Source organism: Microbacterium sp. HSID17254 (genome assembly GCF_003989315.1).
GTDB lineage: Bacteria > Actinomycetota > Actinomycetes > Actinomycetales > Microbacteriaceae > Microbacterium.
The window spans coordinates 106,057-157,664 of the sequence record NZ_RBLT01000008.1 but is presented as its reverse complement, the minus strand read 5'-3'; the positions used below and the strand labels follow the sequence as shown (position 1 = coordinate 157,664).

General features: G+C 70.0%; 44 protein-coding genes (1 of these 44 running past the window's edge). 25 read left to right on the top strand and 19 right to left on the bottom strand.

What is annotated here, in order from left to right; translation table 11 throughout:
* The 7 genes from D8M34_RS18955 to D8M34_RS07035 all read left to right on the top strand — a co-directional run.
* Positions 1-758 (top strand): hypothetical protein (locus D8M34_RS18955; protein ID WP_202976257.1); only part of this gene is annotated, 758 nt, incomplete at its 5' end.
* A 50-nt stretch (positions 759-808) separates the two neighbouring features.
* Positions 809-1,990, top strand: a complete 1,182-nt coding sequence (locus D8M34_RS07060) for an FHA domain-containing protein (protein WP_025104638.1) — start codon at positions 809-811, stop codon at positions 1,988-1,990.
* On the top strand, positions 1,987-5,961 hold the full coding sequence (eccCa, locus tag D8M34_RS07055) for a type VII secretion protein EccCa (protein ID WP_126893567.1): 3,975 nt from the start codon (positions 1,987-1,989) through the stop codon (positions 5,959-5,961). Before D8M34_RS07060 ends, eccCa begins: the two co-directional genes overlap by 4 nt.
* A 19-nt stretch (positions 5,962-5,980) precedes the next feature.
* Positions 5,981-6,283 (top strand): SAV_915 family protein, encoded by a 303-nt coding sequence (locus D8M34_RS07050; RefSeq protein WP_085604937.1) that lies wholly within the window; start codon positions 5,981-5,983, stop codon positions 6,281-6,283.
* Positions 6,280-6,576 (top strand): hypothetical protein, encoded by a 297-nt coding sequence (locus D8M34_RS07045; RefSeq protein ID WP_062635420.1) that lies wholly within the window; start codon positions 6,280-6,282, stop codon positions 6,574-6,576. Before D8M34_RS07050 ends, D8M34_RS07045 begins: the two co-directional genes overlap by 4 nt.
* Complete coding sequence (locus tag D8M34_RS07040; protein ID WP_025104634.1) at positions 6,576-7,787, top strand: hypothetical protein; 1,212 nt, start codon at positions 6,576-6,578, stop codon at positions 7,785-7,787. The genes D8M34_RS07045 and D8M34_RS07040 overlap by 1 nt, the downstream gene beginning before the upstream one ends.
* Complete coding sequence (locus D8M34_RS07035) at positions 7,784-8,545, top strand: PH domain-containing protein (RefSeq protein ID WP_126893566.1); 762 nt, start codon at positions 7,784-7,786, stop codon at positions 8,543-8,545. The genes D8M34_RS07040 and D8M34_RS07035 overlap by 4 nt, the downstream gene beginning before the upstream one ends.
* A 9-nt stretch (positions 8,546-8,554) precedes the next feature.
* Here the strand turns inward: D8M34_RS07035 and D8M34_RS07030 are convergent, their stop codons facing one another.
* Positions 8,555-9,031, bottom strand: a complete 477-nt coding sequence (locus D8M34_RS07030) for a dehydrogenase (protein WP_025104632.1) — start codon at positions 9,029-9,031, stop codon at positions 8,555-8,557.
* Positions 9,032-9,084: 53 nt separating this feature from the next.
* Complete coding sequence (locus D8M34_RS07025) at positions 9,085-10,074, bottom strand: malate dehydrogenase (RefSeq protein ID WP_126893565.1); 990 nt, start codon at positions 10,072-10,074, stop codon at positions 9,085-9,087.
* Positions 10,075-10,125: 51 nt separating this feature from the next.
* Here D8M34_RS07025 and ypfJ point away from each other — a divergent pair, with 51 nt between their 5' ends.
* Positions 10,126-11,007, top strand: a complete 882-nt coding sequence (gene ypfJ, locus D8M34_RS07020) for a KPN_02809 family neutral zinc metallopeptidase (RefSeq protein WP_126893564.1) — start codon at positions 10,126-10,128, stop codon at positions 11,005-11,007.
* A 70-nt stretch (positions 11,008-11,077) separates the two neighbouring features.
* Positions 11,078-12,049: a prolyl aminopeptidase gene (gene pip / locus D8M34_RS07015; RefSeq protein WP_126893563.1), complete on the top strand. Its 972-nt coding sequence runs from the start codon at positions 11,078-11,080 to the stop codon at positions 12,047-12,049.
* Positions 12,050-12,059: 10 nt separating this feature from the next.
* On the opposite strand, the gene D8M34_RS07010 is transcribed toward pip, so the two are convergent.
* From D8M34_RS07010 to D8M34_RS06990, 5 genes are all read right to left on the bottom strand, one after another.
* A complete protein-coding gene (locus D8M34_RS07010; RefSeq protein WP_025104628.1) occupies positions 12,060-13,823 on the bottom strand; it encodes an aldehyde dehydrogenase family protein in 1,764 nt (587 codons plus the stop codon).
* 67 nt (positions 13,824-13,890) lie between these two features.
* Positions 13,891-14,154, bottom strand: coding sequence for a glutaredoxin family protein (locus D8M34_RS07005; protein ID WP_025104627.1), 264 nt, complete (start codon positions 14,152-14,154; stop codon positions 13,891-13,893).
* A 9-nt stretch (positions 14,155-14,163) separates the two neighbouring features.
* The gene (locus tag D8M34_RS07000) at positions 14,164-15,066 is read right to left on the bottom strand and encodes an alpha/beta fold hydrolase (RefSeq protein WP_126893562.1); all 903 of its coding nucleotides are present in this window, start codon (positions 15,064-15,066) and stop codon (positions 14,164-14,166) included.
* Positions 15,063-16,040, bottom strand: a complete 978-nt coding sequence (locus D8M34_RS06995) for a cation transporter (protein WP_126893561.1) — start codon at positions 16,038-16,040, stop codon at positions 15,063-15,065. The genes D8M34_RS07000 and D8M34_RS06995 overlap by 4 nt, the downstream gene beginning before the upstream one ends.
* The gene (locus tag D8M34_RS06990) at positions 16,037-16,537 is read right to left on the bottom strand and encodes a hypothetical protein (RefSeq protein WP_238695611.1); all 501 of its coding nucleotides are present in this window, start codon (positions 16,535-16,537) and stop codon (positions 16,037-16,039) included. The genes D8M34_RS06995 and D8M34_RS06990 overlap by 4 nt, the downstream gene beginning before the upstream one ends.
* Before the next feature lie 109 nt (positions 16,538-16,646).
* Between D8M34_RS06990 and D8M34_RS06985 the strand changes: the two genes are divergently transcribed.
* A complete protein-coding gene (locus tag D8M34_RS06985; RefSeq protein ID WP_102208730.1) occupies positions 16,647-17,039 on the top strand; it encodes an SIP domain-containing protein in 393 nt (130 codons plus the stop codon).
* A 6-nt stretch (positions 17,040-17,045) separates the two neighbouring features.
* Here the strand turns inward: D8M34_RS06985 and D8M34_RS06980 are convergent, their stop codons facing one another.
* The gene (locus D8M34_RS06980) at positions 17,046-17,501 is read right to left on the bottom strand and encodes an adenylyltransferase/cytidyltransferase family protein (RefSeq protein ID WP_025104624.1); all 456 of its coding nucleotides are present in this window, start codon (positions 17,499-17,501) and stop codon (positions 17,046-17,048) included.
* A 169-nt stretch (positions 17,502-17,670) separates the two neighbouring features.
* Here D8M34_RS06980 and D8M34_RS06975 point away from each other — a divergent pair, with 169 nt between their 5' ends.
* Positions 17,671-18,849 (top strand): glycosyltransferase, encoded by a 1,179-nt coding sequence (locus D8M34_RS06975; RefSeq protein WP_238695610.1) that lies wholly within the window; start codon positions 17,671-17,673, stop codon positions 18,847-18,849.
* On the opposite strand, the gene D8M34_RS06970 is transcribed toward D8M34_RS06975, so the two are convergent.
* Genes D8M34_RS06970 through D8M34_RS06960 form a run of 3 tightly spaced genes read right to left on the bottom strand, consistent with a single transcriptional unit; the run spans position 18,846 to position 21,766 of the window.
* Positions 18,846-20,132 (bottom strand): hypothetical protein, encoded by a 1,287-nt coding sequence (locus D8M34_RS06970; RefSeq protein ID WP_126893558.1) that lies wholly within the window; start codon positions 20,130-20,132, stop codon positions 18,846-18,848. The two genes, D8M34_RS06975 and D8M34_RS06970, sit on opposite strands and share 4 nt — an antisense overlap.
* A gap of 14 nt (positions 20,133-20,146) precedes the next feature.
* Positions 20,147-20,788: a hypothetical protein gene (locus D8M34_RS06965; RefSeq protein ID WP_025104622.1), complete on the bottom strand. Its 642-nt coding sequence runs from the start codon at positions 20,786-20,788 to the stop codon at positions 20,147-20,149.
* Between the two features lie 51 nt (positions 20,789-20,839).
* Positions 20,840-21,766, bottom strand: coding sequence for a glycosyltransferase family 2 protein (locus D8M34_RS06960; protein ID WP_025104621.1), 927 nt, complete (start codon positions 21,764-21,766; stop codon positions 20,840-20,842).
* A gap of 92 nt (positions 21,767-21,858) precedes the next feature.
* Here D8M34_RS06960 and D8M34_RS06955 point away from each other — a divergent pair, with 92 nt between their 5' ends.
* From D8M34_RS06955 to D8M34_RS06930, 5 genes are all read left to right on the top strand, one after another.
* The gene (locus D8M34_RS06955; RefSeq protein ID WP_029989676.1) at positions 21,859-22,602 is read left to right on the top strand and encodes a CDP-alcohol phosphatidyltransferase family protein; all 744 of its coding nucleotides are present in this window, start codon (positions 21,859-21,861) and stop codon (positions 22,600-22,602) included.
* Positions 22,595-23,653 (top strand): hypothetical protein, encoded by a 1,059-nt coding sequence (locus D8M34_RS06950; protein WP_025104619.1) that lies wholly within the window; start codon positions 22,595-22,597, stop codon positions 23,651-23,653. Before D8M34_RS06955 ends, D8M34_RS06950 begins: the two co-directional genes overlap by 8 nt.
* Positions 23,650-24,996, top strand: coding sequence for a phenylacetate--CoA ligase family protein (locus D8M34_RS06945; protein WP_102208731.1), 1,347 nt, complete (start codon positions 23,650-23,652; stop codon positions 24,994-24,996). The genes D8M34_RS06950 and D8M34_RS06945 overlap by 4 nt, the downstream gene beginning before the upstream one ends.
* 163 nt (positions 24,997-25,159) lie before the next feature.
* Positions 25,160-27,652, top strand: a complete 2,493-nt coding sequence (locus D8M34_RS18855) for a right-handed parallel beta-helix repeat-containing protein (RefSeq protein ID WP_153244996.1) — start codon at positions 25,160-25,162, stop codon at positions 27,650-27,652.
* Between the two features lie 68 nt (positions 27,653-27,720).
* The gene (locus D8M34_RS06930; RefSeq protein WP_025104616.1) at positions 27,721-28,869 is read left to right on the top strand and encodes a glycosyltransferase; all 1,149 of its coding nucleotides are present in this window, start codon (positions 27,721-27,723) and stop codon (positions 28,867-28,869) included.
* A 10-nt stretch (positions 28,870-28,879) separates the two neighbouring features.
* Here the strand turns inward: D8M34_RS06930 and D8M34_RS06925 are convergent, their stop codons facing one another.
* Positions 28,880-29,575: an arsenate reductase/protein-tyrosine-phosphatase family protein gene (locus D8M34_RS06925; RefSeq protein WP_102208732.1), complete on the bottom strand. Its 696-nt coding sequence runs from the start codon at positions 29,573-29,575 to the stop codon at positions 28,880-28,882.
* Between the two features lie 69 nt (positions 29,576-29,644).
* On the opposite strand from D8M34_RS06925, the gene D8M34_RS06920 reads away from it, so the two are divergent.
* Entirely contained in the window at positions 29,645-31,030 is a 1,386-nt protein-coding gene (locus D8M34_RS06920; protein ID WP_025104614.1) for a polysaccharide biosynthesis tyrosine autokinase, read from the top strand.
* Between the two features lie 6 nt (positions 31,031-31,036).
* Positions 31,037-32,389, top strand: a complete 1,353-nt coding sequence (locus tag D8M34_RS06915; protein WP_025104613.1) for a lipopolysaccharide biosynthesis protein — start codon at positions 31,037-31,039, stop codon at positions 32,387-32,389.
* On the opposite strand, the gene D8M34_RS06910 is transcribed toward D8M34_RS06915, so the two are convergent.
* The gene (locus tag D8M34_RS06910; protein WP_025104612.1) at positions 32,386-33,573 is read right to left on the bottom strand and encodes a DUF1972 domain-containing protein; all 1,188 of its coding nucleotides are present in this window, start codon (positions 33,571-33,573) and stop codon (positions 32,386-32,388) included. The two genes, D8M34_RS06915 and D8M34_RS06910, sit on opposite strands and share 4 nt — an antisense overlap.
* 53 nt (positions 33,574-33,626) lie before the next feature.
* On the opposite strand from D8M34_RS06910, the gene D8M34_RS06905 reads away from it, so the two are divergent.
* Both D8M34_RS06905 and D8M34_RS06900 read left to right on the top strand, forming a co-directional pair.
* On the top strand, positions 33,627-34,667 hold the full coding sequence (locus D8M34_RS06905) for a glycosyltransferase family 4 protein (RefSeq protein ID WP_029989670.1): 1,041 nt from the start codon (positions 33,627-33,629) through the stop codon (positions 34,665-34,667).
* 187 nt (positions 34,668-34,854) lie between these two features.
* On the top strand, positions 34,855-40,230 hold the full coding sequence (locus D8M34_RS06900; RefSeq protein ID WP_025104610.1) for a PKD domain-containing protein: 5,376 nt from the start codon (positions 34,855-34,857) through the stop codon (positions 40,228-40,230).
* A gap of 56 nt (positions 40,231-40,286) precedes the next feature.
* Here D8M34_RS06900 and D8M34_RS06895 read toward each other — a convergent pair whose 3' ends face one another.
* Positions 40,287-41,222, bottom strand: coding sequence for a glycosyltransferase family 2 protein (locus D8M34_RS06895; RefSeq protein WP_025104609.1), 936 nt, complete (start codon positions 41,220-41,222; stop codon positions 40,287-40,289).
* A 4-nt stretch (positions 41,223-41,226) separates the two neighbouring features.
* On the bottom strand, positions 41,227-42,753 hold the full coding sequence (locus D8M34_RS06890) for a sugar transferase (protein WP_025104608.1): 1,527 nt from the start codon (positions 42,751-42,753) through the stop codon (positions 41,227-41,229).
* Between the two features lie 354 nt (positions 42,754-43,107).
* Between D8M34_RS06890 and D8M34_RS06885 the strand changes: the two genes are divergently transcribed.
* The gene (locus tag D8M34_RS06885) at positions 43,108-44,253 is read left to right on the top strand and encodes a low temperature requirement protein A (protein ID WP_126893574.1); all 1,146 of its coding nucleotides are present in this window, start codon (positions 43,108-43,110) and stop codon (positions 44,251-44,253) included.
* A 9-nt stretch (positions 44,254-44,262) separates the two neighbouring features.
* Here D8M34_RS06885 and D8M34_RS06880 read toward each other — a convergent pair whose 3' ends face one another.
* Positions 44,263-44,877, bottom strand: a complete 615-nt coding sequence (locus D8M34_RS06880) for a TetR/AcrR family transcriptional regulator (RefSeq protein ID WP_025104606.1) — start codon at positions 44,875-44,877, stop codon at positions 44,263-44,265.
* A 367-nt stretch (positions 44,878-45,244) separates the two neighbouring features.
* Between D8M34_RS06880 and D8M34_RS06875 the strand changes: the two genes are divergently transcribed.
* From D8M34_RS06875 to D8M34_RS06865, 3 genes are all read left to right on the top strand, one after another.
* Positions 45,245-46,195, top strand: coding sequence for an intradiol ring-cleavage dioxygenase (locus D8M34_RS06875; RefSeq protein ID WP_126893556.1), 951 nt, complete (start codon positions 45,245-45,247; stop codon positions 46,193-46,195).
* Positions 46,196-46,389: 194 nt separating this feature from the next.
* Positions 46,390-46,668: a hypothetical protein gene (locus tag D8M34_RS06870; protein WP_126893555.1), complete on the top strand. Its 279-nt coding sequence runs from the start codon at positions 46,390-46,392 to the stop codon at positions 46,666-46,668.
* Between the two features lie 151 nt (positions 46,669-46,819).
* Entirely contained in the window at positions 46,820-47,887 is a 1,068-nt protein-coding gene (locus tag D8M34_RS06865) for a fatty acid desaturase family protein (protein ID WP_396654540.1), read from the top strand.
* Between the two features lie 63 nt (positions 47,888-47,950).
* Here D8M34_RS06865 and D8M34_RS06860 read toward each other — a convergent pair whose 3' ends face one another.
* The 3 genes from D8M34_RS06860 to D8M34_RS06850 all read right to left on the bottom strand — a co-directional run bounded on the left by D8M34_RS06860 (position 47,951) and on the right by D8M34_RS06850 (position 50,409).
* The gene (locus D8M34_RS06860) at positions 47,951-49,354 is read right to left on the bottom strand and encodes a hypothetical protein (protein ID WP_025104602.1); all 1,404 of its coding nucleotides are present in this window, start codon (positions 49,352-49,354) and stop codon (positions 47,951-47,953) included.
* Between the two features lie 201 nt (positions 49,355-49,555).
* A complete protein-coding gene (locus tag D8M34_RS06855; RefSeq protein WP_126893553.1) occupies positions 49,556-50,080 on the bottom strand; it encodes a hypothetical protein in 525 nt (174 codons plus the stop codon).
* A 23-nt stretch (positions 50,081-50,103) separates the two neighbouring features.
* A complete protein-coding gene (locus D8M34_RS06850) occupies positions 50,104-50,409 on the bottom strand; it encodes a DUF7882 family protein (RefSeq protein ID WP_025104600.1) in 306 nt (101 codons plus the stop codon).
* Positions 50,410-50,587: 178 nt separating this feature from the next.
* Between D8M34_RS06850 and D8M34_RS06845 the strand changes: the two genes are divergently transcribed.
* Positions 50,588-51,608, top strand: partial view of a VCBS repeat domain-containing M23 family metallopeptidase gene (locus tag D8M34_RS06845; RefSeq protein ID WP_126893552.1) — the 5' portion only. It continues 305 nt past the right edge of the window; 1,021 of the gene's 1,326 nt are visible here — the first part of the coding sequence; the start codon lies at positions 50,588-50,590; its stop codon lies beyond the right edge, outside the window.

The window sequence follows — 51,608 nt, the reverse complement described above, 5'->3', positions numbered from 1 at the left end:
GGGCTCGGCCGATGCGCGCCGCCGCCGGCACGGCGACGGTGCTGCTCGTGGGCCTGGCCGCCGTCTGGGGCCTCGCCCTGCTGCTGCGGTGGGGGGAGGCGGAGGCCGCCGCCCTCTCGCTCGGCCTCGTGCCGCTGGGCCTGCGTGCCCTCCCGAGCAGCCTCGTCAACCTGCCCGAGGGCTACTTCATCGACTACAAGCACTTCATGACCAGCCGGTGGACCGTGCGCGGAGCCATCCCCGACTCGGTCGGGCTGCTGCGTCCGGAGCGCATCACCGCGGTCGTCGACGATTCCTCCGCGCGACTCATCGCGGGCACCGCCGTGCTGAGCATCGTGGCCGCGGTGATGGCTCCGGTCGCGTTCCTCCGGCCCTGGCCCGACGACGCGTTCGTGGTCTCCGGCGGGATCGCCCTGCTCTGCTGCCTCGCGCTCGCCCTGCTGCTCACGCCGCGGCACACCACCTCCCGCCTCCTCCGATGGTTCCCCCGCGCCGCGGCCGCCGTGGTCTGCCTCGTCGCCGGCATCCAGGTCGCGGCGGCCCTCGGGAGCGGCTTCCACCTGCTCGGAGCGGCCCTGCTGTTCCTCGTCGGGTTGGCGGCGGTCGCCGTCGTCATCCCGGTGTCCAAGGGCGCGAAGTCGCTGGTCTGGTCGCGGGTCGGAGACGCGTTCGAATGGCTCGCCGTCGCGCTCGCCCTGCCGTCGGCCCTGCTGTACGCGAATGCGCTCTCCCTGGTTCGTGGAATGATGGCCGGATGAGCGGGAACGGCCCATCACAGTCCTGGCCGAGCGGGGGTCCGATCCCGCCGATGGCGCCCGGCGGAGACCGTCCGGGGGAGATCCCTGCGCTGCCGCCCGCCCTGATCGCGGCGCCCCCCGGTGTCGACGGCACGCCGCTGCGCCAGACGCCCGCGCCGCCCACGCCGATCGCCTCGTCGCGGCGCACCGTCCCTCGGCCGGCCGAGGGACTCGGCCCCGCCTTCCGCGGAGCCCCCGCCGGCACCGTTCAGCGGATCGCGGCCTTCACCCTCGACGCGGCTGCCGTGTTCCTCGCCTCCGCCGTCGTCCTCGTGCTGACGCAGAGCGTGCTGCTCGCCGCCCTCACGGTCTTCGAGCTCGCCCTGTTCCTCTGGGTGCTGGAAGCGCGGACCGGCCTCACCCTCGGCAACGCCGTGCTGCGCCTGCGCAGCGCGCGCGCCGACCGGCCGTGGTCGCCGGGGATCGGGCGCCAGTTCGTCCGCGGCATCATCACCGGAGCCGGCTTCCTCGTGGCTGTCGGCAGCTGGGTGGTCGTCGCCTCCAGCGCCTGGGATCGCGGCGGCAGACGGCAGTCCTGGGCCGACCGCGTCGCCGGCACCGTCGTGGTCGCCGTGCCCGCCAAGGCGGCCGTCGAGGCTCCGCCGGCTCCTGCCGCGGTGGAGGCCGCTCCGCTCGCTCCGCCGCAGGTCGTGCCGCTGGTGGCGGCGCCGTCCGTCGTGGACGAGGACTCCCAGCCCACCGACGCCCGCGCCGCCTCCCGCCGTACCGAGACCCCGGAACCGGCAGCACCCGGATCGGATCGGCCGCTCTTCACCGTCGCCCCCGCCCCGGCGCCGCAGACGGGCGCCGAGGCTCCCGCGCCGGAGACCGGGGCGCTCCTGCTCATCTTCGACACCGGCCAGCGGGTGCAGCTCGCCCTCCCCGTCGCCGCGAACCTCGGGCGCGGCCCCGTCGCCAGCGCGCACGACGACCGCCTCATCGTCGTCACCGACCCCGACGCTTCGGTCTCGAAGACGCATCTGCGCATCGAGCACTCCCGCGGCCGCACGTGGGTCACCGACTTCGGTTCCACGAACGGTTCCGACGTCCGCAGCGACGACGGCCAGACGACCGAGCTGGTCGCCGGCGAGCGCGTGCTCCTCGACGATGCCGACCGTGTCCGCATGGGCAACCGCAGCTTCACCATCAGCCTTCTGCTGGGCACCGACAGCAGCGCCGGAGAGAGAGCATGACAGGACCCCGTCTCGCCCCGCCCCGTGTCCCCTCCGGGAGGCTCCCGGTCCAGGCCCCGCCGGAGCTGCAGCCGAACGACGGCGGCATCGGGATCCTCGGGTCGCTACTGCCCATGCTCGGCAGCGTCGGCGCGATCGTCATGGTCACCATGTCGAACCAGTCCGTCACGGGTCTGCTCACCGGCGGCATGTTCCTGCTGTCCTCACTCGGCTTCGTCGCCGTCAACGGGTGGCGCCAGCGCTCCCAGCGGCAGGCGGCCACGCTCGGTGCCCGCCGCGAGTACCTCGCGTATCTGACCGAGCTGCGGCAGACCGTCCGCGTCGCCGCCCGCCAGCAGCGCCGCTCCGCGAACTGGCACCTGCCGGCGCCGTCGACGCTGCCGTATCTCGCGGAGGAGCGCACCCGCGTCTGGGAGCGCGGCGTCAACGACCCCGACTTCCTGTCCGTCCGCGTGGGCGTCACCGATCAGCCGCTGTGCGTCACGCTCGAAGCCCCGGAGCTCCCGCCACTGGCGCAGCTCGACCCCGTCGCCGCCTCGGCCGCGCACCGCTTCATGCTGACGCACGAGGTCCAGAAGAACCTCCCGCTCGGCGTCACCCTCCGCGACTACGCCCGCATCGAGATCACGGGTGACGAGGACGAGACGCGCGCGCTGGCGAGGGCAATGCTGCTGCACGCGGCCACCATGCACGACCCCGACGTGCTGCAGATCGTCATCGCCGCGGACACCGGCGTGCTCCCGCAGTGGGAGTGGGCGAAATGGCTGCCGCACACGCACTCGCGCACCGTGCGGGACGGCCTCGGCGCCGCCCGGATGATCGGCTCGCAGCTGTCCGAGCTCGAAGACATGCTGCCGCCCGAGGTGCGCGAGCGCTCGCGCTTCGCCCGCGACGGCTCCGGACCGAAGACGCCGCACATCGTCATCGTCACGGACGGCGCCACGACGTCGTTCAACGACGCCCTCGTCACCGGCGACGGCGTCCAGGGTGTCACCGTGATCGACCTGCCCGCCCGGTGGGGCGACCTCGACGACCCGAACGCCCTGCGCATCGCGTTCGAGACCGGCGGTGCGAGCACACGCGCCGAGCTCGTCAGCCTGCAGGTGCCCGCACGCCCGTTCGAGGCCGACGCGATCACCATCGTCGAGGCCGAGGCGACCGCTCGTCGGCTCATCGCCCTGTACTCGGGCGGCACGGCGATCGCGAGCAAGAAGAGCGCGACCGGCCAGGCCGAGCTCGTCGAGCTCCTCGGTCTTCCCGATGTGCGCGACCTCGACCTCGACGCCGCCTGGGCACCGCGCCTGGAGCGCGACCGGCTCCGCGTGCCGATCGGTCAGACCGACGACGGCAGCCCGCTCATCCTCGACATCAAGGAATCGGCGCAGCAGGGTATGGGCCCGCACGGCCTCATCATCGGTGCCACCGGCTCGGGGAAGTCGGAGGTGCTCCGCACGCTCGTGCTCGCGCTCGCGATGACCCACTCGCCGGAGCAGCTCAACTTCGTGCTCGTCGACTTCAAGGGTGGCGCGACGTTCGCCGGCATGGCCGACATGCCGCACGTCTCGGCCATCATCACGAACCTCGGTGAGGAGATCTCCCTCGTCGACCGCATGCAGGACGCGCTCCAGGGCGAGATGGTGCGCCGACAGGAGCTGCTGCGGGCCACCGGTCCGTTCGCCAACGTGGCCGACTACGAGAAGGCGCGTCGCGGCGGCCGCACCGACCTGGCGCCGCTGCCGGCCCTGCTCATCGTCGCCGACGAGTTCTCCGAGCTCCTGTCGGCCAAACCGGAGTTCGTCGACACGTTCGTCAACATCGGCCGGCTCGGCCGCTCGCTGCAGGTGCACCTGCTGCTGTCCTCCCAGCGGCTGGAGGAGGGCAAGCTGCGCGGCCTCGACACGCACCTCTCCTACCGCATCGGTCTTCGGACGTTCTCGGCGGCCGAGTCCCGCACGGTCCTCGGCGTGCCGGACGCCTATCACCTGCCCACGCAGCCGGGCGCCGGCATCCTGAAGTCCGACACCGAGACAATGACGCAGTTCCGCGCCGCGTACGTGTCCGGACCACCGCCGCGTCGTCGTCGTCGGGCCTCGTCCGGCTCCGGCCAGAGCACGGGTTCGACCGCGGTCGAGCTGTTCACCGCCGCGCCGGTGTGGCGGGCGGAGGCGCCGGTGGACGAGCCGGAGGTCGTGGTCGACGCCGAGCCGGAGGAGAAGCGCAACACCTTCGAGATCGCGGTCGAGTCCATGAAGGGACGCGGCCCCGCGGCGCATCAGGTGTGGCTGCCGCCGCTGGTGACACCGGCCACCCTCGACCAGCTCTTCGGCGACCTCGTCGAGGACCCGTCGCTCGGTCTCGTCTCCCCGCGCTGGCGGAAGGCGGGAGCGCTCACGGTCCCGCTCGGCATCGTCGACGTGCCGCTGGAGCAGCGCCGCGAGAACCTCGCGGTCTCGCTCGGCGGCGCGGCCGGACACATGGCCATCGTCGGCGCGCCCCTGAGCGGTAAGAGCACGCTCGCGCGGACGACGGTCGCCGCCCTGGCGCTCACGCACACGCCGCAGGAGGTGCAGTTCTTCGTCATCGACTTCGGCGGCGGCAGCTTCACCGGCATGCAGGACTTCACGCACATCAGCGGCGTCGCGACGCGGTCCGAGCCGGACGTCGTCCGCCGCACGGTGGCTGAGGTCACCAGCCTGCTGAACGCCCGCGAGGTGTACTTCCGGCAGCACGGCATCGACTCGATCGACGCCTACCGGCAGCGCCGCGGGCAGGGACTGGCCGACGACGGCTACGGCGACATCTTCCTCATCGTCGACGGATGGGGCACGCTCCGCGCCGAGTTCGAGATGCTGGAGCCGCAGATCCAGGCGATCGCCGCCCGCGGTCTCACCTACGGCGTCCACGTCGTGATCACGGCGGCGCGCTGGATGGAGATCCGGGCCAACATCAAGGACCTCATCGGCACACGCATCGAGCTGCGTCTGGGCGACCCGACGGACTCCGAGGTCAACCGCAAGGCGGCGGAGAACGTCACGGCCATCCCCGGCCGCGGCCTCAACGACCGCGGTCTGCAGATGCTCACGGCGCTGCCGCGTGTCGACGGCGTGGACGACGCGTCGAGCCTGCCGGACGGGATCGACGACCTCGTGGCCCGCGTCGCGGCGGCGTGGCACGGACCGGCAGGACCCAAGCTGCGCCTGCTGCCCTCGCGCATCAGCCATGCCGATCTGCGCGCCGTCGCGGCCGCGCAGTCGCCGGACGGCGCGGAGCCCCGCGAACTGCTGCTGGGTATCGACGAGGCGAACCTCGCCCCGTTCTCGATCGATCCGGTCGCCGAGCCGCTGCTGTATCTGTACGGCGACGCGGACTCCGGCAAGTCGTCGATGCTCCGCGGCGTCGTGCACGAGATCACGCGTCTGTACGGGCCGACCGAGGCGAAGATCTTCGTCGTCGACTACCGTCGTGCCCTGCTCGGCGAGATCCCGCAGGAATACCTCGGCGCCTACCTCACGTCGCATGAGATGACCGAGGGCGGGATGAACGAGCTCGCGCAGTTCTTCCGGAGCCGCATCCCCGGACCCGACGTCACGCCCGACCAGCTCCGCAGCCGGTCGTGGTGGAAGGGGGCGGAGGGTTTCGTCCTCATCGACGACTACGACCTCGTGGCGACCTCGCAGGGCAATCCGGTTGCGGTCCTCGCGCCGCTGCTCGCGCAGGCGGCCGACCTCGGCCTCCACGTGATCCTCACCCGCCGCACCGGCGGGGCGAGCCGCGCCGCGTACGATCCGATCATCCAGCGCATGACCGACCTGGGTGCGACCGGCATCCTGCTCTCGGGCAGCCCCGAGGAGGGCCAGCTCATCGGCAAGGTGAAGGCCGTTCCCGCGATTCCGGGCCGTGCGCAGATCGTCAGCCGCGATCGGGGCCTCGTCTCCGCGCAGCTGCTGTGGGTGCCGCCGAGCTACGAGTGACAACCGAGGAGAGACCGAGATGACCTTCGAACCGATGCCGGCCGCAACGCCGATGGTCCCACCCGTGCTGTACCTGCCCCTGAGCGTGACGTCGACGCCCGAGGAGCAGCTCGTCGAGATCCGGGAGCTGAAGGACGGGCGGCGTGCACTGCTCGCCTACACCGCCCTCGACCGGCTGCTGGAGCTCGCCGGCGAGCGGCAGCCCTGGGTGCTGGTGCGCACCGAGGACCTCGGTCAGATCAAGGAGGCGCAGCCCTACGATGTCGTGATCTTCGACCTCGACGTGCCCGCGTCCTACCGCCGGAACGGAGCCATCGCATGAGCCGCATCGCGATGGACCCGGAGGTGATGGCCGTCCATGCGGACATGCACGAGGAGGCGGTCGAGCTCATCGAGACGAAGCTCTCCGGCATCCCGACGGCCGTCGACGGCGGGCTCGCCTCCGACACGGTCGCCGCGATCATGCAGCGGGTGGGGGAGGGCGTCGACGCCCTCTACCGGATCAACGGCACCCTGGGAGAGATCGTCCGCGCCATCGCCGACGACGCGGAGACGAACGAGCAGGACGTGATCGACCAGCTCGACCCGGTCGCGGCCATCGTCGAGGACCTCTGATGACGATCGACACGACCACGTACGGCGACGCCGACCAGGTGCAGGCGGCCGCGGACTGGCTCGACCCCGACCTGAAGGACGCCGCAGACGTCTCCTCCAACGTCACGACCTTCATCCCGACCGGCGTGCGCGGGCACTGGTACGGCGAGTCGGCGGACGACTACGTCACGATCCTCTCGCGCACGACCGACGCCGCGAAGGAGATCAAGGACCTCGCCCGTGACGCCGCCGAGAAGCTCCGGTCGTACGCCGGGCAGCTGCGGCGCATGAAGGAGGACTTCGCGACGCACCGCGACAATGCGCGGGCGGCGGGGCTCCCGGTCAACGGGATGATCATCGGCCGGCCGGTGTCCCTGATCCCGGTGTGCCCCACCTCGCGCGACGACCCCTACTGGGACGAGTGGCAGGAGCACCTCGACCGCATCGAGCTGTACAACGAGATCGCCGCCGACGTCGGCTCCTGGTGGGGCGAGCTCGAGGTGTGGATCAGCGAGAACCTCGACGGCTTCCTCGGGACCATGCCGAGCCAGTCCACGGCGGACAAGATCCTGTCCGGTCTGCGGGAGGCGAGCGGCGAGGTCCCGAAGATCTACCTCGAGGGCCAGGGCCTGGCGTGGGCGGAGACGGCGGCCGAGCTCACCTCCCACGCGGAGGATCTGCGTCTCGGAGCATCGGACTTCGTTCGCGAGCTGCGCTCCGGCAACCCTGCCGTCAAGGCCGCCGCCGAGGCCGCCAACCCCACCGGCATGCGGTGGGCGGCTGACGAGGCCGAGGATCTGGCCCGCGGACTCTCTCGCGCGAGTCGGGCGGTGCCGTTCATCGGCTGGGGCGTCGACGCCTGGAACCTGGGCTCGGCGATGTCGTCGGGCGATGACCCGTCGTCCACCGCGGTGGAGATCATCGGCGGTGCGGCGGGTGGCGCGGCTGCGGCTGCCGGGGTCGCCGCGCTCGCGGCGGCCGGTGTCGTCACGCTCCCGGTCTGGGGCACGGCGGTGGTCGTCGGCGGGGCCGCGGTGGCGGTCGGTGCCGGTGCGGTGTGGGCGTACGAGAACTGGGTGCCGCAGGACGTCCGGGAGTCGATCGACGCCGGCATGGCGGATGCATGGGACGCCACGACGGACTTCGCGGAGGACGCCTGGGAGAACACGACCGACTTCGTGGGCGACGCGGGGCACAACATCGGCAAGGCGTGGAAGGGACTGTTCGGGTGACAGGGCAGCAGCAGTCGACGTCTCCGGAGACGATCTGGGTACCCGGTCATCCGGGGTGGCAGGGGCAGCAGCGGGCGACCACGGCACTCACCGTGTTCGGCGTCGTGTTCGCCATCGTGGTCCTGCTGTTCAGCCTGATCCTGTTCGCCGATCCGGCTCCCGCGATGAAGGGTCTGGGGATCGGTGTGCTCGCGGCCGTCGCCGTGGGCGTCTGGCTGCTGGTGGCCCATGCCCGTGTCTCGCGGGTCCGAGTCGTCCGGCCGGTCGTCGACGGTCCGGCGATCGCGTTCGGCGGGGCCGCGGGGATCGTCTGGCCGCTGCGCGCCCTCGCGCCCGTGGGGGCCCTGCTCCTCGCGGCGTGGGCATGGAGCATCTTCACGGTGCCCGCAGACCGACTGCCGCTCCTCACCCTGCTCCTCCTCCCGGTGGTCGCGCTGATCATGACGATCGCCGGCACCCGGTCGTGGTTCCGGGCTCCCTCCGCCCATCGCCTGACGCTGCGCCCGGACGGGGTGGAGCTTCGGATCCCGCGCAACAACGTGGCCGTGGCATGGGAGGAGGTCGTCGGCGCCGGCCTGGAAGGCAACCGCGTGGTGCTGCGGACGGCGACCGCGCAGCCGTCCTCGTGGGCGGCGGCCGACCTCGCGAGCGATCCTGTGCTCCTGGCCGAGCTCGTCACCTTCTACGCGAACCGTCCCGACGTCCGTGCCGAGATCGGTGCGGGCACGCTCGCCCGCCTGCGGTCCGGGGAGTTCTAGCGGTGCCTCTCAGCGGGCGCCGGCGGCGTCGGCGAGATGACGCGCCTCGTGGCCGAGGACCTTCACGATGATCCCGTGGCGCCGGAGTTCAGCGACGGTGCGCGCGCCCTCTTCGGCGTCGAGCCCCAGGGCCCGGATGTTCGCCACCACGACCACGTCTCCGGTCCGGAGCGTCGAGATGAGTCGCGCGAGGCGGTCGTTCCAGCTCTCCAGGATGTCCGGCGCCGGGTGACGGAAGCCCTCGATGGGCACGCCGAAGCGGGTGAGGTCGGCGCGCTGCTCGACGACCGACGGCATGCCCTCGCGGGCGACGACGAGGCCGACCAGGCGGGAGCCCGCGGGACGCGCGGTCCAGAAGTTGCGGTTCTGCTGCAGCTCCGTGAAGCACTTCGGGCACTTCGCTGCGTCGTGCGGGAGGTGGAGCGGGCTCGTCAGCGCATCGTCGAGAGACGGCGTCGTTCCCGCCGGGTCAATCGTGTCGCTCATCCCGCACCTCCGCCCTCTATTCTGCCCTGCCCAGGTGTCCCGCGGCGACCGGATCAGAGCAGTCCGAGGGCTCGGACCGCGTCCCGCTCCTCCACGAGCTCCGCGACCGAGGCGTCGATGCGCGCGCGGGCCCGGTCGTCGATCTCCAGACCCTCCACGATGCGCCACTCGCCGTCGACGGACTGCACGGGGAACGAGGAGACGAGGCCCTCTGGGACACCGTACTCCCCGCGCGAGACGACGGCGGCGGAGGTCCAGTCCTCGGTCCCGCGGACCCAGTCGCGCACATGGTCGATCGTCGCGCTCGCGGCGGAGGCGACGGAGGACGACCCGCGGACCTCGATGATCTCCGCGCCGCGCTTGGCGACCCGGGGGATGAACGTCTGGTCCAGCCACGCCGGGACGTCGCCGACGATCCGCTCCAGGGCATCCTGCACGGGCTTCCCACCGACGGTCGCATGCGACACGTCGGGGAACTGCGTGGCCGAGTGATTGCCCCAGGTGGGCACCCGCCGCACCGTGTGCACGGGGGCGCCGAGCGTCTGGGCGAGCTGGGCCCGTGCGCGGTTCTCGTCCAGCCGCGTGAGGGCGGTGAAGCGGTCGGCGGGCACGCCGTCGGCCGCCGCGGAGGCGATCAGGGCGTTCGTGTTGGCGGGGTTGCCCACCACGGTCACGCGGACGCCGGGGGCGGCGTTCGCGGCGATGGCGGCGCCCTGCGGCCCGAAGATGCCGCCGTTCGCGGCCAGCAGGTCGCCGCGCTCCATGCCGGGACCGCGGGGGCGGGCGCCCACGAGCAGGGCGAGGTCGCAGCCGTCGAAGCCGACCGCGGCGTCATCGGTCACCTCCACGTGCTCAAGCAGGTCGAATGCGCCGTCCTGGAGCTCCAGCGCCGCGCCCTCCGCTGCGCCGAGCCCCTGCGGGATCTCCAGCAGCCGCAGCCGCACCTTCTCATCCGGACCGAGCATGTCGCCGGCGGCGATGCGGAAGAGGAGCGCGTAGCCGATCTGTCCGCCCGCGCCGGTGATGGTGATCGTGGTGGCCATGTCACGAGCCTACGTCCGTCGCGGTGTCGGCGCGCGGAGTACCCTCGACGCATGACGTTCAATCCCGACGCCGACCTCTCCCGCAACACCACGCGCCGCCGCGGACGCACGGCGGCGATCGCGGGCGGCTCCGGCGTCGGCGTGCTCGCCCTGCTCGCCCTCATCGCCGGCCCCCTGCTGGGCATCGACCTGAGCGGACTCGTCGGCGGCGCGCCCGGGGGTGGGAGCGAGCCCGCCGGCGGTTCGGCCATCGAGAACTGCGACAGCGGTGCCGACGCGAACGCGAACGTCGACTGCCGGATGGCGGGGGCGCAGCTCGCGCTCGACGCCTTCTGGGAGGACAACGTGGAGGGGTATCAGGCTCCGCAGCTCATCGTCGTCGACGGAGCCACTTCCACGCAGTGCGGGACCGCCTCCAACGCGGTCGGCCCGTTCTACTGCCCGCCGGAGGAGACCGTCTACATCGACCCCACGTTCTTCCAGCTCATGCAGCAGCAGTTCGGGGCCTCGGCCGGGAACCTCGCGCAGCTCTACATCGTCGGGCACGAGTGGGGTCACCACATCCAGAACCTCCTCGGGGCGATGGAGAAGTACCCGAACAACGGGACGGGTCCCGGCAGCAACGGCGTGCGCATGGAGCTGCAGGCCGACTGCTATGCCGGCGGCTGGCTCGGCCGCGCGACCGAGCAGACCGACGCCGACGGCGATCCGTACCTCGAGAAGCCGACGGAGGAGCAGATCCGCGACGCCCTGAACGCGGCGTCGACCGTCGGAGACGATCACATCCAGGAGCAGTCCGGGCAGGTGAACCCGGAGACCTGGACCCACGGCTCCAGCGAGCAGCGTCAGCGCTGGTTCGCGGAGGGATACCAGAACGGGCTCGATGCGTGCGAGCAGGTGTTCACCCTCCCCGCCGATCAGCTCGACCCGTAGACCCGGCGCTCCCGCCGTTGTCAGATAACGTGGACTCGGCAGGACCGCACGACCGGTTGGGGGACCGAACATGACGAACACCGAGGGGCTCTATCCGCCCATCGAGCCGCACGAGACCGGAGTGCTGCTCGTCGGCGACGGGCATCGCGTGGCCTGGGAGATCAGCGGCAACCCCGAGGGCAAACCCGTCGTGTTCCTCCATGGCGGCCCCGGCAGCGGCACCTCGCCGTGGCAGCGCCAGTTCTTCGACCCCGACGTCTACCGGATCGTCCTTCTCGATCAGCGCGGATGCGGTCGGAGCACGCCGTCCGCCGCGGAGCCGGAGGCCGATCTCCGGCACATCACCACCGCGCACCTCATCGCCGACCTCGAGCTGCTGCGCAAGAATCTCGGCATCGAGACGTGGCAGGTGTTCGGCGGGTCCTGGGGCAGCGCCCTCGCGCTCGCCTACGCCCAGGCCCACCCCGACGTGGTCTCCGAGCTGATCCTGCGCGGGATCTTCACGCTCCGTCGCGCCGAGCTCGAGTGGTTCTACGAGGGCGGGGCGGCGGCGCTCTTCCCCGACCCGTGGGAGGACTTCATCGCACCGATCCCGGTCCTGGAGCGCTCGCGGATGATCGAGGCGTACCACCGGCGGCTGTTCGACCCGGAGCCGGCGGTCCATGAACCGGCGGCCCTCGCATGGGCGGCGTGGGAGGCGGCGACCGTCACGCTGCGCCCCGACCCGGAGCAGATCGCGGCGATGGCCGATCCCCGCCGGGCCGTCGCTTTCGCACGCATCGAGAACCACTTCTTCGTGCACCGCGGCTGGTGGGCCGAGGGGCAGCTGCTCGCGGGGATCCACGCCATCCGGCACATCCCGACCGTGATCGTGCAGGGCCGCCACGACGTGGTCACCCCGATGATGACGGCGTGGGACCTGCACCGTGCCTGGCCGGAAGCCGACTTCCAGGTGATCGATGACGCGGGGCACTCCGCCGCCGAACCCGGCATCCGCGCGGCTCTCCGCGCCGCGACCGATCGGTTCCGCCCCGAGGGCTGACGCGTTCCGCTCAGGCGCGGAGCGCGCGCAGCAGTGTCTTCACGAGGCCGAGGGCGCCGCCGTCCGCACGATGGCGGGTGAGGCCCTCGCTCACGGCGGCACCGGTGCGGGAGGAGGCGAACCACGGCGGCTTGGGGAGGATGGTCATCCGCCCTCCGCCGTTCGCGACGGGGAGCGAGCGCGGGAACGGCCGGAAGGGGCCGCGCAGCACGGAGCGCTCCACCCGATCCAGGAGCAGGGCGTTGTGGACGACGCCGATGCCGCTGCCGACGTCATCGATCGTGCCGCCGGGGAACGCGCCCCAGGTGAGCGTCGGCGTGATGAACCCGAAGGCGGTCCAGCCGTTGATCGCGATCGAGCCGTAGTGCAAGGCGGTGAGAGCGCGCTCGAACCCGCTGCCGAGCGCCTTCTCGGTCGCCGGGTCGATGAGCAGGTTCGCGCCGAGCGTGCCCTGCAGCTTCTCGTTCGCGTGGGCGACCGCGGCGTCGAGGAACTCCTGGCCCGTGCCGGGCAGGCTCACCACGCCGAGGACCGGCGCGAAGTACTCCGTGTTCTCCAGGGCCGAGGGGTCGTCGTCGGCATCGATCTCGACGAGGAGCCGGTCGCCGAGCACGAGGGCGTCCGGGTAGTCGTCCGCGGCGGACTGCATGCGGGAGGGGGCGCCGGGGTACCAGATGGGGCGCTCCGGAGCGGTGGCGTAGGCGCGGCGCAGTTCGGCGCGGAAGTCGTCGGCCTGGTCCCAGTCCGCGGAGAGGATGACGACCTGCCCCGCGATGCAGTTGTGGCCGCTGTTCTGCAGGCGCATGGTCGCGATGTGCTCGGCCTGGTACGCGAGGTCGGCGGCCGTCCACTTCCCCGGCACGACGATGATGGGGGAGACCCCGCCGAGTTCCGCGGTGATGGGCTTCTTCAGCAGCGGGCGGTTCTCGCGACGGCGGCGCTTCGTCGCGGCCGCCCCCTCGCCGGTCGACGGTCCCCAGACGATGGTGTCGAAGGTCGCTGCCGAGCCGGTGATGTGCACGTGGGCGAGGCCGGGGTGCTGGGTGAGGTAGGCGCCGGCGGCCGGGCCCCCGCGCACGATCCGCAGCAGGCCCGGCTCGATGAGTGGGGCGAGCGCGCGCTTGTAGACGGGGACCAGCGCATCCTGCGTGGGATTCACCTTCAGCAGGGCGGTGCGGTTGTGGGCGAGCAGTTCGTACAGCACGTCCAGCACGGGGATGGAGGTCACGTTCCCGGCGCCGAGCACGAGTCCGACGCCCCCGGACACCGTCGGCGTGCGCTGTGCCAGACCGGCGGTCGCGCGGGCGGTGTTCGGCGTGGTCCCCGGTTCGAGCCAGACCTCGCCGGTGAAGCCGGACAGCAGGAACCGGTCGATGCCGGTGAGGGGGAAGGCATGTACGCGCGCACGGCCGCCGGGTGCGCGGTCGACCCGGATGCCGTCGAGCGGATTCGCGCCGTTCGCGATCCGGGTGAGCGTGGCGATCGAGGCGTCGAGTGCTCCGAGGACGCTGTACGGGCCGCTCAGCCACTCCTCGCCGCGGAGCGGATGCCGCGCGTCCAGGCCCTTGGAGGCGGCGGCGATCGTCGCCCAGTCCTCCGCGGTCGCGGCGACGCTCGTGCGGACCTGCCGGAGCAGCGTCGCGCGCTGCGCCACGGTGAGCGCGGTCCACACCGCGGTCCCCGTCTGCAGATCGGCGACGGCGGCGTCGAGCCGTTCCTTCTCGCCCTCGCCGAGGGCGGGGGTGGCGGGCGCGGTCGTGGGCGCAGAAGTCATCGGCGTCTCCTTCGAACGGGCTTTCAGCTTAGGCGTCCGCGCGGAGATCCGCCGAGTGCGAGGACGATCAGATGATCGAGAGCTCGCGCAGCTTCGACTCCACGTCGGCGTTCGACGGCTCGACGTGGTGCGAGGCGTCGGGGTAGACCACGACGGGGATGTTCGTGCGGCCCGAGATGTCCTTCGCGATGTCCGCGGCGGCGGGGTCGGCGACCAGGTCGACATACGTGTACGCGACGCCGAGCTCGTCGAGCTGCTTCTTCGTGCGGATGCAGTCGCGGCACCAGTCGGCGCCGAACATCGTGATGGTGTCGGAGGCGGGGTTGGTCATGCCTCCAGCCTACGGCCGTGGGGGAGGGGTGGCTCCGAAGAAGCCCGCCAGTGCGGCGGCGAGAGGTTCGGGCGCCTCCTCCATGTGGTGCCCGCTGTCGATGCCGTGGCCGCGGACATCGTCGGCCCAGTCCCGCCAGATGCGGAGGGGGTCGCCGTAGAGCTCCTCGAGATCGTCGCGTTCGGACCACAGCACGAGGGTCGGCATCCGAAGCCGACGCCCGGCGGCGCGATCGGCCTCCTCGTGCGCGCGGTCGATCGTGAGGCCGGCACGGTAGTCCTCGAGCATCGCCCGGACGACCGACGGCTGCCGCACCGCCTGCAGGAACTCGGCGTGGTTCGCCGTGCCCATCGTCGCCGGGTCGGCCTTGGGCGCGTACCAGGCCTCCGGGTCCGCGCCGATGACGCGCTCCGGGATGTCCGGCTGGGCGAAGAAGAACCAGTGCCACCAGTGCGCGGCGAAGGTCGCGTCGCAGCGTCGGAGGTGCTCCGAGATCGGCAGGCAGTCCAGCAGGGCGACCTGTTCGACGGTCTCCGGGTGATCGAGGGCGAGTCGGAGCGCGACGTAGCTGCCACGGTCGTGCCCGACGAGGCGGAAGCTCTCATGGCCGAGTCGCTCGGCGACGGTGCGGATGTCGCGGGCGACGGCGCGTTTGGAATGGGCCGCATGATCGGCGGTGGGCGCCGGGCCGCAGGAACGCCCGTATCCGCGCAGGTCGGGGCAGATCACCGTGAAGCCGCGCTCGACGAGGAGCGGGGCCACCCGATGCCAGGTCGCCGAGGTGCGGGGGTGGCCGTGCAGCAGCACCACGGGCGGCCCCGAGCCGCCGTGGCGCACGAGGATGTCCGCTTCCGCAGTCGGGATCCGCGTGGTCGTGAAGCCGGGGAACAGCGCCTCGTCGGAGATGCTCATCGAACGGGGTCCGCTTCGTCCGGCAGCTTCTCGACCGGGACGATCACCACGTCCTGCACCTTCCAGTCCAGGTCGGCGATACCCTCGGACGCGGCGGTCAGGTCGGCCGTGCGGACGCCATGATGATGCGGCACCACGAACGCCTCGATGTGGAACACCTGGCCCTGATCCCGCATGCGCACGGCAGCCTGATCCACCCAGGGGCGGCTGCGCAGGTAGGAGACGACATCGCGGGCCAGCGGATGCGGCTCCGCGCTGTCGAAGGTGCGGGCGCGCTGGTCCATGAGGTCGACGATCGCCGTCTTCGTGTTGCGGAAGCCGTCCCAGATGATCCCCAGGGAGATGAAGAGGGCCGCAACTCCGTCGAGCCACCATATGCCCGCGCCGACGCCCAGCACTCCGACGATGGAGGCGACCGTCGTCTGCCAGTCGGCCTTGGCCATGTCGGCGTCGGCGTAGAGCAGCTTGTTGTGCAGGACGGGGGCGAGCTTGGCCTTGGCCGGACCGTAGAAGAACACCGGCCCGACGATCACGACGGCCATGACGGCGACCATCAGCCAGCCGAGCCAGATCGTCTGGCCGAAAACCTGTACGGTGCCGATGGTCGGATGCTCCCCGCGGATGAGCCCGGCGACGGCCTCGGCGGCGAGGTTCAGGCCGACCGCGAGGAGCGCGACACCGGCGACGAGGTGGCCGACGCCCATCGCGCGGTGGAGGCCGTAGGGGTGCTTCCGGGTGGGGCGTCGCCGCACGAACAGGAGCGCGAGGAGGAAGGCGAACTGCGGGATGAGCGACAGCATGTCCTCGATCCACGCCGTGCGCATCGCCTGGGACTCGCCCACGACGAGCGCGATCACGGTGATCGTGATCGAGGTGTAGACGATCGTGAAGATCTCCCAGCGCACGGCCTTGCGCGTGGCCTGCTGCTGTTCGTCGGGGAGCTCGGTGCGCCCGAACTGCTTCGTCCCGGTCATCGAGCGACCTCCTCGTCGAGAGAGGCCTCGAGGGCCGAGAGGAAGGCGTTCTCGCCGAGGGGCACGAGCATGACGAGCTCCCGATCTCCCGCGCCCTCGATACCCGGATAGCCGCGGGTCACGCCCGCCTTGTCGATCCACGGGGTGTCCGGCGTCAGTCCGCCGACCACGAGGTCGAGGTCGCCCGTCTCCAGCATGCCCACCAGGCTCTCCTCGGTCGCGACCGTCCACGTGACGTCCGCGTCGACGCTCGCGGCGAAGTCGTCGACGAGATCCACGACTGGCCCGCGCGGCTCGCCGCCGTCGACTTCTACGAGGCCCGGGTCGGGCGAGGTGCCGACCCGCAGCTCCCCGCCCGTGACCCGGTCCAGGGTGCCGTCCGGGTCCGCGGGGACCGTCATCCCGCATCCGCCGAGGGCTGTGGCCACGATGAGGCCGGCCAGGGCGCCGATCAGGCGTCGTCCGGCGGAGATCCGTCGATTCCTGTTGCTGCTCACGGAACAAGGCTGCCCCGCGGCGACGTCGCCGGCCAACGGCGTTGACGAGCGCAACCGTCGAAGGCTAGTCGCCCTTGAAGGTAAGGGTAGCCTTACCTATAGTGGAGGTATGAGCAGCGCGTGCGAGCACCTGGAGGATCCGGACTGGGAAGCGATGGAAGGAGCGGTGCTCATCGCCGGGGATGCGGCCGATGCCGGAGCCATCGCGCGCGTCGCGTCGCGGCTCCCGTGGGACGCGCACGGCGTCATCCTCATCGAAGCGGCGGCCCGCATCCAGTTCCGGCACATCGACGTCCCCCCGGGGGTCTCGGTCCGCTGGCTCGTACGGGCCGAGGGGACGCGCGCCCACGCGCGTGGCGAGCGCCTCGCGAACGCCGTCTACGCGTGGTGCCTGGAGTGGACGTGCAGCGAGCCCCCGGAGCATTGGACGGTGTGGCTCGGTCCGCACACGCCGCCGCACGTGGCGCGGATGGCGCGCAGCCTCCTCGGCGTCGCGAACTGACCCGCCTCAGCGGGTCGCGCCGACCGCGGATGCCGTGGCGTTGGCGGTGATCGCGTCGAGCGCGCGGCGGAGCGCCGAGCTCGACGTGTGCGCGGTGTACGGGAAGTACACGACCTCGACGCCCACCTCCGCGAACTCGCTCTCCAGCCGGAGGCCCTTCTCGGTGCCGCGCCAGTCGTCGCCCTTGAAGAAGTGGGTGAAGCGCACGTCGCGCCACGAGTCCATCTTCGACGGCGTCGTCTCGACGTAGACGTCGTCGACGAAGGAGATGTGCCGGACGATCTCGGCACGTTCGGCGGTCGGGATGACCGGCTCGATCCCCTTGACCTGACGCAGCATCTCGTCGCTCACGACGCCGGCGACCAGGATGTCGCAGTGCTGTTTGGCGTGTCGCAGCAGATTCAGATGCCCGACGTGAAAAAGGTCGAAAGCTCCGACGGCATAGCCGATACGCGTCCCCATGATCTCCCCAGATCGATCATTCCCCAGTCGAACGGATCCCCACCCGTTCGGTGCGACTCCCACAGCCGCAGACGACACTCTAGCAGGAACGTGTCCTGCAGCCCATAGGAACCCATGGAACGATGGATGCCGGAGCCGATGGGGCTGCGGAACGACGAAGGGGACCACGTTGGGGGCAGGGGTCACGGTCATCGTGCCGACGTACAACGAGCGCGACAACGTCGCCGAGCTCGTGGAGCGCACGGCCGCGGCCTTGGCGGGACGGGACGCCGAGATCCTCTTCGTCGACGACAGCAGCGACGACACCGCGGCCGAGGTGGAGCGCGTCGCGGTCGACGCCCCGATCCCGGTGCGGGTGATCCATCGCTCGGACAACGTCGGAGGCCTCGGCGGAGCGGTCGTCGTCGGCCTGGGCGCCGCGGCGGCCGATGTCTGCATCGTGATGGACGGCGACCTCCAGCATCCCCCCGAGCTGCTGCCGACACTGCTGGACCGCTTCGCGGACGGCGACGCGGACGTGGTCGCGGCCTCCCGCTACGTCGGCGGCGGAGACACGAGCGGCCTGGGAACGGCCGTGCGCTTCGGCGTGTCCCGCGCCGCGACGTGGCTGACCCGCGCGATGTTCCCCCGTCGGCTCGCCCGGAGCACCGACCCGATGACCGGGTTCTTCCTCGTCGACCGGCGTCGCCTGCGGCTGGATGCACTGCAGCCGCAGGGCTTCAAGATCCTCCTGGAGATCCTCGCCCGGACGGATCTGCGGATCGCGGAGATCCCGATGGAGTTCGCCGAGCGTCGACACGGCACCTCGAAGGCGAGCCTGCGCCAGGGGGCCACGTTCATCGCTCATCTCGCACGGCTGCGGTTCGGGAAGATGTCGCTGTTCGCGGCGATCGGCGTGCTCGGCGCCATCGCCAACCTCGCGATCATGTGGGCCCTGACGGCGGCGGGCGTCCCCTACGTCTGGGCGGCCATCATCGGCGCCGAGGTCACGATCATCGGCAACTTCCTGCTGCAGGAGCGCTTCGTCTTCGCCGACATGCGCACCGACGCCCGCAGCGCCGGGGTGCGCTTCGCGGCGTCCTTCACGTTCAACAACGTCGAGGCGGCCCTGCGCATCCCGGTGATGGCGCTCATGGTCGAGACATGGCACATCTCCAGCGTCCTGGCGACCGCGCTGTCCCTCATCGTGGCCTTCTTCGCCCGGTTCCTGTTCCACTCCCTCGTCGTCTACGCGCCCCGTCGGCGGCGTGAGGAGAGGGCGGCGGCGGGCGAGCCGGAGCCGGACACCGCGACGCTGCGGATCATCCGCGCCATCGATGCCGAGGCCATGAAGCCGGGCGAGCTCTAGTCCTCGACCGTCCGCGAGGTGCGGGCGGCGTGGTCGCGGCGCGGCGCAGAGAAGGGCAGACGAGATCTCGGGGCCGGTGCGGTCCCGCGACGGACGGCGACGGCGGCGGGGATCGCGGTCAGCGCGAACAGCAGCGCGAGAGTCCGGGAGGAGGTGAGCAGAGGGCTGAAGAACGTGTCCCACGCTCCGAGCAGAGTGAGCCACACGACGATGCCGGGGGCGGCCTTGAGGGAGACGGCGCGGGCTACGGCGTAGATTGCGCATCCGAGAAGGACGAGCGCGAACGCCGCGCCCAACGGACCGAAGCGCAGCCACAGGTCGCCGAGCACCGAATGCACTTCGTACTGCCCGCCGAACATGTAGCCCTCGACGTACCCGTTGTCCGGATCGTAGTTGAGCTCGCTCATGCCGGTCTTGGCGATCCAGACGTCCTGTGAGGTGGGCAGGGTCCCGCTCCCGAAGCCCAGCGGGCGGGCGGAGATCAAGGCGGTCGCGGCGCCCAACTCTGGCCGCCCGCCGGCGATCAGCGCCCCGGAGGTGTCGATCTGGGCCTGCGTGCGCTGCTGCGCGGCGTCGCCGAGGACTCCCTCAAGGATCAGAGCCTGCAGCATGCTGAACGCGGCGAGGCTCAACACGCCCAGGAGCACCAGGGTCTGTGCAGGGCGCGGACGCCTGGTTCCCGCCGGAAGGAAGATCTGCCACAGCACGATCACGGCGGCAAGGAGGAGAAAGGACGTCATCGATCGCGAGTCCGAGAAGAGGCAGACGCCCGCGAGGAGGGCGAGTGCCAGCAGATCCAACGACCGCCGCCGGGAGGTCGACGTGAAGCCCAGGATGACGATGATGACCGGGACAGCGAGGGAGTACTTCCAGAGGTTGGCGGGGTTGCCTCCCGTGAGAGCCACATTCGCCAGTGCTCCCACCCCGAACGCGATGGCCGTGGCGCCGAGGCCGAGCTCGCTCCGCGCCCACAGGAGCACGCCGATGCCTCCCGCGAGGGACAGAAGCGTGAGGGACTGTTCGAGCATGAGGCTCGTCGAGGCCGCCCGCGTGGTCTCGAGGAGGGTGGTCGCCGCTCCCCAGACCGCCGCGCCGGCTGCGAGCGCGAGCAACGGCCGAGCGAAACGGTAGCCGCGCAACGCCGGCCACCAGACCGGCAGCAGGACCACGGCCACGACGACGGAGATGCTGATACCGGGGCCGAACGTGAACCGCACCGCCGACGCTGCGGCTGCGGCCGCGGCGACGATGGAGGTGGTCGTCCACGACGTCACGCTGCGCATACGGAGGTCTCCGATCAGCGGAGGTCGCCGCGGAAGACACCGACCTCCGCGCCGAAGAGGTAGTCGACCGTGAGGGTGACGTCCTCACGGTCCTCCTCCGGAATGGTGAACAGATAGACGCCCTCCGCGGCGTCTCCGGGGGAGAGCATCCCCTCGAACGGCACGCCACCGGGCCGGGTCAGCGTGCCGGCGGGTGCCCGGTCGGCGCCGGAATACGCGTTCACAGCGACGTAGTCGAGGTCGAGCGGTTCGGAGCCGGTGTTGACGATCCTGACAGTGGCGCGCACGGCAGGACCCGAAGTCTCCCCGGCGAGTGCCGCCTCGCCCTGCACGGCTTCCACGCGGGCGAGGAGGATGTCCGCACCCTCCGCGACGATCGTGGCGTTGGGCTCCACCGGCGTGAGCTCGGCGAACGGGAGGCCGCTCTCCGACGGAGCGGGCCGCGGCGTCTCCGTCGGGCGCGGCGCGTCGGTGGACACGATGTCACGGGGCGGGACGGTCGGCGTGCTCGTCGGTTCCGGCTGCCCGGCGGGAGTCAGCATCGGGGGAACGAGGAACGCGGCGGCCACGGCGAGACCGACCACCACGACCAGGATCGTCAGGGGAAGCCAGACGCGTCGGCGTCCCGGTGCGTTGTCCTCGTGCACGTCCTTCATGTGATCCCCACTCCCCGGTGTCCTCGCGGTGCGAGAGACGGTGCTCCGAGTTTAGACTGGCGCCCCTGTCGAGCGGTGCCGGGACAGGAATCGTCTTCCATCCCTGACCCCGCGCCATGCTGCGCGCAGCGGCGGAAGGGGGCGGAGGAACTGTCGCCGGCCGCCCCGGAGCAGCACCTGCCAGGCGTTGCGCGGAGCCGACCGTTCCCATGCCGCGACGTCATCGTCGTCGAGATGCAGCGCCGCGAAGAGCAGGCGGTTCCGGATGTTGTAGTAGTAGTAGAGCTCGGATTTCGCCTCGGCTCGCTGCCCGCGACCGCGATGAGTGCTGCCTTCGTCATGGATGGCCGTCGCGTCGTCGACCACCACCAGCCGCGCACCCGCGCGTGCGGCGCGCACGGAGATGTCGACGTCCTCCCAGTAGAGGAAGTACTCCTCGTGGAAGCCTCCCGTCAGTTCCCACACGGATCGCGGGATGAGCATGCACGCGCCGCTGATCCACGGCAGCCGCCGTGCCGAGGGTTGCTCCCGCCGCCTCCGCGGGCCGCCCATCGCACCGTCGTCCAGATAGACGTCCATCCCGGCGAACCACACGCGACCGTCCGCGTCGACCACGCGGGGAGAGGCGAGGGTCAGGTCGTCCGCCGTGGCATCCAGCAGAGCGGCGACGGAACCGCCGTCGATACGGGCGTCCGGGTTGAGGAGCAGGAGGTCGGTGGCACCGAGCACGTCGAACGCGTGCGCGGCGCCGGCGTTCACCCCGCCGCCGAAGCCGGCGTTCGTCGCCATCGGGACGAGGTCCCAGCCCCGCGCGGCGCAGAGCGCCGACACGGTCTCCCGCTCCGTCGGCGTGGACAGATTGTCGACGACGACGATCCGGGCCTCCGGAACATCGGAGGCCGTGGAGACGAGGTTCGACTCGAGCAGTCGGGCGGCGCCGTAATTGACGACGACCACCGCGAGGACCCGCGCGCTCATCCATGCTCCTCTCTGGCCGCACGCGAAGATCAGCCGGGCGCAGCCTGTGGATATAGTGAAGGCTACATTCGACGTCGCCTGGGGGAGTTGTCGTGTCAGAGATCCGAGCGGCGATGGGACGCCTGCAGCAGGCGCAGAAGTCGTCCAAAGGGGCGGCGGCCTATTCCCGCTACATCAACCGACCACTCGGTCGGCCGATGGCCGCGCTCGCGTACGTGATGGGGATGACCCCCACGCAGGTCACACTGGTCAGCGCGGCGTTCACCCTGACCGGTGTCGCCCTGATCGCCACCTTGCCGCCCGAGATCTGGTCTTCGATCCTCGTATCCGTCCTGCTCGTCCTCGGTTACGCGCTCGACTCCGCCGATGGCCAGCTCGCGCGGCTGACAGGCTCCGGATCGTTGGCGGGAGAGTGGCTCGACCACTTCTTCGATGCGATCAAGCTCGCGACCATCCATCTCGCGGTGCTCGTCTGCTGGTTCCGGTTCTTCGACCTTCCGGACGGCTGGCTGCTCGTCCCGCTGGTGTTCGCGGCTTCGGCCAACGTGTTCTTCTTCGGGATCATCGCCGCCGACTTCCTCCGCCGCGTGCACCGTCTGCGGCACCCTCAAGCGCCCGCTGAGACGCCTCGGGAGGCTTGGCGGTCCGGTGGGTTGTACTCCTTGGCGGTCATCCCGACGGACTACGGCTTCCTCTGCCTGGTGTTCGCGGTGCTGTGGTGGCAGCCGGTCTTCGTCGTCCTCTATACCGCGCTGGCCGTGATCAACGTGCTCATGCTTCTTCTCGCCGCGATGCGTTGGTACCGGTCGATCCGAGGGTTGGCGATCCATGTCTGAGGGCCAGCGTCCGATCCGCGTCATGCAGTCCTTCGGTGCGCCTCGGGTCACCACGAATCCCTACATCACCATGCTGGATGAGGCGCTCACTGCGACGCCAGGCATCGAGCATCTCCGGTTCTCCTGGCGCGAGGCCCTTCTCGGTCGATACGACGTGTTCCACTGGCACTGGCCTGAGGTGAAACTCCACGGGGGATCGGCCGTCTCTTCCGTCGGCAAATACGTCCTGACGGCGCTGCTCTCGTTACGGCATTCCCTGTCACGGCGGATCGCGGTCGTGCGCACGGTGCACAACTTGGAACTGCCGGACGACAACGCCGCCCGGCTGTGGCTGCTGCGACGGATCGACCGCCAGGCCGATCACCGCATCGTGTTGAACGAGACGACTCCGCTCCCTGCCGGAACGGCGCAGTCGCTCATCCTGCACGGCCATTACCGGGATTGGTACCGGCCGCAGCCGCGAGCGGAGCGGATCCGCGGACGAATGGGAACGTTCGGAGGGGTCCGACGGTACAAGGGAGTGTCCGGCTTCGTCGATGCCTACGCCGCTGCCGTCGCCGTCGATCCCGAGATGAGTGTCGTCATCGGCGGGAAGGCGTCGAGCGCGGACCTGGCCGACGATCTGCGCGAGCGTGTGGCGGACCTGCCGCAGGTCACGCTCCGTCTGGAGTTTCTGAGCGACGCCGAGCTGGTCGAGCTCGTCACGGGTTCCGAGCTGGTCGTGCTGGCCTATCGATTCATGCACAACTCTGGGAGCGTGCTCGCAGCGCTGTCGCTCGATCGGCCAGTCCTCGTGCCGCGCAATGCGCCCAATGAGGCGCTCGCCGCCGAGGTGGGGCCGGAGTGGGTGCAGATGTACGACGGCGAGCTGGATGGTGAGCGGCTGCGTGCCGCCCTGGCCGCGGTGCGGCAGATCACCACGGAGAGACCGGACCTGTCTCGGCGCGAGTGGGACGACGCCGGCGCTGCCCACGCACACGCGTACCGTTCGGCGCTTCGAGCTCGGCACTCCCGCGTCCGTCCCCGTGGCCGCACGAAGGAGGAGACATGATGCGAGAAGCGGCTTTCCGTCTCAAGACTGCGGCGGGCGGACGGAGCAGCACGGCCGCTTATCGGGACTTCCTCGTCGTGGATGCTCTGCCTCCGGAGGAGGCCATCGAGCTGAGCGCCCAGAGGTCCGCCGCGCACGCGCGCTTCGCGTTCGAGCACAGCGCGTTCTACCGCGAGCTGTATTCCGCGCACGGCTTCTCCGCCGAGGATCTGCGCGACCCCGCGTCGTTCTCCTCGCTGCCCATCGTCGACAAGACGATGCTCCGCGAGAACTTCGAGAGCATTCGCACGGATGAAGCCGATGCGCGCACCAGCGTCGTCTCGAAGACGGGTGGGAGTACGGGTCTGCCGCTGCACCTGCTGCGAGACCTCCGTTTTCCTGCCCGCGCACTCGAGTGGCGCCTGTTCGACTGGTGGGGGGTGAAACCCTGGGATGACCGGGCGATCGTGACGCGCCACGTGCTCACCGGGGCGGCCCGCCTGCGCCACGACCTCGGGTGGCTCCCCTCGCGACGGGTGCAGCTCGACGCCTTCCAGATCACGGACGATGCGGTGCGAGCGTTCGTGGAGCGCTGGAACCGGGTGGAGCCCCGTTTCCTGATCGGCTATGGCGGCGGCGTCCTGGACACGGTCCGACGGATGCGTCGACTGGGGCTCCGGGTCGTTCCGCCGGCGGCCGTGGCCGTGACGGCTGCTCCGCTGTCCCCTGGTACGAGGGCGGAGATCGAGGACGCCTTCGGCGCGCCGTGCTACGACCACTACCGCTCGGCCGAGATCCCCTGGATGGCGGGTGAGTGCGCCGAGCAGAGCGGACTCCACGTCTTCTCCGACGTGCGACGCATCGAGATCGTCGATGAGGCGGATCGGGTCCTGCCCGAGGGACGGGAAGGAGAGGTCATCGTCTCGGATCTGACGAACCGGGTCTTCCCGATCGTCCGATATCGTCTCGGCGACATCAGCAGCTATCGACCAGGGGTGTGCGCGTGCGGGCGGGGGCTTCCTCGCCTGGGCGCGATCTCGGGCCGCTCCTCCGATGCCGTGCGCCTGCCGGATGGGACCACGATCGCGGGCGCTCTCGGACACATCTTCGACGACGCGCCCCTGTCCATCCGTCAGTTCGAGATCGTCCAGGACTCGGATTACGCGGTGACGCTGCGGTGCATACCCGCGGACGGGCAGGACGTACAGGCCGGCATCGACGGCGCGGAGGCGAAGCTGCGTCATGCGACCAGAGGCCTCGTCCCCGTTCGTGTCGAGCGCGTCGACCACATTCCTCAGGTCGGCGGGAAGATGCGCTTCATCCGCAGTTCGGTCGGCACCGATCTGTCCGGGGATCCGTCGTGAATATCTCGGTTACACAACGATCGTCGTCCGAGCGTGTGTAAACTGTGCCGTGGCCGTCGCCCGTCCGGGTAGGCGGTGCGTACCGATACTGCACACCATCTCGCCCGGAGGGGGCTGGTTGGAGGGGCGCGGTGTACGCGGGTTAGACCCCTAGGAGACTCAGTTGCGTTCGCGACGTCGCTCGACCCTCACCCGACCCTCCCCTTCACGAACCTCGGCCGCCCTGGCGTCGGTCGTCGCGGCCACGACGATCGTGGCCGGCCTCTTCGGTGCTTCCCCCGCGGCGGCCGCCGACAGCGATTCCGCCGACGTGCTGCTGCGCGATGACTTCGATCGCGCGGCACCGTCCGGATGGGGGGCTTCCGACAACGGCCTCGCCTACTCGTCGTGGTCGTCCCGCGCCGAGGTGGCCAGTGTGGCCGATGGCGCGGCGGCCCTCACCCTCGACCCCGGAGAGTCCGCCTATCTCACCCCGCAGGCCGTCCGGGCGCGAGACGTCCGCGTCTCGGCGGATCTCCGCCTCGAAGCAACAGGTGGTCGGGGCTACTACGCCTACACGACGCGCGTCCAGGCCGACGGCTCCGCCTACCGAGTCCGACTGCTGACCGACGCCGAGGGGCAGGCGCAGCTCTCCGTCATCCGGACCCGGGGAGGTATGGAGACGGAGCTGAAAAGCGTGGCCGTTCCCTTGAGCGTTCTCGGCGACGGATGGGTCACGTTCGACGCCACGGTCACCGGGGCCGACGCCGTCGACTTCGAAGCGCGCCTCACGCCGGTCGGCTCCTCACCTGGGGCGCCCCAGCTCCGGACAACCGACTCCTCCGCCGCCCGGCTTTCCGGCGCGGGAGGCTTCGCCGTCTGGGCCTATGCATCGAGCAGCGCGACCGCGCCGGTCGACCTGCGGATCGACTCGCTGGATGCCACGGTCGCCGACGCGCCCTTGAGTGCCGAGCAGCCCGAACCGGAGCCGGAACCGCAGCCGGAGCCGGAACCGCAGCCGGAACCGGAGCCGCAGCCCGAGCCGCAGCCCGGGACCCCCGAACGCGGTGCGGCTCCTGTCGGCACCGCCCAGTACGCGGTGCCCGCCGGTGCCTTGTTCGTCGATGCGCGGAGCACCGCGGAGAGCCCCACAGGCACAATGGTCGCACCGTACCGTTCCGTTCAAGCCGCCGTGAACGCCGCCCGCCCCGGATCCACGGTCGTCCTTCGGGCTGGCGTCTATCATCAGTCCGTCGACGTCCCGTACAGCAAGACGTTGACCATCCAGGCCTACCCGGGAGAGGCCGTCTGGTTCGACGGCTCGACACGGGTCGCGAACTGGACGAAGTCGGGGTCGGCATGGGTCAGTGCCGGATGGACGGCGGAATTCGACGACGACATGCTCAACGGCAATGCCGGATGGTTCGTCGACCCGGCGTACCCGATGGCGAACCACCCGGACCAGCTCTACATCGACGGTGTCCCGCAGCGTCAGGTCGCCACGGCCGCTGAGGTCGTTGCCGGGACGTTCGCCGTCGACGACGCGCGCGACCGGTTGATCCTCGGGACCGACCCTTCCGGTAAGGAGGTGCGGGCGAGCGACCTCGGACAGGCGCTCAACGTACAGTCGGCGAATTCCGTGCTGCAGGGTTTCGGTGTCCGGCGCTACGCAACCTCCTACGACGTGCTCGGCACCGTCCGTATGCACAACGTCGGCGTCACGGTACGCGACCTCGTCATCGAGGACAACGCGACGATCGGGCTGTTCGTGGGTAACGACCGGGCGAAGATCGACGATCTGACCGTCCGCAGGAACGGGCTGCTCGGGATGTCTATAACCACGGCGTACGGCACGACCTTCACGGACTCTCTCATCACCGACAACAACACCGAGCGGTTCAACGGCTCGCCCGTCGCCGGCGGGGTCAAGGTCACTCGCACCCGCGGCATCGTGATGAGCAACGTCGACACGAGCCGCAACGTGGGCAGCGGGACCTGGTTCGACGAGTCGTGCTACGACGTCAAGATCCTCGACGTGACGTCGAACGGGAACACCGAGATCGGGATCCACGCGGAACTGTCGTCCCAGGTCACCATCGCGCGGAGTCAGGCGTTCGACAACCGCGAAGGGATTCGCATCTTCGACACCGAGAACGTACTGATCACGAACAACGACCTCGGGAACAATGCGCGCCACGATCTCAATCTCATGCAGGACGAACGACGCCAGGCCACCCATCGTGTGGGCCGCGACCCGCGTGTCGACGGAGTGGATCCGACCGTGACGTGGATCACGCGCAACATCACCATCCGCAACAACGTGTTCGGTGCGGGCGGACCCCGCGCTATCTTCGCCCACGACACGGCGACGGGGCGCGCGGTGAACACGTGGAATGTCACGATCGACGGCAACCTGTTCAGCAGCTCCACTCGTGGCCCGTCGATGGTCACCTGGGGAGGGTCTGGCGACGTCTACGAGACGTTCTCGACGCCCGCGCAGCTCGCCGCGGCGAAGAACCCCGGTTGGCGCAACGCGCAGACGGCCGTTGCCCAACCCTTCGCGGACATGAGGGACGACATCGCCGCGAACACCGCCATCGCCCGGCCGCTCCCGTCAGCGGTCGCGAGTCTGCTGGGCATCGCGACGGGCACAGTGATGCTCGGCAGCGGCCGGTGAGCATCTCCCGGTCCGCCCTCCGGGGCGGACCGGGTCGCGTCCCGGCTCCGTCCGGGCACAATGGAGGTGTGACCCACGACTCTCGTGCCCCGCATCTCCTCGTGCACCCGGGATGGGAGCTGTTCGGCTCCGATCGTATGCTCCTCGAGACCGCGACAGCGCTGCGGGAGCGAGGGGAGCCGGTCGTCGTCGTGTTGCCGCGACGTGGCCCTCTCGTGGACGAACTGCAGGCACTCGGCGCGCAGGTGCTCCTTCCCCCGATGTTCGTGCTGCGCAAGTCGAACCTGCGGCCCCGGAACTGGCTGCGGTCCGCGCGGGACGCGGTTCAGGGATTCGCTGCCTCCATCGCGATCGTCCGGCGGCTGCGTCCCCGGAGCATCTACGTGAGCACCATCGTCCTGCCCACCTGGCCCCTCGTGGGTCGACTGAGCCGTATACCGACCGTCACCCATGTCCACGAGGCGGAGGCCTCCGCGTCCCGCTGGGTGAACCTCGCACTCTACGCACCGCATCTCGCGGCGCATCGGGTCGTCGCGAACAGCCGCTTCACGTTGCAGACCGTTCAAGCGGCGCTTCCTGCCCTCGCTCGGCGCGCAGCGGTTATCCCCAACGGTGTGGCCGCCCCCTCCGAGGTCGACGAGCCGCGGCCGTACGTGGACCGCCTCCGTATCGGTTACGTCGGTCGGCTCTCGCACCGGAAGGGCCCCGACCTCGCCGTCGAGGCCTTGGCCGAGCTCGCCGTCGCCGGCGTCGACGCCGATCTCCATCTGGTGGGTGCCGCCTTCGTGGAGAACGCGGGATACGAGCGGGAGCTGCGCGAGCGTGCGGAGGCGCTCGGCGTCGGCGATCGCGTGACGTTCCTCGGATTCCAGTCCGACGTCTGGCCGTTCCTCGCCGGCATCGATGTGCTCGTCGTGCCTTCCCGGCAGGACGAGTCCTTCGGCAACACCGCCGTCGAGGGCGTGCTCGCCGCTCGGCCGGTGGTCGCATCGGACATCCCCGGGCTTCGCGAGGCGGTCGGCAGCTATCAGAGCGTCGCCTTCACGACGCCGGGGGAATCCCAGGAGCTCGCCGCGGCACTGCGGTCCGTGGTGGACGGCTGGGAGGAGCGGCGGGCCGACGCGCTCTCCGCCCGCGCGTCGGCGCTGCACAGGTTTGCTCCGGCGACCTACCGCCGGACCACGGCGGAGTTCCTGACCTCGGTCGCGCCGCGCTGACCGTCCGCCTTCAGCGGGAGAGGAGATCCGGGGTGGGCGGCACGAGGAACGCCGAGACCTGTCGGTAGAGCGCCGATGCCTCCAGGGCGGTGCGCTCCAGCATCGCCCGGTGCGCCCGCGCGGCGTCGTGGTGGGCGTCCGGGATGTCGAACGGGTTCGAGCGCCGACGACCGAGGAGGGTCCTTCGGGCTTTCGGTGGGGCGACGAACCCGCGTCGCCCGTGCAAGGCCGCCGCGTATGCGGCGAGGCCGTCCGCTGCGCGCCCGTCATCCAGAAGGGCGCTCGCATTCTCCTCGCCGAAGACCGCGGCACCCAGATGGAGGGCCTCGCGCAGGGTGAACGCCTTGGACCGCGCCTGCGGGACCAGCTGAGAGATGAAAGAGCGTTCCGCTCGGCTTGCCGTGAGGATGAGATCGGCGGTGCGGATCCGGTCGGCGTCGACGGCGGAGGAGCGATGGTCGTCGGCGCCGGCACCCGCGCCCACCGCGCGCGCCACCTCGACCGCCGCCTCACACATCGGCCGGTCCCCGGGGCCCACGCGGATCCCGGCGCTGGTGATGTCCCAGAGCTGTTCCTCAGCGCTGGCACGAAGGACCTGTGCCATCAGGGGCGACCGACAGATGTTCGCCTCGCAGACGAAGATGAGCCTGTGTGCCACGTGTTCCCCTCGGTGCCGAGTCGGAACCGCCGACCCGCTTTCCAACATAGGCGATAATGAGGTGCTGCGAACCGGCGCACAGATCGCACGGCGTCGTGCCGAGGGGGACGGGAACACATGACACTGCAGGATTACTTCCAGGCGCTGAGGGGTCACTGGGTGGTGATCATCGTGCTCACGCTCCTGGGGGGCGGAGCGGCATACGGGTACTCTCAGCTCGTCGACCCGGAGTACCGGGCGGAAGCCCAGGTGATGGTGATCCCGACTCGCGGCGAGAGCACCAGCGAACTGCTGCAGGGCTCCAACTACGTCCAGAGTCTCGTCCAGACATACACGCTCCTCGTGGTCTCGCCCACCGTGCTCGGTCCGGTCATCGAGGAGGTCGGCCTCAACGAGACGCCCAACCGGCTCGCCCGCCGCGTCGACGTCAACGTGCCGCTCAACACGGTCGTCATCGAGATCGGCGTCACCGACGCCGACGGCGAGACCGCGCAGGAGACCGCGAACGCCATCGCGAGCGAGCTCGCTGTCGCGGTTCGGGACATCTCCCCACTGGGGGCTGACGAGAAGCCCGCCGTGCGGATCGAGACCATCTCGCCCGCCCGGACGCCGACAGTGCCCATCTCGCCCAACACCCGCAACAATGTCGCTCTCGGCGCGGCAGGCGGCCTCCTCCTTGGTGTCGTGTACGCCGTGCTGCGCCGACGGTTCGCGACCCGTATCGTGAGCGCGAGCTCGCTCGGCGAGATCACCGACGTCGCGGTTCTCGGGGAGATCCCCGAGGCCGCGGACAATCAGACGCTCGCCCGGGTCATTCGCTCGCAGCCCGACGGACGCATCGCGGAGGCGATGCGGCAGGTCTCCGCGAGCCTGCGATTCGTCGACGTCGACAAGAGCCGACGGGTGATCCTGGTGACCTCGTGTTCGGCACAGGAGGGCAAGTCTTCCGTCGGTCTGGGGCTCGCGCTGACGCTCGCCGAGGGGGGACGGACGGTCCTCTTCATCGAGGCGGACCTGCGGCGCCCCAGTACCGCGCGCTACACCCAGCTCGAAGGGGCGGTGGGTCTCACCACGGTGTTGATCGGTGACGTCGAGCTGGATGATGCGGTGCAGCAGTGGGGTCGCCCCGGGCTGGACATCCTCACGGCCGGTGCGCAGCCTCCGAACCCGGGGCAGCTGCTGTCCAGTGGAGAGCTGCACAAGGTCGTCGACGACGCGCGGGAGAAGTACGACTACGTCATCATCGACACCGCGCCGGTTCTCTCCGTGAGTGACGCTCTCTGGCTCTCGACCACGGCCGACGGCACCCTGTTCGTCGTTCGCGCCCATCGCACGAAGGGGACCGAGCTCGCGCGTGCGCTCTCGTCGCTCGAGTCCACGCGGACGCCGGTCCTCGGCATCGTCCTCAACGGCATCCGCGGCGCGGCGAAGAGCCCGTACTATACGGACGAGCGCCCTCGCGGGCTGCGTCCTCGGCTGAGCCGCCGCGGCGCCCGAGGCTGAGGCCCCGTGAACTCGCTCCTGGCGCTCGGCGCCCGCGCGGCCACCATGGTCGTCTCCCTCGTCTGCGGTGTGATCACCACCAGGATGATCCTGGGCGAGACCGACGTCGAGCACTACGCGCTCTATACACTGCTCATCACGATTCCATCGCTGCTGACGTTCACGGACCTCGGCAGTGGTGCGGTGCTGGTCAATGCGGTGGCGACCAGCGAAGACGTCCGCACGGACCGCAAGCTGCGCCTTCAGGTGACGTCGGTCGGACGGATCCTGCTGCTCTTCGCCTCCGGCCTCATGATCATCAACACCGTGCTGCTCGTCAGCGGGGGATGGCGCGTGCTGTTCGGGGATGCGGGAGCCATCCCCGGGGCTCCCCTCGCCGCCTTCCTGTGCATCACGCTGTTCAGCCTCACGGTGACCCTCGGCGTGTGGTTCCGGATCCTGCTGGGACAGCGCCGCAACCACCTCGTCATCCTCGTGCAAGGCCTCATCTCCCCCCTCACGCTCGGCGGCGTCTGGCTCCTGCTCACCGTCGGAGGCCGGGCCTTCGACTCCTTCCTCGCACTCGCCTCGTACGGCGCCTCCCTGATCACCGCCGTCATCGGGTTCACCCTGGTGACGCGTTCGACCGCGCCTCTCATCCCCGACGCCCTCCGCGTCCTGTTCCGATGGCGGCGTGTGCCCGGCGTGCGGGTGATGGACGTGGGGTGGCCGATGCTGGCGCAGATGGTCACGTATCCCATCGCCGTCGGCTCGCAGCGGTACGTGCTCGCCCAGTACGGCACGCCGACCGACGTCGCGGAGTACGGTGTCGCAGGCCAGGTGTTCTTCGCGCTCAACGGGTTGGTCATGGCCGCAGGGGTGGCGCTCTGGCCACAGTTCGCGCGGCGGCGGCACCGCGGCGAGCTCACGCGCGGGCCGTATCTGCTGTCCCTCCTCTTCGGCGGTGCTGTGGCCATGGCTACGGCGCTCGTCTGGGTGATCGGTCCCTGGCTGTTCGACTTCATCACGCGCGGCGAATTGGAGGTCCGCCCCTCGACGATCCTCGCGTTCGGCGCCATGATCATGCTGACGGCCGCCGTCTATCCCCTGGGCATGTTCATCATGGACAAACCGGGTATCCGCTTCCAGGTCGTTCCGACGTTGGCGATGGCGGCGCTGAGCATCGTGCTGTCGGTCGTGCTGACACCGCTGCTGGGCATCATCGGGCCGCTGCTCGGCGTAGCGTTCGCGCTGACCGTCTGCCAGCTCATCCCGTACGCCATCTACATCCACCGCCACCGTGGGCGCCTGCTCGCTTCCGACCGCGCCCACGATCCGGCGGCCGAAGACGATCCGGCCTCCGCAGGCCAGCCGGGTTAGCCGGTCCACTCCTCGGCTCGGCGATGCGCGCGCCTCGCCGAGTCGTGGAACGACTCCCCGCGCGCGATCCGCAGCGCCAGATCCTCGTAGTCTTCGGCGACGGCGTCCCACGTGAAATCATCGGCGGCGCGGGTCCGGGCGGCAGCTCCGGCTCTGGCCACGCCGTCCGCGTCGGCCTCGGCGGCGGTGATCGCGGTGGCCGCCTGGGCCGGGTCCGAGAAGTACCAACCATGGCCGTCGAGGACCTCACGGTTGAAGACGACGTCGTACGCGATCACGGCCGTGCCGGCTCCCATGGCGCGCAGGAGCGACGGGTTCGTCCCCCCGACGGAATGACCGTGGAGGTAGGTGAAGGCGTGGTGGTAGAGCGCGTCGAGAAGGTCTTGGTCGTACACCGCGCCGAGGAGGCGGATTCGGTCGTCCGCGGCCGCGAGGTCGTCGATGGCCGCGGTGTAGTCGGCGGCATAGGGGGCGGAGCCCACGACCACGAGGGGCTTCCCGGCCGCAGACGCGGCGTACCCCTCGACGATCTCACGGACATGGTTCTCGGGTTCGAACCGCGCGACCACGAGGTGGTACTCGCCGGGCTCGAGGCCGAGCGCGCGGATGCCGGCCACCGGTGCGTCGTCGAGGAGAGGGGCGCCGTAGCGGATCATCTCGCTGGCCACGCCGAACTGGTGATCGTAGTATTCGGCGATTCCGGGAGCGTCGGCGATGATCGCATCGGCCGTCCGCACGCCGAACGACTCGGCCCAGCGATAGTAGGCCTTTCCACGGGGCCCCCACTTCGAGCGTCGCCACTCGAGTCCGTCCATGTGGAGCGCGACGGGGATGCCCCGGGCGCGCAGCAACGGGAGGAACGGCGAGTTGGCGGCGTTGAAGACGAAAGCTGCGTCGGGACGGGCCCTGGTGACCGCGTGCGCGGTCGACAGCGCGGTGTGGCTGAGCGTCTCGAGCGCTTTGTGCCGTACCGCCGGCAGGGTCACCCTCCGCATGCCCAGGTGTACGTCGCCCGCGGTGCCGGCATCCCGCCCGTACACCAGCACACGGTGTCCCCGGGCGACGAGCCGCCGCCCGACCTCTTCGACGGCCGTCTCGAATCCTCCGTATGCGGCGGGGATTCCGCGCGTGCCGATCAGCGCGATGCGGAGCGAGGGAGAGGGGGACGTCGCGGCGGAGTGCATCGGAACAGTATGCCCGAGCCTTGATCGCCGAGTGCGGGGGCTAATCTGGGGCGGTGTCGTCAGAACCTTCCTCGGACTCATCCCTCGCCTGGGGCTTTCCTGCCGAACAGTCGGTGAGCGCGTGGGAGCGCCGTCACGCGGCAGGTGAGGTGCCGAGCGCCTGGCAGTACGGCTTGGACGGCCTGCGCGCGTTCGCGCCCGTCGACGTGCTCGACCTGCCGGCGCCCGGACGGGTGGCGCGAATGCGGAGCCGCGTCGGCCTCGGCCCGCGCCCGGTCGACGGCCGCGCCTTCACCTGGGACGAGAACGCCGCCTTTCGGATGCAGGTGCGGCGTCCTCGGCGGAGCTTCGCGTCAGGCGTCATCTGGCTGACCGACATGGTGGAGCGGGGCCACGTTCCGCAGCGTCTGATCGAGGTGCTGCAGAGCGCGGACGATCTGTGGGTGCTGAGCCGGGGACAGGTCGAACCGCTCCGGGCAGTGATCGGGGCCGGAGGGCCACGCATCACCGCCGTTCCGTTCGGAGTGGACGCCGACTTCTTCCCGCCGCGTCCCTACCCGGAGCGGCCGCGCATCGTGAGCATCGGCAACGACAGGGATCGTGATCCGCAGACGCTCTTCCGAGCGCTGGAGATCGTCCGGGCGCAGCGGCCCGACGTGGAGGCCGTCGTGCAGACATCGGCGACCGGCGCGCCGGACGGCGTCCGTGTCGTCGAGCGCATGAGCCATCGCGATCTCCGGGACCTGTACGCGACAGCGACAGTGGTGGCGACGGCAACCCGACCGAATCTTCACGTGTCGGGGATGACGGTGACTCTGGAGGCACTCGCGACCGCACGACCGGTCGTGAACACGGACACGCCGGGGATGTCGCAGTACGTCGAGGAGGGAGTGACGGGCCACCTCGCTCCGGTGGGAGACGCCGAGGCGCTGGCCGATCGGCTCCTGTCCCTCCTCTCGAACCCGGCGGAGGCGGCACGGATGGGGCTCGCCGGCCGCGCGGCGGTCGAGTCGTCGTTCACTACGGCGATCATGTGCGCCCATCTCGCGGAGATCCTGGTGCCCACCGCGGATCGCACGGCCATCGGGTCCTGAGGTCGGGTAGCGCTGCGGCGAGTGCTGCGCTATTCTAACGGCGGATGCGTCTTTGGGGGACGCGAGGGGATCCATCATCCGCCGATATTTCGGCATGTGCCTGTGGGGAGGCGCCATGCGAGTCCAGCGACTCGAGGCAATCGAACGCGACGAAGAATCGCGCGCACGTCCATTCCGTCGTCTCGCGATGGGAGTCGTCGCCGTCGTGGTGACCGCGCTCCTCGGCGCGACCATCACCGCACCGGCCGCGCAGGCGGATACAGTGCCGACCGATCCCGCTCTGCCGGCGACGGTGAGCGCTGACCCGCTGCCGACGACGCAGATCAACGGCATCGTCTGGGCTCAGGCGGTGGGCGGCACCAAGGTGTACGCGGGCGGGCAGTTCACGAGCGCGCGCCCGGCGGGAGCGCCGGCCGGCACCAACGAGACGCCGCGATCCAACCTCCTCGCCTACGATCTCGCAACCGGTGTGCTCGACACATCCTTCGCCCCCCAGGTCAACGGCCGCATCCTCGCCGCGGCGGTGTCGCCCGACGGCTCGCGGCTGTACATCGGCGGCGGCTTCACCGCCGTCAACGGTCAGAACCGCTACCGTCTGGCGGCCTTCGACACGGCCACCGGCCAGCTGATCGGCAATTGGACCCCCGGTACCAACACGATCGTGCAGGGCATCGTCGCCACCGATACGACCGTGTACGTCACGGGGGAGTTCTCGAACATCAACAACACCGCACGTACCGGCGTCGCGGCCGTGAGCGCGTCGACCGGTGCCGTGCTCGACTTCAACCCGGTCCTCGCCGGCGGGTACGGCGTCCGCTCCGTCGTGGTGTCCCCCGATGCCTCGAAGGTGGTCATCGCCGGCTCGTTCACGTCCACCAACGGGTCGACCAACCCGGGTCGCGGCATGGCCGCGCTCGACGCCTCCAGCGGAGCCAGCCTCCCCTGGGCGATCAACAGTGTCATCCGCAACGCCGGCACCGGCGCCTCCATCTATTCGCTCGCCTCCGACGGGGACAGCGTCTACGGCAGTGGGTACGACTTCGGAGGATCGAAGACGGAGGACGACTTCGAAGGCGCGTTCCGCGCGCGCTGGAGCGACGGCTCGATGGTGTGGATGGAGGATTGCCACGGCGACACCTATTCGGTGTACCCGACCGGGGGTGTGCTCTACACGGCGGCGCACTCGCATTACTGCGGCAACATCGGAGAGTTCCCGCAGCTCGACCCGTGGAGCTTCAACTTCTCGCTCGCGTTCGACAAGAACCCGTCGGACCGCACCATCACTCCTGACATCTACGGGTACCGCAGCTTCACCGGCAACCCGGCGGCCCGTCTGCTGCACTGGTACCCGACGTGGCAGCCCGGCACGGTGTCCGGCATGAATCAGGCCGCATGGTCGGTCACGGGCGGTGGCGACTACCTCGTCTACGGCGGTGAGTTCACGGCCGTGAGCGGTAGCGCACAACAGGGACTCGTGCGCTTCGCGAAGCCCGGGACGGCGCCGAACAAGATCGGTCCGACCATCAAGGGCGGCGCCTACCAGATCAGCGCTCAGTCTTTCCGCGCGGGGCAGGCACGCGTCGCCTGGTCCGCGAACTACGACGCCGACAACGCCCGCTTGACCTACGAGGTCTTCCGTCGTGACCTCGCGCAGCCGATCCACACGACCACTGCCGACTCCACCTACTGGGTGCGACCGCGGCTCACGTACTCCGACACGGCGGTGACCGCCGGCCAGACATACGAGTACCGGGTCAAGGTGACCGACCCCAACGGGAACACCACGACGTCCGACTGGACGCCGGTGACGATCGCGGCCGCCGGGACCTCGAACACGTACAACGAAGCCGTGCTCTCGTCCTCGCCGAGGTATTACTGGCCCATGAACGAGGCGTCCGGTTCGTCCGCGACCGACTGGATCTCCGGGAACGACCTCACGCTGTCCGGAGGGACGACCCGTGGCCAGGCGGGCCAGGTCGTCGGTGAGACCTCGGCCTCCACGGCCTTCAACGGCACCGACGGCACCTCTGCCAGTTCGGTCTCCGAGGTCGGTCCTGACGAGTTCTCGATCGAGGCATGGTTCCAGACGACCAGCACGAGCGGCGGGAAGATCGTCGGCTTCGGCAACAACGCCAAGGGGCTGTCCGGAAGCTACGACCGGCACCTCTACCTGAGCAATTCGGGGCAGGTCACGTTCGGCGTGTACCCCGGGACTGCGCGGACGCTCACCAGCGGGGCCGGTCTCAACGACGGCAAGTGGCACCACGTGGTCGGCACGATGAACAGCTCGGGCATGGTGCTGTACGTCGACGGCGTGCGGGTGAGCTCGCGCTCCGACACGACGACCGGTCAGAGCTATTCAGGCTACTGGCGCATCGGCGGGGACTCCCAGAGCGGCTGGCCGTCCGCGGGGTCGTCGAACTACCTCAACGCCCGCATCGCGGACGTGGCCGTGTACGGCAGTGCGTTGACCCGTGACGCGGTGGATGCGCACTGGGTGGCTTCTGGGCGCACGTCGTCGCTCCCCGCTGCGCCCGCAGACGCCTACGGCAAAGCCGTGTACGACCTCGACCCGACACTGTACTGGCGCCTCGGCGAGACCAGCGGGACGGTCGCGAAAGACTCGGGCCGCGACGGAAGCACCGGGACGTACCAGACCAGTGGGTCGGCCACGATCCAACGAGGCCAGACCGGAGCGCTGTCCGGCGTCGCGGACCAGGCCATCCGGTTCACGTCCTCGAAGCTGTTCTCCAGCTGGAACAACCGCCAGACGGTGGTGAGCGCGCGGCAGTACCCGTCGCCGAACACCTATTCGATCGAGACCTGGTTCAAGACCACCTCGACGGGCGGCGGCAAGCTGATCGGCTTCGGGAACAGCAACTCCAACAATGCCAATCCCAGTTCGAACTACGACCGGCACATCTACATGAACGGATCGGGACAGCTGAAGTTCGGCGTCTACAACGGGGGGTCATACGTCCTCACGGCGCCGGGCACCTACCGTGACGGGCAGTGGCACCATGTCGTCGCGCAGCAGTCGGCGGCAGGGATGCAGTTGTTCGTGGATGGCGTGGAGGTCGCTTCGAACGCGCAAGCGGGTGCCGACAACTACAACGGCTACTGGCGCGTGGGCGGCGACACCACCTGGGAAGGGGATCCCTTCTGGGTCGGCACGATCGATGAGGCGGCGGTCTACTCAGCGCCCCTGACGGTCAGCCAGGTGTTGCAGCACTATCAGCTCGGCGACACCGGGGAGCTGAACCAGCTGCCGACGGCGCAGTTCACCGCGGCGACCTCGGACCGGTCGGTGGCTTTCGACGCCTCCGCCTCGAGCGACCCTGAGGGTCCGATCGCCGGCTATGCGTGGGACTTCGGCGACGGCCACACCGGAACCGGTGTCGCGCCTACGCACGAGTACGACACGGCCGGCACCTACACGGTCACCCTCACGGTGACCGATGCCGGCGGGCTCGCGTCCACCGTCGCTCATGACGTGACGACGCGGAACCCGAACGTGCCTCCCACCGCCGCGTTCACCGAGAAGGTGGAATTCCTCTCCGTGGCGGTCGACGCATCCGCGAGCGCGGATACGGACGGCACGATCACGGCGTACGCGTGGAATTTCGGCGACGGTGCCTCGGCGACAGGGGCCACGGCGACGCATGACTATGCGGCTTCCGGAACCTACACGGTGTCGCTCACCGTGACCGATGACCGCGGTGCCTCATCGACCGAGACGAAGACGATCGCTGTCGAAGCTCAGAACGTGCCGCCCAAGGCTGTGGCCAACGTGGTGCGCGCCGCGGATGGTATGTCGATCTCCGCCGACGGAAGCGGCTCCACCGACACCGACGGCAGCATCGTGTCGCACGCGTGGGATTTCGGTGACAGCACCACCGCGACGGGAGCGACGGCGACGCACACCTACACGACAGCGGGAACCTACACGGTCACGCTGACGGTCACGGACGACGACGGCGCAACGCATCAGGCGACCGCATCCGTCGCCGTCGCGCCGGCGGCCACGGAAGAGGTCATCGCCCGAGACGCGTTCGAGCGCACGGCGTCGTCCTCGTGGGGCTCCGCCGACGTCGGCGGCGCCTGGACGGTGTCCGGAGGGGCGGCGGCGTTCTCGGCGGGGGATGGCGTGGGACGGATCTCCCTGTCTCCTGCCGCCACGCGAGAGGCTCGCCTCGCCGGGGTCTCGAGCACGTCGACGATTACCTCGTTGACCATCGCCTCGAGCAACGCGACCAACGGCGGAGCCTTCAACCTCACGGTGAACGGTCGTCAGGTCGGCAACGACGTCTACTCGGGACGCGTGAAGATCGAGGCGAGTGGCGCGATCCGTCTCTACCTGCTGCGCAACGAGACGGCGATCGGCAACAGCGTCGTGATCCCCGGTACGTACGTGGCGGGCGAGAAGTTGTCGGCTGTGCTCACGGTACGCGGAACGTCGCCGACCACGCTCGCGCTGAAGGTCTGGCGAACGGGGACGACGGAGCCGGCGAACCCGCAGCTGCAGGGGACGGACTCCACTGCCGCTCTGCAGACAGCGGGTGCGGTCGGCGTGAAGATGGCGATCAGCTCGGTCTCCTCCGTCTCCTCGGTCTTCTCGGTGGACGACTACAAGGTCGTCACCGGGGCCGTGGTCGCTGCGCCCAACCAGATCCCGACAGCATCCTTCGTCTCCTCGACCTCCGCACTCAGTGCAGCTGTCGACGCTGGCGGATCGAGCGACGCGGATGGGACGATCGCGTCCTACGCGTGGACGTTCGGGGATGGCGGTACCGCGACGGGAGTCACGGCATCGCACACGTATGCGGCATCGGGGACGTACGACGTCACCCTGACGGTGACCGACGACGACGGCGGAACGCACTCAGTCACGAAGCCGGTCACTGTGACCGCGCCGGTCACGCCGCCGGACCCCACAGGGCCGACTCCCCTCGCGACGGATGAGTTCGACCGGGCGACGACGGGAGGCTGGGGCAGCGCCGACCTCGGTGGCGCGTGGACGCTGTCGGGAGGAAACGCCGCATTCAGCACGGCAGGCGGAAAGGGCGTCGTGTCCCTCGCGCCGTCGCAGACGCGGGAGGCGCGACTGGCGGTGACCGGTACGAGCACGGTGCTCGATGCCCTCTTCTCGTCGGATGTCGCCTCGACCGGCGGCACCGCGAGCATCACGCTGCTCGGCCGGACCGTTGGGGCATCGACATACTCGGCGCGCGTGCGACTGGAGCCCGCCGGCGTCATCCGGCTGTACCTCCTCCGGAATGAGACGGCGATCGGGAACAGCTACGTTCTGCCGGGCTCCTATGCGCCCGGACAGGTGCTCCACGCCCGCCTCGCGGTCAGTGGTACCGCCCCGACCAGCCTGGCGGCCAAGGTCTGGGTCGAGGGGCAGACCGAGCCTGCGGATTGGCAGCTCACGGGCACGGACGCGGTGGCGGCGATGCAGGTCGCCGGTGGCATCGGGATAAAGACGTCTGTCAGCTCGGCCTCGACGAACACCACCACGCGGCTCTCCTTCGAGCGGTTCGCCGTGGTCGTCCCGCAGTAGCATCGGACAACGGATGAGGGGCGAGGCCGGATGGCCCCGCCCCTCATCCGTTCCCGTCAGCTCCGGGCGTACGCCGGGGTGATCCGGCCGAGGGCGCCGAGAGTGCGCCCCTGGGCGAACCAGATGCGCCGCCGCAGCACGGCCTGTGCGGCACGGTCGCCGCGCGCGCGGGCGAGGACTTCTCGCAGGGAGAAGATCACAAGGCGGGCCACGCCGCCCACGAGGTGGGCGCCGCGAAGGATGATGCGCCGCGCGAGGGAGCCGTCTCGGGTGAGGAGTTCGGTACGCATCTGACCCTGTGAGATGGTCCGCCGTCGCACGAACTCGCGGGTCGTGCGCTCCGCGGGGACCTCGTCGCGGACGATCGAGTCCGCGGATGCGATGATCGCCCCGCCGGCGGCGAGCAGCGATCGCCCGAAGAGCATGTCCTCTCCGCCGGCCAGGCCGAGGCTTGTGTCGAAGTGCACTCCGAGTGACGCGACCTGCGAAGCGTCGATCAGGACATTCCCGGTCGCCAAGGCGTCCAGTCGCTGCCCGTTCCGTCGGCGTCGTCGCCGCATGAACCCACCGGCGACGATCCAGGGGTCGGTGCCCTCGGGCCAGACGTAGTCCACGTACCCCATCACGACGGCGGGACGCCCGTTTCTCGACCATGTCTCCACGAGGGCGTCGAGCCACCCCTCCAGCGGTACGACGTCATCGTCGACCATCGCGACCAGCTCGCCCGGGCGCGCCGCGTCGAGCGCGGCCTGTCGCGCCGCCGCGATCCCCGGGGTGGGTTCAGGGAGGTAGGTGACGTCGAGTTCTGCGGCGACCTCCTCCGCCGAGCGGGCGGGATCGTTGTCCACGAACGCGATGCGCATGCGCTCCGCCGAGGCGCCGGCCCCCGCCCGGATCGCCATGACGAGCGGAGCGAGGAGCTCGGTGCGACGAAAGGTCGTCACGGCGACGAGGAGAGGTCGTTCTTCGGCCTCGGGTCGCGCGGGGTTCATGGACTCAGTATGCCCCGCTCGGCTGCGCCATGACCTTCGCGGTGCGCCACATGATCTGCAGATCGTTCATGACCGACCAGTTCTCCACGTACCGCAGGTCGAGCCGCACGCTCTCGTCCCACGAGAGGTCGCTGCGTCCGGAGACCTGCCACAGACCCGTGATGCCCGGCTTGATGTAGAGGCGGCGGAACACGGTGCCGTCATAGGCCGTGACCTCGCTGGGCAGCGGCGGACGAGGGCCGACGACGCTCATGTCGCCGACGAGCACGTTCCAGAACTGCGGGAGCTCGTCCAGCGACAGCTTGCGCAGCACCTTCCCGACGCGGGTCACGCGCGGGTCGTCCTTCATCTTGAAGAGCAGGCCGGCGCCCTCGTTCTGCTCCTTGAGCGCCGCGAGCTGCTTCTCGGCGTCGGTGCGCATCGAGCGGAACTTCACCATCTTGAATCGGCGGCCGTCCCGTCCCACGCGCTCCTGGAAGAAGAACACCGGGCCAGGCGAGTCGAGCTTGATGAGCGCGCTGAGCACGGGGGTGAGCAGCGCGATCGGGATGAGCGCGACGGTGGCCACGACGATGTCGAGCGCGCGCTTGAGAAGGTGGACCCCGCCCTCGTAGGTCGGGATCTTCACCTGGATCAGCGGCAGGCCGTCGACCTGGCGCAGCGAGATGCGCGGCCCCGCGACGTCCGTCAGACGGCTGGAGAGCACGAGCTCGGCGGCGGTGCCCTCGAGCTGCCAGCTGAGCTGCTTGACGAAGTCGGGGGACCCCTCGGGGCGGCTCGCCACGATGATGGTGTCCGCCCCGAGCTGTGCCGCCGCCGCGGCGACGGTGTCCAGATCGCCCACGACCGGGTAGATGCTCTCCCCGATCCTGAGCGCGCCGGCATTGCGATCCAGCAGCGTCGTCCCCACGACGTGATAGCCGTTCTCCCCGCCCTTCTGCAGGGAGTCGATCACATACTCGACGTCCTCGGTGGCGCCGACCACCAGTGTCCTCGACGCGAACCGACCGGACAGACGCTGCCGCTGCAGCCAGCGGCGCCAGGTCCAGCGGGCGAAGAGGAGACCGAGCATGCCGACCGGGAGGGCGATGAAGAACAGCGGCTGCAGTCCTTCCCACTCCAGGAGCACGCCCGCGATGGCGGTGATGCCGAAGGCGAGTCCCGCCGCGTGCGCGACGCGACGGTACTCCGTGGCCCCGGACCCGAAGATGGCGGCGGCTCGGCTGTTGAGCGCCGACAGCATCAGGTACCAGGCGAGACCCAGCAATGCGGCGTTGCGCACGGCCTCGATCACCGCGACGCCGGAGACCAGCTGGACCATCGCCGTCAGTGCGACCGCGATCAGGATGACAGCCGCATCCGTGATCCGCAGCCGCATCCGATAGCGACGCTCCCACTGGCGGCGTCGTTCGAGCGTCGCCGACACACGCGGCGTGCTCGCCGCAGGCGTCACCGACGCGGTCGCTCGCGGTGCCGTGATCGGCGTGAAACCCGTACGAGCGATGCTCAGAGCATCCTCGACGGAAGTCATGCCGAGGCCCCTTGAGCCGTGAATGTACGCAGATAACCCCAGTGCGCCATCGTTTCCCCAGTTTTCCCCAGACCGTGAACCCCACGTTCACGGACACGTCTGCGTCCCGACCCCTCGGGTCCTGCTGATGCTTCGCGATCCCACATCGTGAAGGTCCTCGTCGTCCCAACCGACGAGGCGTGCAGCAGGCACTGCAGACGTCCAACACTGTAGCGGATCCGCTCGTCGGAGGGAAGCCGTTCCGCCGACTCGGCGAAATCCGTTCCGGAATACCGCACAGCGCCGGGCGGGCGGGGCTTCTCTTTCGCGGTGACCACGCACCAGACACCGAGCGCGCGCTTCCACCTGCGTCCCATGGCACCGCGGGACCCGGGGCAGCCCCACCGCACAGCGAGCCCGTTGGAGCTCTTCTTCGATCTCGTCTTCGTCGTGGCCGTGAGCATCGCCTCGGCCCAGCTGCACCACGCGCTGAGCCACGGGGACTTCCTCCACGGCATCACCTCCTACGCCATGCTCTTCTTCGCGATCTGGTGGGCGTGGATGAACTTCACGTGGTTCGCGACGTCGTTCGACACCGACGACTGGCCGTACCGGATCGCCACGTTCGTCCAGATGGCGGGCGTCCTCATCCTCGCCGCCGGAGTCCCGCAGGCGTTCGACGAGGGGAACTTCACCCTCCCCGTCGTCGGCTACGTGGTGATGCGCGTCGCGATGGTGGCCCAATGGCTGCGCGCCTCGCGGACCGAGCAACCGCTCCGCGGCGTCGCACTCCGCTACGCGCTCGGGATCGCGGTCGTGCAGGTGCTGTGGATCCTGTTCCTGCTCATCCCGTCCGGTCCGGTCCAGCTCGTCGCGTTCGTCGTGTTCGCGCTCATCGAGGTCGGCGTCCCGGTGTTCGCGGAGCGCCGAGGACAGACGCCGTGGCACCCGCACCACATCACCGAGCGCTACGGTCTCTTCACCCTCATCGTGCTGGGCGAGAGCCTCCTCGCCTCCGCGAATGCGATCATCGACGCGCTCGACGAGGTGGAGGCGCTCGGTCCGCTCCTCGCCATCTCGGCGCTGGCCTTCATCGTCACGGCCGCGCTGTGGTGGATCTACTTCTGGCCGCCCCACCACCGGGCCATCACGACCCTGGGGCGTTCCCTGCGCTACGGCTACACGCACTACTTCGTGTTCGCCGCGGCCGCGGCGTTCTCGGCCGGTGTCGAGGTCGAGCTGGATGTGATGACGGGGGAGAGCCACCTCGCCCCGGTGATCGCCACGTTCACGGTCTCGGTGCCGATCGCCGTCTTCCTCCTGGGGATCTGGTGGATCGCGATCCGCGACAACGCCGACCGCGTCGTCAACGCGGTCATCCCCGTCGGCGCGCTGCTCGTCCTGCTCGATCCGTTCGTGCCGGTGCCCGTGGCGCTGACGGCGACGGTCATGGTGGCGATCGTGATCGTGCTGGTGATCCGGCCGCCCGTTGCTCGGGGAACCGTCGTCACGGACGAGTGATCCGCGGCGTCACACGCTGGCGGCGAAGAGCTCCCGGCACTCGCGGCGCAGGCGCGCGATCGCCTCGCCGTCGCCGCGCAGGTGGCGGATGAGGGCGTGCTGGAGCATGCCGTCCGTGAGCGCGTACGCGAAGAGCGGCGTGAAGCGGCACGGGCGTCCGCAGAGCTCGGAGTAGCGCTCGACCACGCGCCAGATGGCATCCTGCAGGTCGGCCTCGACTTCGGCGATCGTGTCGCCGAAGCCCGATTCGAACAGAGACTGGTTGCGGAGGTCGTACCAGAGCCGGTGCAGGCGGGCGTCGTCGTGCACGCTCCTGGCGAGCTCCTCGGCGGCCCCGGCCGCCAGCTCCTCCGCGGTCTCGGCCCTCTCCAGCACGGCGAGGTAGCGGTCGCCGAGCCCGCCCTTGGATATCCGCACGGCCTCCGCGATGAGGTCGTTCTTGTCGGTGAAGTAGTAGTGCAGCGACCCGTGGGAGAGCTCCGAGTGCTGCGCGATCTCGCGGAGTCCCGTCCGCGCGAACCCCCGCTCGGCGATCGCCTCCAAGGCCGCTTCGGCCAGCGCCCGCCGGCGCAGCGCGAACTTGTCCACCCCTGCGCGTTCCGCGCGCTTGTCCGCTGTCGTCATGCTGTCCCCCGGTCTCGTCCCCTTCGGGATCGGTGCGGGCAATGCTATGGCATCTCGCCCGATCTGGACAGGTGTCCGGGAAAAACTTGACAGGTGCCAAGTGGCATGTTCCACTGGATGCGCCACGGCCGCGCATGTCCCCTGCATGACGGCCGTCTTCGTGGCCGCGCGCGCGATTCCCCCATCGCCCCGGCCCTGCGTTGTCCGCCGAGTTCTTCGAGCGCCAGCGCTGCAGAGCGGAGCGATGTCCCCGCATCCTCCGCTCTGCTCCTGACTCCACAGGAGCCCCAGGGATCACGCATAGCTTCTTGATTGTTCACCCGTCGAGCATGGGGGCAACGCCGCCGACGCTCGAGAGGAGCACATCATGAGCCGCATCCCCGAACCGACCCCCACGCCGCAGGGCCCCATGTACGAAGGACGACTGCTGGACCGCGCGGACGAAGAGGTCGTCGACCAGGGCGTCGCCTTCGACCTCCGGACGCTGATGAGCCGTCGCGGGCTGCTGATCGGCGGCGGGCTCGGCCTCGGTGCCGTCGTCCTCGCCGCCTGCGCTCCCGGCGCCACCGGATCGTCGTCGACGACCGTCACCCCCACGCCCAGCGCCACCGGCACGGCGTCGGACACGGTCACGGAGATCCCCGACGAGACCGCCGGCCCCTATCCGGGCGACGGCTCGAACGGTCCGGACGTCCTCGACGAGGCCGGGATCATCCGCCAGGACATCCGCTCGTCCATCGACGGCGGGGCCACGGCCGACGGCGTCCCGCTCTCCTTCGAGCTCCAGATCCTCGACCTCGCGAACGGCGGGGTGCCCTTCGCCGGCGTCGCGGTCTACGCGTGGCACTGCAACGCGCAGGGGGAGTACTCGCTGTACTCGTCCGGGCTCGAGGACGTCTCCTATCTGCGCGGGGTGCAGGTCGCCGACGACGACGGCAAGGTATCCTTCACCTCCGTCTTCCCCGGGTGCTACTCCGGGCGCTGGCCGCACATCCACTTCGAGGTCTATCCGGATGCGACCGCGATGACCGACGCGTCGAACGCGATCGCCACGTCCCAGCTCGCGCTGCCCGAGGACGCCTGCAGTGCGGTCTATGCGGAGACGGCGTACTCCGGATCGGCGGACAATCTCGCCCGGATCTCCCTGACCTCCGACAACGTCTTCGGCGACGACGGCGGGGTGTCGCAGCTCGCCCCGACGACGGGGAACGTCACCGGCGGATACACCGCGACCCTCGTGGTCGGCGTCGACACGACGACCACGCCGAGCGCCGGCGCCGCGCCCACCGGTGACGGTGGTCGTCCCCCCGGAAGCTGAGGCTCTCGGCGCGTGGTTCGTGGATCTGCTAAGCTGATCGTGCAACGTGTGCGTTTCGCCCCCTCTCGGCCGCCTCGTCGCCACTGATCAGGGCCATCCACGGACCACGCACATCGACGCGCGCGGAATCCGCCCTCGGTCTCTTCACGCGCGGAGCGCCACAGCGCGCCCGCCCCACAGCAATGAGCATGAGCATGAGTACCACCACCGTCCCTTCCTCCATCCCTCTCACCTGGAAACAGGCCGACGTCGACGTGCACGTCGCCACCCGCAACGGTGAGTTCGCCGGTTTCGTCGAGTTCGACGGATCCGCGCACCGGCTGCGCGACGAGCGCGGCACCGACCTCGGGTCGTTCCCGTCGCTCGACGACGCCTTCCGTGCGCTCGCCGCCGCGCAGCAGCCCGCCCGGCCGGCGGCATCGCCGGCCCTCCCTCGGACGCGCGGTCGGCGGCCGCGTCGAGCACGGGCCTGAGTCGTATGCCGCCTCGCGTATGCGAGCGCGGTTAGTGTGGCCACAGCGATCGGCAACCGCCCTTGGCTTCTTCAGCTCAAGGGCTCCCGATCGACAGGAGAGCATCATCTCCCGCACATCCTCCCCGTCCGTCACCGCCACCCTCGGCCCGGTGCGTCAGACCTACGCCGGGAACGCCGAGTTCCCGCCTCTCACCCGGGCGTACCGGGACGTGCAGCAGGTCGTGAAGGAAACCGGGCTCCTGCAGCGCACGCCCGTGTTCTACACGCTGGTCGGCGCGGCGCTGGTCGTCGCCTTCGCCGGCTGCGTCGCGGGCTTCCTCCTCCTCGGGGACAGCTGGTTCCAGCTCCTCATCGCCGCCGCCCTCGGGATCGTCTTCACGCAGGTCGCCTTCCTCGCCCATGAGGCGGCGCACCGCCAGATCCTCTCCACGGGACCGGCGAACTTCCGCCTGGCCCGCGTGCTCGCCGGCATCATCGGCATGAGCTACCACTGGTGGGACTCCAAGCACACCCGGCACCACGGCAACCCGAACCAGGTCGGCAAGGACCCCGACATCCAGGTCGACACCATCTCCTTCCTGGAGGAGGATGCGGCGCAGTCGCGTGGCATCGTCCGGCTCATCACGCGCACGCAGGGGTGGCTCTTCTTCCCCCTCCTGACGCTCGAGGGGCTCAACCTGCACTACCTCGGCCTGAAGCACCTGATGACGCGGAAGAACGTGAAGGGACGCTGGACCGAACTCGGTCTCATCGTCCTCCGGTTCGCCGTCCTCCTCGTGCCGCTGTTCCTCCTGCTCCCCGTCGGGATGGCGTTCGCGTTCCTGGGCGTGCAGCTCGCGGTCTTCGGCGTCTACATGGGCGCGTCCTTCGCCCCCAACCACAAGGGCATGCCGGTCATCGCCCCCGACGCCAAGCTCGATTTCTTCTCGAAGCAGGTGCGCACGTCGCGCAACATCCGCGGCGGATGGTGGGTGACGGGGCTGATGGGCGGCCTCAACCACCAGGTCGAGCACCACCTGTTCCCGAACATGTCGCGGCTGCACCTGTCGAAGGCACGCGGCATCGTGCGCGACTACTGCGCCGCCAACGGCATCCCGTACACGGAGACGAGCCTCGGGCAGTCTTACGCGATCGTCATCGCCTACCTCAACCGCGTGGGCCTGGCGGCGCGCGACCCGTTCGACTGCCCGGCGGCGGCACAGCTCCGCCGCGCCTGAGCACACGGATACGACGAAGGGGCGAGCAGACACCTGCTCGCCCCTTCGTGTCTCTGCGCGGGATCAGCGCTTCGAGTCGTCCGTCTCGATCACGTCGATCGTGATCTTCTCCAGGGGGCGGTCGTCGTCGAACTCGTCGTCGAGCACCTCATCGCCGCGGAAGGTCTCGACCGACGCCTCGACGACGTCGTCCTCGATGTCGTCGTCGTCCTCGTCGATCGTGGCCTCGGTCACCGCGATCTCGGTGGGAAGGCTGTCGTCGCTGAAGATTCCGTCCGGGCGGATGAGCTCGCGCACCTCGGCCATGAAGCTCGTGAGCTGCTGCTGCTGCCACCGCAGCTGACGGGCGCGGTCCTCGGCGTCGCGGAGGACGGTGGAGGTGTGTCCGGTGACCGCGTCGACGATCTTCTGCGACTTCACGCGGGCACGCTCGAGGATCTCCCTGGCGCGCACCTGGGCGTCGGCCTCGATCGCCTGAGCCTGCGAGCGCATGAGCTTCTCGTAGCCGTCCGCCTTCGCGGAGATGCGCTGCGCGTGCTCCAGCGAGGCCGTGACCTGCTCGTTCGCATCGGTCGTGATGCGCTCGGCGTGGGCGACGGCCTGGTTGTGCAGCACGAGGAACTCCTGCTGCGCGTCGTCCTGACGACGGGTGAGGGTCTCCTCGAACTCCAGCACGCGGGCGTTCATCTCACGGACCTCGCGCTCGGCGTCCGCACGCAGCTGCGTGGTCTCGCGCGTGACCAGCGAGCGGAGCGCGGCGGCGCCCTTCTCTGCCTCGGTGCGGATGGCGGTGGCCTCCTGGGAGGCCTGGCTGACCTTCTCCGCGGCGTGCGCCGCCTCGCGCTCGATGCGCGCCTCGTGGGCCGTGTACTCGGTCTCCATCTTCAGCCGCACCTGGTCGGCGTCGCGCTGCGCCTGCGAGATGATGCGCTCGGCGTCGGCCTCCGCTTCGGCACGCTGCGCGGCCACTTCCTCGCGGGCAGAGGTCATCAGGCGGTCGGCCTGCACGGCGGCGTTCTGGATGAGCACGTTCGCCTGCTCCTCGGCCACGCGCAGGATCGCCTCGAACTGCTGACGCGACGGTGCCTCCTCGCCATCGGCCTGCGGCATGTCGACGAGCTCGGAGGTCAGGGTCGCCACCTGCTGCTCGGCGTCGGAGGCCTTGGCGTTCGCGGCCGCGAGCTCCGCCTCCAGGGCTTCGCGGGCTTCGCGCTCTTCGGCCTTGATGGCCTCGACGGACTCGGCCTCGCGCGCCTTCGCCTCGGCCAGCTCGTCGGCCGCCTGCTGGAGCTGCGTGCGCATCGACGCCAGCGCGGCGTCGACCTCGTTCTTGTCGTAGCCCCGGAAGCCGATCGTGAACGCCGAGGTGGACGAGGAGGACGACTCGCGCGGAGTGGTCTCGATCAGCTGATCGAAGAAGTCCGGCGACCGGTCGTCGTCGCGGGGGGTGCCCGAGGAATCGCTCATGGGTTCAAGCCTTTCTGGCGTGTCCGCGACACGAAGCGGTCTTCGTTTCCGTGGACGGGTTCGCAAGCACGGGGAAGGAGGCCCCGGCGTGCACCGCGTCCGGGTCCTCATCGGAGTCCCTGCGGGGCGCGGCGCGCGTCTAGCCTAATTGCGTCGCCTGTGAATCGTGACCCCCATTTGCACGGGCAGGCAGCGGCACGATCAGGCGCGGCGGAACCAGCGGGCGTTGCGGTCGTCGAGCAGGTCTCCGCGCTCGAACACGGAGACGGGTCCGTCGCTCACCTCGATCCGGCGCGCTGCCGCCTCTCCGGTCACCCTTTCCCGCAGCTCCCGCCACAGCGGCGCGGTCTGCGGGAAGCCGAGGTAGTCGCGGAACGTCTCCACGCGCAGGAGAGTCCCCTCGGCGTCGGGACCGAGCCGCACGACGGTGTCGTCCGGTTCGACGAAGCGGATGCCGACGGTGCCGTCGTCGAGGATGGCGTAGGCCTTCTCGTGCCCGGCGACCGCCGCGTGCAGGAGCGCGGCCGCGACCTCCGGCGGCGCCTGGATCCGGAGCGTCGTGCCGAGCTCGGTGAGGAGCTGCGTCATCCGCTCTGCGGTGAATCGCGCGCCCGCGCGGGCGCCGGCCGCGGTGGAGCTGCGTCGCACCCATCGAGGGAGGAAGGCCGCGCCGACGAGGAGAGTGATGATGACGACGACGAGAACGACGGTGAGGACGGAGTCCATGGAGACGACCTCCCGGCCGCGCGTCAGCGCGGGCCGGACAGGTGATCGAGGACCAGTTCGCCGGAGGCGTTGAGGGCCTGCATGATCTCCTGGATGCGGTGCGGGTCCACCGTCGGCGGCTCGGCGTCGTCGAACCCGAACTGCAGCGGGATGGCGGGATGGATCCACACGCTCGCGCGCCGGTCGACGCCCCCCTCGACGGGCCGCCAGGTCATCATGAAGCTCTCCTGCCGGCGGAGCTTCGTGCCGATGACGATCTTCAGATGCGCGAGCGTCTCGTCCTCGATGAGGATCGGATCCGAGTGCCCGTCGTACCGGAGTCTTCCCATGATGCTGACGGTACACCCGAGCGCGGGGGCGTACGGATCCTGTGCGTCCGCGCCGGTCGCGGAGGGCATCCCGGCCGACCGGGGGAGTGGCGTTCGCGTCGCGGAGGGCCCGCTCTTGGTACGGTGACCGCGGGAGACAACCTGTCCTGGGGCCCGCAGACCAAGAGAGAGCTTCGAGATGACGCGCACGTCCCGCTGGCGCCGGGGCCGGATCGGGATCGTCGCCGTGCTCGCGATCGTGGTCGGCGCGCTCGTCCCCGCTTTCTCCACGGCTGGCACCGCGACCGCCGCGTCCGACGGCTACATGGTCTACCCGGCGTCCGGCAACATCCAGTCGAAGGTCGGCGACGGCTGCCGGAACAATTACCGAGCGCACGACGGCATCGACATCTCCCGCAACGGCGGCACGCCCATCCTCGCCGCGTACGACGGGGTGATCAAGAGTCGTACGTCGAACGGCGGCTACGGCAACTACGTGGACGTGCAGCACGCGGGCGGATACGTGACCCGCTATGCGCACATGGCGGCTCCGGGGTGGTTCGCACCGGGAACCAAGGTCCTCCGCGGGCAGCAGATCGGCGTCGTCGGCAACACGGGCAACTCGGCCGCGTACCACCTGCACTTCGAGGTGTGGCTGAACGGCAAGGTCTACTCGCAGATCAACCAGGGCTTCACGTGTCTCTCCGACGTGACGCGAGGGGGGACCATCCCGCTCTTCTTCCCCGGTCTCGGCGCCGGATCGCCCGCCGGCGTCAGCGCCGGAGACTTCACCGGCGATGACAAGGTCGACCTCCTCGTTGTCGCGGGGAACGGCGATCTGCGGCTGCGCGCCGGCAACGGGCGCGGCGGCCTCGCCGGCCCGACCACGCTGTTCGGCAGCGGGTGGGCGAACTCGCGGCGACACATCACGCACACCGATCTCAACGGCGACGGCAATGCCGACCTCCTCGTGGCACGCTCCGACGGCGTCCTGGAGTTCTACGCCGGAAACGGACGCGGGGGCTTCCGTGGGGCGGTCGGGCTGGGCTCCGGGTGGTACAGCATGCGGCACATCGCCTCGGGTGCGGATTTCACGGGTGACGGACGTCAGGACATCCTCGGGGTCTCCGGGTCCGGCAACCTGAGGGTCTACCACGGCAACGGCAGCGGCGGCCTGACCTCCTCGCAGACGATGATCGGCGGCGGCTGGGAGAGCGTCC

What these genes read in the sequence shown, in the direction of transcription:
- D8M34_RS07060 (WP_025104638.1), top strand. Translation starts at nt 809, where the DNA reads ATGGCGCCCGGCGGAGACCGTCCGGGGGAGATCCCTGCGCTGCCGCCC.
- eccCa (WP_126893567.1), top strand. Translation starts at nt 1,987, where the DNA reads ATGACAGGACCCCGTCTCGCCCCGCCCCGTGTCCCCTCCGGGAGGCTC.
- D8M34_RS07050 (WP_085604937.1), top strand. Translation starts at nt 5,981, where the DNA reads ATGACCTTCGAACCGATGCCGGCCGCAACGCCGATGGTCCCACCCGTG.
- D8M34_RS07045 (WP_062635420.1), top strand. Translation starts at nt 6,280, where the DNA reads ATGAGCCGCATCGCGATGGACCCGGAGGTGATGGCCGTCCATGCGGAC.
- D8M34_RS07040 (WP_025104634.1), top strand. Translation starts at nt 6,576, where the DNA reads ATGACGATCGACACGACCACGTACGGCGACGCCGACCAGGTGCAGGCG.
- D8M34_RS07030 (WP_025104632.1), bottom strand. Translation starts at nt 9,031, where the DNA reads ATGAGCGACACGATTGACCCGGCGGGAACGACGCCGTCTCTCGACGAT.
- D8M34_RS07025 (WP_126893565.1), bottom strand. Translation starts at nt 10,074, where the DNA reads ATGGCCACCACGATCACCATCACCGGCGCGGGCGGACAGATCGGCTAC.
- ypfJ (WP_126893564.1), top strand. Translation starts at nt 10,126, where the DNA reads ATGACGTTCAATCCCGACGCCGACCTCTCCCGCAACACCACGCGCCGC.
- pip (WP_126893563.1), top strand. Translation starts at nt 11,078, where the DNA reads ATGACGAACACCGAGGGGCTCTATCCGCCCATCGAGCCGCACGAGACC.
- D8M34_RS07010 (WP_025104628.1), bottom strand. Translation starts at nt 13,823, where the DNA reads ATGACTTCTGCGCCCACGACCGCGCCCGCCACCCCCGCCCTCGGCGAG.
- D8M34_RS07005 (WP_025104627.1), bottom strand. Translation starts at nt 14,154, where the DNA reads ATGACCAACCCCGCCTCCGACACCATCACGATGTTCGGCGCCGACTGG.
- D8M34_RS07000 (WP_126893562.1), bottom strand. Translation starts at nt 15,066, where the DNA reads ATGAGCATCTCCGACGAGGCGCTGTTCCCCGGCTTCACGACCACGCGG.
- D8M34_RS06995 (WP_126893561.1), bottom strand. Translation starts at nt 16,040, where the DNA reads ATGACCGGGACGAAGCAGTTCGGGCGCACCGAGCTCCCCGACGAACAG.
- D8M34_RS06985 (WP_102208730.1), top strand. Translation starts at nt 16,647, where the DNA reads ATGAGCAGCGCGTGCGAGCACCTGGAGGATCCGGACTGGGAAGCGATG.
- D8M34_RS06980 (WP_025104624.1), bottom strand. Translation starts at nt 17,501, where the DNA reads ATGGGGACGCGTATCGGCTATGCCGTCGGAGCTTTCGACCTTTTTCAC.
- D8M34_RS06970 (WP_126893558.1), bottom strand. Translation starts at nt 20,132, where the DNA reads ATGCGCAGCGTGACGTCGTGGACGACCACCTCCATCGTCGCCGCGGCC.
- D8M34_RS06965 (WP_025104622.1), bottom strand. Translation starts at nt 20,788, where the DNA reads ATGAAGGACGTGCACGAGGACAACGCACCGGGACGCCGACGCGTCTGG.
- D8M34_RS06960 (WP_025104621.1), bottom strand. Translation starts at nt 21,766, where the DNA reads ATGAGCGCGCGGGTCCTCGCGGTGGTCGTCGTCAATTACGGCGCCGCC.
- D8M34_RS06950 (WP_025104619.1), top strand. Translation starts at nt 22,595, where the DNA reads ATGTCTGAGGGCCAGCGTCCGATCCGCGTCATGCAGTCCTTCGGTGCG.
- D8M34_RS06945 (WP_102208731.1), top strand. Translation starts at nt 23,650, where the DNA reads ATGATGCGAGAAGCGGCTTTCCGTCTCAAGACTGCGGCGGGCGGACGG.
- D8M34_RS06925 (WP_102208732.1), bottom strand. Translation starts at nt 29,575, where the DNA reads ATGTTGGAAAGCGGGTCGGCGGTTCCGACTCGGCACCGAGGGGAACAC.
- D8M34_RS06920 (WP_025104614.1), top strand. Translation starts at nt 29,645, where the DNA reads ATGACACTGCAGGATTACTTCCAGGCGCTGAGGGGTCACTGGGTGGTG.
- D8M34_RS06910 (WP_025104612.1), bottom strand. Translation starts at nt 33,573, where the DNA reads ATGCACTCCGCCGCGACGTCCCCCTCTCCCTCGCTCCGCATCGCGCTG.
- D8M34_RS06900 (WP_025104610.1), top strand. Translation starts at nt 34,855, where the DNA reads ATGGGAGTCGTCGCCGTCGTGGTGACCGCGCTCCTCGGCGCGACCATC.
- D8M34_RS06895 (WP_025104609.1), bottom strand. Translation starts at nt 41,222, where the DNA reads ATGAACCCCGCGCGACCCGAGGCCGAAGAACGACCTCTCCTCGTCGCC.
- D8M34_RS06890 (WP_025104608.1), bottom strand. Translation starts at nt 42,753, where the DNA reads ATGACTTCCGTCGAGGATGCTCTGAGCATCGCTCGTACGGGTTTCACG.
- D8M34_RS06885 (WP_126893574.1), top strand. Translation starts at nt 43,108, where the DNA reads ATGGCACCGCGGGACCCGGGGCAGCCCCACCGCACAGCGAGCCCGTTG.
- D8M34_RS06880 (WP_025104606.1), bottom strand. Translation starts at nt 44,877, where the DNA reads ATGACGACAGCGGACAAGCGCGCGGAACGCGCAGGGGTGGACAAGTTC.
- D8M34_RS06875 (WP_126893556.1), top strand. Translation starts at nt 45,245, where the DNA reads ATGAGCCGCATCCCCGAACCGACCCCCACGCCGCAGGGCCCCATGTAC.
- D8M34_RS06870 (WP_126893555.1), top strand. Translation starts at nt 46,390, where the DNA reads ATGAGTACCACCACCGTCCCTTCCTCCATCCCTCTCACCTGGAAACAG.
- D8M34_RS06860 (WP_025104602.1), bottom strand. Translation starts at nt 49,354, where the DNA reads ATGAGCGATTCCTCGGGCACCCCCCGCGACGACGACCGGTCGCCGGAC.
- D8M34_RS06855 (WP_126893553.1), bottom strand. Translation starts at nt 50,080, where the DNA reads ATGGACTCCGTCCTCACCGTCGTTCTCGTCGTCGTCATCATCACTCTC.
- D8M34_RS06850 (WP_025104600.1), bottom strand. Translation starts at nt 50,409, where the DNA reads ATGGGAAGACTCCGGTACGACGGGCACTCGGATCCGATCCTCATCGAG.